45 protein-coding genes and 1 pseudogene (1 of these 46 cut by a window edge) are annotated in these 57,671 nt (G+C 70.7%); 17 read left to right on the top strand and 29 right to left on the bottom strand.

Features of this window, described 5'->3' with window-relative positions:
* Positions 1–36: 36 nt before the first annotated feature.
* On the bottom strand, positions 37–489 hold the full coding sequence (locus ISO16_RS26600) for a GyrI-like domain-containing protein (RefSeq protein WP_072634805.1): 453 nt from the start codon (positions 487–489) through the stop codon (positions 37–39).
* Between the two features lie 844 nt (positions 490–1,333).
* Here ISO16_RS26600 and ISO16_RS26595 point away from each other — a divergent pair.
* The 3 genes from ISO16_RS26595 to ISO16_RS26585 all read left to right on the top strand — a co-directional run bounded on the left by ISO16_RS26595 (position 1,334) and on the right by ISO16_RS26585 (position 10,565).
* On the top strand, positions 1,334–6,847 hold the full coding sequence (locus tag ISO16_RS26595) for an ATP-binding protein (protein ID WP_072634804.1): 5,514 nt from the start codon (positions 1,334–1,336) through the stop codon (positions 6,845–6,847).
* A gap of 884 nt (positions 6,848–7,731) precedes the next feature.
* Positions 7,732–8,565: a 3-oxoacyl-ACP reductase family protein gene (locus tag ISO16_RS26590; RefSeq protein ID WP_006946880.1), complete on the top strand. Its 834-nt coding sequence runs from the start codon at positions 7,732–7,734 to the stop codon at positions 8,563–8,565.
* Positions 8,566–8,618: 53 nt separating this feature from the next.
* Positions 8,619–10,565: a 3-oxoacyl-ACP synthase III family protein gene (locus ISO16_RS26585; protein WP_029542617.1), complete on the top strand. Its 1,947-nt coding sequence runs from the start codon at positions 8,619–8,621 to the stop codon at positions 10,563–10,565.
* Positions 10,566–10,646: 81 nt separating this feature from the next.
* On the opposite strand, the gene ISO16_RS26580 is transcribed toward ISO16_RS26585, so the two are convergent.
* On the bottom strand, positions 10,647–11,423 hold the full coding sequence (locus ISO16_RS26580) for an alpha/beta fold hydrolase (protein WP_072634803.1): 777 nt from the start codon (positions 11,421–11,423) through the stop codon (positions 10,647–10,649).
* Positions 11,424–11,851: 428 nt separating this feature from the next.
* On the opposite strand from ISO16_RS26580, the gene ISO16_RS26575 reads away from it, so the two are divergent.
* The 3 genes and pseudogenes from ISO16_RS26575 (at position 11,852) to ISO16_RS26565 (ending at position 15,376) form a co-directional block, all read left to right on the top strand.
* Positions 11,852–12,796 carry a LysR family transcriptional regulator gene (locus ISO16_RS26575; RefSeq protein WP_072634802.1) on the top strand — a complete coding sequence of 315 codons (945 nt, stop codon included), beginning with the start codon at positions 11,852–11,854 and terminating at the stop codon, positions 12,794–12,796.
* A gap of 160 nt (positions 12,797–12,956) precedes the next feature.
* Positions 12,957–14,333, top strand: a pseudogene (locus ISO16_RS26570) (MFS transporter).
* Between the two features lie 695 nt (positions 14,334–15,028).
* A complete protein-coding gene (locus ISO16_RS26565) occupies positions 15,029–15,376 on the top strand; it encodes an excalibur calcium-binding domain-containing protein (RefSeq protein ID WP_072634801.1) in 348 nt (115 codons plus the stop codon).
* 67 nt (positions 15,377–15,443) lie between these two features.
* Here ISO16_RS26565 and ISO16_RS26560 read toward each other — a convergent pair whose 3' ends face one another.
* The 4 genes from ISO16_RS26560 to ISO16_RS26545 all read right to left on the bottom strand — a co-directional run bounded on the left by ISO16_RS26560 (position 15,444) and on the right by ISO16_RS26545 (position 19,037).
* Positions 15,444–16,160, bottom strand: a complete 717-nt coding sequence (locus ISO16_RS26560; protein WP_072634800.1) for a maleylpyruvate isomerase family mycothiol-dependent enzyme — start codon at positions 16,158–16,160, stop codon at positions 15,444–15,446.
* Positions 16,161–16,170: 10 nt separating this feature from the next.
* Positions 16,171–16,992: a fumarylacetoacetate hydrolase family protein gene (locus ISO16_RS26555; RefSeq protein ID WP_072634799.1), complete on the bottom strand. Its 822-nt coding sequence runs from the start codon at positions 16,990–16,992 to the stop codon at positions 16,171–16,173.
* Between the two features lie 6 nt (positions 16,993–16,998).
* A complete protein-coding gene (locus tag ISO16_RS26550; protein WP_065922797.1) occupies positions 16,999–18,069 on the bottom strand; it encodes a cupin domain-containing protein in 1,071 nt (356 codons plus the stop codon).
* A gap of 125 nt (positions 18,070–18,194) precedes the next feature.
* Positions 18,195–19,037 (bottom strand): IclR family transcriptional regulator, encoded by an 843-nt coding sequence (locus tag ISO16_RS26545; protein WP_072634798.1) that lies wholly within the window; start codon positions 19,035–19,037, stop codon positions 18,195–18,197.
* A gap of 47 nt (positions 19,038–19,084) precedes the next feature.
* Between ISO16_RS26545 and ISO16_RS26540 the strand changes: the two genes are divergently transcribed.
* The 3 genes from ISO16_RS26540 (at position 19,085) to lhgO (ending at position 22,867) form a co-directional block, all read left to right on the top strand.
* Positions 19,085–20,338 carry an MFS transporter gene (locus ISO16_RS26540; RefSeq protein ID WP_006939104.1) on the top strand — a complete coding sequence of 418 codons (1,254 nt, stop codon included), beginning with the start codon at positions 19,085–19,087 and terminating at the stop codon, positions 20,336–20,338.
* 39 nt (positions 20,339–20,377) lie between these two features.
* Positions 20,378–21,574, top strand: a complete 1,197-nt coding sequence (locus ISO16_RS26535) for an FAD-dependent monooxygenase (RefSeq protein WP_029542596.1) — start codon at positions 20,378–20,380, stop codon at positions 21,572–21,574.
* An 87-nt stretch (positions 21,575–21,661) separates the two neighbouring features.
* Complete coding sequence (lhgO, locus tag ISO16_RS26530) at positions 21,662–22,867, top strand: L-2-hydroxyglutarate oxidase (RefSeq protein ID WP_006939111.1); 1,206 nt, start codon at positions 21,662–21,664, stop codon at positions 22,865–22,867.
* Between the two features lie 4 nt (positions 22,868–22,871).
* On the opposite strand, the gene ISO16_RS26525 is transcribed toward lhgO, so the two are convergent.
* Complete coding sequence (locus ISO16_RS26525; RefSeq protein WP_072634797.1) at positions 22,872–23,579, bottom strand: type 1 glutamine amidotransferase; 708 nt, start codon at positions 23,577–23,579, stop codon at positions 22,872–22,874.
* A 159-nt stretch (positions 23,580–23,738) separates the two neighbouring features.
* Between ISO16_RS26525 and ISO16_RS26520 the strand changes: the two genes are divergently transcribed.
* From ISO16_RS26520 to ISO16_RS26500, 5 genes are all read left to right on the top strand, one after another.
* Positions 23,739–24,392: an SDR family oxidoreductase gene (locus ISO16_RS26520; protein ID WP_072634796.1), complete on the top strand. Its 654-nt coding sequence runs from the start codon at positions 23,739–23,741 to the stop codon at positions 24,390–24,392.
* Positions 24,393–24,474: 82 nt separating this feature from the next.
* Positions 24,475–25,002, top strand: a complete 528-nt coding sequence (locus ISO16_RS26515) for a flavodoxin domain-containing protein (protein WP_072634795.1) — start codon at positions 24,475–24,477, stop codon at positions 25,000–25,002.
* A complete protein-coding gene (locus ISO16_RS26510) occupies positions 24,999–25,847 on the top strand; it encodes an alpha/beta fold hydrolase (protein ID WP_230304438.1) in 849 nt (282 codons plus the stop codon). Before ISO16_RS26515 ends, ISO16_RS26510 begins: the two co-directional genes overlap by 4 nt.
* A 39-nt stretch (positions 25,848–25,886) precedes the next feature.
* Complete coding sequence (locus tag ISO16_RS26505) at positions 25,887–26,417, top strand: flavodoxin domain-containing protein (RefSeq protein WP_006939119.1); 531 nt, start codon at positions 25,887–25,889, stop codon at positions 26,415–26,417.
* 406 nt (positions 26,418–26,823) lie between these two features.
* A complete protein-coding gene (locus ISO16_RS26500; RefSeq protein ID WP_072634794.1) occupies positions 26,824–27,846 on the top strand; it encodes an alpha/beta hydrolase in 1,023 nt (340 codons plus the stop codon).
* Between the two features lie 64 nt (positions 27,847–27,910).
* On the opposite strand, the gene ISO16_RS26495 is transcribed toward ISO16_RS26500, so the two are convergent.
* From ISO16_RS26495 to ISO16_RS26415, 17 genes are all read right to left on the bottom strand, one after another.
* Positions 27,911–29,821, bottom strand: coding sequence for an FAD-dependent monooxygenase (locus ISO16_RS26495; RefSeq protein ID WP_072634793.1), 1,911 nt, complete (start codon positions 29,819–29,821; stop codon positions 27,911–27,913).
* 3 nt (positions 29,822–29,824) lie between these two features.
* Positions 29,825–31,165: an MFS transporter gene (locus tag ISO16_RS26490; RefSeq protein WP_072634792.1), complete on the bottom strand. Its 1,341-nt coding sequence runs from the start codon at positions 31,163–31,165 to the stop codon at positions 29,825–29,827.
* A gap of 135 nt (positions 31,166–31,300) precedes the next feature.
* Complete coding sequence (locus ISO16_RS26485; protein WP_072634791.1) at positions 31,301–32,236, bottom strand: LysR family transcriptional regulator; 936 nt, start codon at positions 32,234–32,236, stop codon at positions 31,301–31,303.
* Positions 32,237–32,471: 235 nt separating this feature from the next.
* Positions 32,472–33,797: an MFS transporter gene (locus tag ISO16_RS26480; RefSeq protein ID WP_072634790.1), complete on the bottom strand. Its 1,326-nt coding sequence runs from the start codon at positions 33,795–33,797 to the stop codon at positions 32,472–32,474.
* A 51-nt stretch (positions 33,798–33,848) separates the two neighbouring features.
* A complete protein-coding gene (locus tag ISO16_RS26475; protein ID WP_072634789.1) occupies positions 33,849–35,309 on the bottom strand; it encodes a benzaldehyde dehydrogenase in 1,461 nt (486 codons plus the stop codon).
* 317 nt (positions 35,310–35,626) lie between these two features.
* A complete protein-coding gene (locus ISO16_RS26470; RefSeq protein ID WP_072634788.1) occupies positions 35,627–36,766 on the bottom strand; it encodes a CaiB/BaiF CoA transferase family protein in 1,140 nt (379 codons plus the stop codon).
* Positions 36,767–36,797: 31 nt separating this feature from the next.
* A complete protein-coding gene (locus ISO16_RS26465) occupies positions 36,798–37,979 on the bottom strand; it encodes a mandelate racemase/muconate lactonizing enzyme family protein (protein WP_006939130.1) in 1,182 nt (393 codons plus the stop codon).
* Positions 37,976–39,229, bottom strand: coding sequence for a CaiB/BaiF CoA transferase family protein (locus ISO16_RS26460; RefSeq protein ID WP_072634787.1), 1,254 nt, complete (start codon positions 39,227–39,229; stop codon positions 37,976–37,978). Before ISO16_RS26460 ends, ISO16_RS26465 begins: the two co-directional genes overlap by 4 nt.
* Positions 39,226–40,413, bottom strand: a complete 1,188-nt coding sequence (locus ISO16_RS26455; protein ID WP_072634786.1) for an acyl-CoA dehydrogenase family protein — start codon at positions 40,411–40,413, stop codon at positions 39,226–39,228. The genes ISO16_RS26460 and ISO16_RS26455 overlap by 4 nt, the downstream gene beginning before the upstream one ends.
* A gap of 180 nt (positions 40,414–40,593) precedes the next feature.
* Positions 40,594–41,517 carry a LysR substrate-binding domain-containing protein gene (locus ISO16_RS26450; protein WP_006939143.1) on the bottom strand — a complete coding sequence of 308 codons (924 nt, stop codon included), beginning with the start codon at positions 41,515–41,517 and terminating at the stop codon, positions 40,594–40,596.
* 43 nt (positions 41,518–41,560) lie between these two features.
* Positions 41,561–42,493 carry a hypothetical protein gene (locus ISO16_RS26445; protein ID WP_072634785.1) on the bottom strand — a complete coding sequence of 311 codons (933 nt, stop codon included), beginning with the start codon at positions 42,491–42,493 and terminating at the stop codon, positions 41,561–41,563.
* Positions 42,494–42,505: 12 nt separating this feature from the next.
* A complete protein-coding gene (locus ISO16_RS26440; protein ID WP_072634784.1) occupies positions 42,506–43,129 on the bottom strand; it encodes a hypothetical protein in 624 nt (207 codons plus the stop codon).
* Positions 43,126–44,781, bottom strand: coding sequence for a nuclease-related domain-containing DEAD/DEAH box helicase (locus ISO16_RS26435; protein WP_072634783.1), 1,656 nt, complete (start codon positions 44,779–44,781; stop codon positions 43,126–43,128). Before ISO16_RS26435 ends, ISO16_RS26440 begins: the two co-directional genes overlap by 4 nt.
* Before the next feature lie 4 nt (positions 44,782–44,785).
* On the bottom strand, positions 44,786–46,870 hold the full coding sequence (locus ISO16_RS26430) for a hypothetical protein (RefSeq protein WP_050034901.1): 2,085 nt from the start codon (positions 46,868–46,870) through the stop codon (positions 44,786–44,788).
* 105 nt (positions 46,871–46,975) lie between these two features.
* Positions 46,976–48,211, bottom strand: a complete 1,236-nt coding sequence (locus tag ISO16_RS26425) for a type II toxin-antitoxin system HipA family toxin (RefSeq protein ID WP_029542565.1) — start codon at positions 48,209–48,211, stop codon at positions 46,976–46,978.
* A gap of 5 nt (positions 48,212–48,216) precedes the next feature.
* On the bottom strand, positions 48,217–48,459 hold the full coding sequence (locus tag ISO16_RS26420) for a helix-turn-helix transcriptional regulator (protein ID WP_072634782.1): 243 nt from the start codon (positions 48,457–48,459) through the stop codon (positions 48,217–48,219).
* Between the two features lie 170 nt (positions 48,460–48,629).
* A complete protein-coding gene (locus tag ISO16_RS26415; RefSeq protein ID WP_072634781.1) occupies positions 48,630–48,821 on the bottom strand; it encodes a hypothetical protein in 192 nt (63 codons plus the stop codon).
* Positions 48,822–49,084: 263 nt separating this feature from the next.
* Here ISO16_RS26415 and ISO16_RS26410 point away from each other — a divergent pair, with 263 nt between their 5' ends.
* The 3 genes from ISO16_RS26410 to ISO16_RS26400 are packed head-to-tail and all read left to right on the top strand — an operon-like array spanning position 49,085 to position 52,205.
* Positions 49,085–50,311: a CaiB/BaiF CoA transferase family protein gene (locus ISO16_RS26410; protein ID WP_006943021.1), complete on the top strand. Its 1,227-nt coding sequence runs from the start codon at positions 49,085–49,087 to the stop codon at positions 50,309–50,311.
* The gene (locus ISO16_RS26405) at positions 50,308–51,246 is read left to right on the top strand and encodes a hydroxymethylglutaryl-CoA lyase (RefSeq protein WP_139310990.1); all 939 of its coding nucleotides are present in this window, start codon (positions 50,308–50,310) and stop codon (positions 51,244–51,246) included. Before ISO16_RS26410 ends, ISO16_RS26405 begins: the two co-directional genes overlap by 4 nt.
* Positions 51,228–52,205, top strand: coding sequence for a glycerate kinase (locus ISO16_RS26400; protein WP_072634780.1), 978 nt, complete (start codon positions 51,228–51,230; stop codon positions 52,203–52,205). Before ISO16_RS26405 ends, ISO16_RS26400 begins: the two co-directional genes overlap by 19 nt.
* A gap of 24 nt (positions 52,206–52,229) precedes the next feature.
* On the opposite strand, the gene ISO16_RS26395 is transcribed toward ISO16_RS26400, so the two are convergent.
* From ISO16_RS26395 to ISO16_RS26375, 5 genes are all read right to left on the bottom strand, one after another.
* Positions 52,230–53,219: a hypothetical protein gene (locus tag ISO16_RS26395; RefSeq protein WP_072634779.1), complete on the bottom strand. Its 990-nt coding sequence runs from the start codon at positions 53,217–53,219 to the stop codon at positions 52,230–52,232.
* 79 nt (positions 53,220–53,298) lie between these two features.
* The gene (locus tag ISO16_RS26390; RefSeq protein ID WP_072634778.1) at positions 53,299–55,032 is read right to left on the bottom strand and encodes a CocE/NonD family hydrolase; all 1,734 of its coding nucleotides are present in this window, start codon (positions 55,030–55,032) and stop codon (positions 53,299–53,301) included.
* A gap of 23 nt (positions 55,033–55,055) precedes the next feature.
* Entirely contained in the window at positions 55,056–55,997 is a 942-nt protein-coding gene (locus ISO16_RS26385) for an MBL fold metallo-hydrolase (RefSeq protein WP_072634777.1), read from the bottom strand.
* A 1-nt stretch (position 55,998) separates the two neighbouring features.
* Positions 55,999–56,940 (bottom strand): alpha/beta hydrolase, encoded by a 942-nt coding sequence (locus ISO16_RS26380; RefSeq protein WP_072634776.1) that lies wholly within the window; start codon positions 56,938–56,940, stop codon positions 55,999–56,001.
* A gap of 4 nt (positions 56,941–56,944) precedes the next feature.
* Positions 56,945–57,671, bottom strand: the 3' portion of a protein-coding gene (locus tag ISO16_RS26375) for an FAD-dependent monooxygenase (protein ID WP_006938622.1). Its footprint extends 401 nt past the window's final position; 727 of the gene's 1,128 nt are visible here — the last part of the coding sequence; the start codon falls outside the window, past its right edge; its stop codon occupies positions 56,945–56,947.

The raw sequence follows: 57,671 nt of genomic DNA, 5'->3' as shown, positions 1-57,671 counted from the left end.
CCTCCCGCCGCCGTGGGGGTGCTTCCGCGATACGCCTCAGGAGTTCACGGGAACGAAGATCACGGTTCGCACTTCCTCGGCGGGGGTGCCCGGCGGGCTCCAGTACTCCTCCCACGCGGTGCTCAGGTCGAGGTCGTGCCCCTCGCGGGCGGCCCAGGCGGCGAGGGCCTCGTAGGTGTGCTCGAGCGTGTCGTAGGGACCGAGGTGGGTCTCGGTCGCGACCTGGCCGGCAGGCAGGTCGATCGGGACCACGTGACCGTCGCCGTCGATCCGGGTGGCGACCTCGAAGCCGGCGGCGCCGTCGAAGCCCTCCCTGGTGAAGTTGCGGTAGTACGCGACGGCCGGGCCGGCCGGCGACGTGCCCGCGGCGGCCAGGTACTGCTCGACGGCGCCGTACGCCTCGCCGAGGTGCTCACCGATGTGCGCCACGTCGGTGCTGAACTCCACGGCGGCCAGATGCCTGGCCGGTGCGTGCACGATCTCGGGCATGCGTCCTCCCCTGTCGAAGCCTGGGGCCACGATAGGCGATTCACACTGCCGATTCGTGAACTTCCGGAGACATCGAGCGCCCGGGCTGTGCGGGGGTTGCCGGCGGCCGAATGTCACATCCGGTCGATGCAATCGAATCGATGTGACATTCGGCCCGCACACACGAGCGCTCCGACGACCGTGACAATCGTCACAGCACCGGCCGGACCGCAGCGACCCTCGTCGCGGCGGCGCGACGGGTCCCGCAGCCGGCGGCCAGTGTCCGCTTCGACCCGTTCGCGGCGTCGATGCCGGTCCGATGCTGGACAATTCACGTAGCCGACGGCGCTCGCGGACCCGGCATCGTGCCGCGCGAAAGACCAACGGCCCGAATGTTACTGCCCGGTGTTACCCGGCGGTATTCCCGGGCCCGCCGGGGCCGGGCCCCGGAATCGTCCCCCATTTCGATCGTAATCGGCTGTCCGCCAGCAGTTCCCGCGCGCGAGGCGGAGAGGGAGCGGCAAACCCCGCCCTGCCGACCACAAAACGTGACAAACCCTCATGTTTCCTTCATGCTGTTAGCGGAAGGATCGTCCCCACCGGGGGGCACTCGGCCGTCGACGACGACGGTCCGCGGGACGAGGCCGACCGCCTGTCCGCCGACACCCAGGCATCCGCCGGGCCAGTCGGTGCACACGTCCGCACGCATACGCCGACACGAGGAGCCGACCGATACATGTTCTTGCTCGCGTTATCAACCCGTGACGCGGGCCTCGACATCGGTTAACTTTTTTCACTCACTGGCGAGAAGCTTCGACGAGCGTCGCACGAGCGCGCACAAACCTGGAGAACGGTGGCAACGAGTATGTTCAAACGGATCGCGGTGGTCAACCGAGGTGAGGCGGCAGTACGCCTCATCAGAGCAGTCCGGGAGCTCAACTCCGAGCACGGCTACGACATCAAGACGATCGCCCTGCACACCGAGGCCGAGCGGCGGGCCATGTTCGTCCGCCAGGCCGACGAGGGCGTCACCCTGCGGCCGTCCACCACGGCCGCCACCCCCTACCTCGATCACGCCGAACTCGAGCGCGCCCTCCTCGAAGCGAAGGCCGACGCCGTGTGGGTCGGCTGGGGCTTCGTGGCCGAGGATCCCGCGTTCGCCGAGGTCTGCGCCCGCCTGAACATCACCTTCATCGGCCCGTCGGCCGAGGCCATGCGCCTGCTCGGCGACAAGGTCGAGGCCAAGCTGCTCGCCGAGAAGGTCGGCGTGCCCGTCGCCCCGTGGTCGGGCGGACCGGTCGAGACCCGCGCCGACGCGCGCCGGCACGCCCAGGCCATCGGCTACCCGCTGATCATCAAGGCCCGTTCCGGCGGCGGCGGCCGCGGCATCCGCAAGGTGTACTCCGAGGACGAGCTCGAGCTCGCCCTCGAGCGCACCCAGGGCGAGGCCGAGCGCTCGTTCGGCGACCCCGTGGTGTTCATCGAGCGTCTCGTCACCGACGCCCGCCACGTCGAGGTCCAGGTCATCGCCGACGGTCACGGCAACGTCTGGGCGCCGGGCGTGCGCGACTGCTCCATCCAGCGCAAGAACCAGAAGGTCATCGAGGAGTCGGCCTCGCCGCTGCTGACCAAGGAGCAGGCCGACCACCTGCGCGCGGTCTCCGCGGACCTCGTGCGCGCCGCCGGGTACTGCGGCGCCGGCACCGTCGAGTACCTGTACCAGCCGGACCTGAAGATCTTCACCTTCCTCGAGGTCAACACCCGCCTGCAGGTCGAGCACCCCATCACCGAGGCCACCACCGGCATCGACCTGGTCAAGCTGCAGATCCTGGTGGCCTCCGGGGAGAAGCTGCCCGGCGACTGCCCGCCCGAGTTCGGTCACGCCGTCGAGGCCCGGCTCAACGCCGAGGACGCCGACAACGGTTTCGCCCCCGCCCCCGGCTCCGTGCAGCTGCTCAAGTTCCCGCTCGGGTCCGGCCTGCGCGTCGACACCGGCATCGCCCAGGGCGACGTCATCCCGCCGGACTACGACTCGATGGTTGCCAAGATCATCGCGTGGGGCCGCGACCGCGACGAGGCCCTGGCCCGCCTGCGCACCGCGCTGCGCGAGACCACCGTCGTCCTCGACGGCGGCACCACCACCAAGTCGTTCCTGCTCGACCTGCTCGACCGCGAGGAGGTCATCTCCGCGTCGGCCGACACCGGCTGGCTCGACCGCACCGGAGCCGGCACCGCCACCGGTCCGTCCCGGGTGGCCGACATCGCGCTGATCGCCACGGCCGTCGACGTCTACGACGCCGAGGAGAGCCACGAGCGCGCCGCGTTCCTCACCTCCGCCCGCGGCGGCCGCCCCCGCGCCGGGCACTCGGTGGGCCGCAAGGTCGAGCTGAGCTACCAGGGCCAGGCCTACGAGCTGCTCGTCGGACAGGTCGGGCCGCACCGCTACCGCGTCGACGCCGGCAGCGGCGAACTCGAGGTGGACGTCGACCGGCTCGGGCAGTTCGAATCCCGGCTCGTCCTCGCCGGCCGCCGCCACCACATCGTCTCGATCGCCGGCGCTACCGGCTTCCTCGTCGAGGTCGACGGCATCAGCCACCAGATCAGCCAGGACGAGGCCGGCGTCGTGCGCACCCCCGCGCCCGCCGTCGTCGTCGCGGTGCCCGTCGCCCCCGGCGACGAGGTCGAGGCCGGCCAGACGCTCGTGGTGCTCGAGTCCATGAAGATGGAGACCGCGGTGCGCGCGCCCTTCGCCGGCCGCGTCCGCGAGGTCCTCGCCGTGGTCAACTCGCAGGTCGACGCCGGTGCACCGCTGCTGCGTGTCGATCGGATCGCCGAGGAGACCGTCACCGAGACGGTCGAGCGCGTGCAGTTCCCCGCACCCGCCGCCGTCGTGACCGGCGACGCCGCGGCCGACGCGCTGGCCCGGCTCGACGCCCTCGAGGCGCTCGTCACCGGTTACGACGTCTCCGGCAAGCGGACCGCGACGCTGCTCGCCGAGTACGACCGCCTGCGCGGCGAGGCCGCCGGGAACTGCGACCTGGTGCGCGCCGAGCTGGCGCTGCTCACCACGTTCGCCGACGTGTGCGAGCTCTCGCGCAACCGCCCGACGCAGGCCGAGGAGTCCAGCGACGAGCGCGTGCACAGCCCCCGCGAGCACTTCCACGGCTACCTGCAGTCCCTCGACGTCGAGGTCGGCGGCCTGCCCGAGAGCTTCCGTGCGCGACTGTCGCAGGCGCTGCGGCACTACGACGTCACCGAGCTGGATCGCACTCCCGAGCTCGAGGAGGCCGTCTACCGGCTGTTCCTCGCGCAGCAGCGCATCGAGACGCAGGTTCCGGTGGTCTCGGCACTGCTCGAGCGGTGGCTCGAGGAGACCGAGGGACCGGCCGGCATCTCGCAGGAGCTGAACGAGGTCCTCGACCGGCTCATCGTCGCCACCCAGGTGCGCTACCCGGTGATCGGCGACGCGGCCCGCAACCTGCGCTACCGCCTCTTCGAGGAGCCGGTGATCCGCAAGGTCCGCGAGCAGGTGTACGACGGGGTGCGCGGCAGCCTCGCCCACCTCGCCGACCACCCCGGCGCCGCGGACTACGCGCAGCGCGTCGAGGCCCTGGTGGCCACCCCCGAGCCGCTGATCGACCTGCTCGCCCAGCAGATCGCCCGACCGGAAACCGTTCCGGGCCCGCTGCTCGAGGTCATCACCCGCCGCGCCTACAAGATCCGCACGCTCGAGCAGGTGCAGTCCGAGGTGCGCGGCGGCCGGCAGTTCGTCACCGGCAACTTCGATCTGCGCGGCACCCGCCTGTACCTGATCTCCACCGAGGCCCGGCACGCCGAGCTCGAGGCGGCCCTGGACACCGTCGAGGAGTCGGCGCGCACCCTGCCCGGCACCGACAACCTGGTGGTCGACCTGTACCTCGCGTGGGACGACGCCCCCGCCGACGCCGACGCGCAGGCCGAGGCGCTGCGCGCGGTGCTGGCCGGCCGTGAGGTCGCCACCGCCGCCCGCCGGGTCACGGTGACGGTGTGCCACACCGACCGCGCCGAGGAGCACGTCTTCACCTTCCGCCCGTTCGAGACCGGGTACGCGGAGGAAACCAACATCCGCGACATGCACCCGCTCACCGGTCAGCGCCTGGATCTGTGGCGGCTGAAGAACTTCGTCGGCACCCGCCTGCCGGCGAACCCGGACTCGTACCTGTATCACATTGCGGCGAACGAGAATCCGTCCGACGAGCGGCTCATCGCCCTCGCCGAGGTGCGGGACCTGACCCCGCAGCGCGACGAGACCGGCACGATCGTGGGCCTGCCCGCGTTCGAGCGGGCCCTGTCGAGCTGCCTCGACGCGATCCGCCGGTCGCAGGCCGCCCGCGGCAAGCGCCGGCTCGACGCGAACCGCGTGGTGCTGTTCGTGTGGCCCGAGGTGGATCTGAGCATCGACGACCTGAAGCGGGTCAGCCGTGGGGCGGCCCCGCTCACCGTCGGCGCCGGCCTCGAGGAGATCACCGTCATCGGCTGGTGGCGTGAGACCGCGGAGGCCGAGCCCCGCGAGGTGGCGCTGCGATTCTCGTACCGCTCCGGCGCCGGCGTGGTCGTGCGGGTGACCGATCCGCCGAAGGAGCCGCTGCAGCCGCTCGACGAGTACACCCAGAAGGTCCAGCGCTCCCGCGCCCGCGGCACCGTGTACCCGTACGAGCTGATCCCGCTGCTCACCGGCAGCAAGGGCAGCTTCGTCGAGTACGACCTCGACGACTCCGGGGCGAGCGCAGCGACGGGGGGTGTCACCGGTGCCGTGGTGCCGGTGCAGCGTCCGTACGGCCGGAACAAGGCCGGTCTGGTGGTCGGGCTGGTCACCACCCCGACGCCGCGGTACCCGGAGGGCATGACCCGCGTCGCGCTGTTCGGCGATCCGACGAAGGCGCTCGGCACCGTCGCGGAGGCCGAGTGCGCCCGCGTCGTCGCCGCGATCGACCTGGCCGAGCAGCTCGGCGTCCCGGTCGAGTGGTTCGCGCTGTCCTCCGGCGCCACCATCTCGATGGAGTCCGGCACCGAGAACATGGACTGGGTCTCGCGGGCCCTGCGCCGCATCATCACCTTCACGCAGGCCGGCGGCGAGATCAACGTCGTGGTCACCGGCATCAACGTCGGCGCCCAGCCGTACTGGAACGCCGAGGCGACGATGCTCATGCACACCAAGGGCATCCTGGTGATGACCCCGGACAGTGCGATGGTGCTGACCGGCAAGCAGTCCCTGGACTACTCCGGTGGCGTGTCGGCCGAGGACAACTTCGGTATCGGCGGCTACGACCGCGTCATGGGCCCCAACGGTCAGGCGCAGTACTGGGCGCCGAACCTGTCGGCCGCGGTCGAGGTGCTCTTCGGGCACTACGAGCACGCCTACCTCGCCCCGGGCGAGCGGTTCCCCCGCAAGGCCGAGACCGTCGACCCGATCGAGCGCGACGTCCGGGTGTACCCGCACGTGCACCCGTCGAGCGACTTCACCACGGTGGGCGACATCTTCTCCGCGGAGACCAACCCGGACCGCAAGAAGCCGTTCGACATCCGCACGGTCATGCGCGCGGTGGTCGACCAGGACCACCCGGTGCTCGAGCGGTGGGCAGACATGGCCGACGCCGACACGTCGGTGGTGTTCGACGCCCATCTCGGCGGCAACGCGGTCACGGTGATCGGCATCGAGTCCCGCGCCATCGCCCGCAAGGGCTGGTTCCCCACCGACGGGCCGGACCAGTGGACCTCGGGCACGCTGTTCCCGAAGTCGTCGAAGAAGACCGCGCGGGCGATCAACGCGGCGAGCGGCAACCGCCCCGTGGTGGTGCTGGCGAACCTGTCCGGGTTCGACGGCTCCCCCGAGTCGCTGCGTAACCTGCAGCTCGAGAACGGCGCCGAGATCGGCCGGGCGATCGTCAATTTCGACGGCCCGATCGTCTTCGTCGTGGTCTCCCGCTACCACGGTGGCGCCTTCGTGGTGTTCTCCGGCGCGTTGAACGAGAACATGGAGGTGCTCGCGGTCGAGGGCTCGTTCGCCTCCGTGCTCGGCGGCGCACCCGCCGCGGCGGTGGTGTTCACCCGCGACGTCAATGCGCGCACCGCGGCGGATCCGCGGATCACCGAACTCGAGGCGCAGCTCGCCGCGGCCGAGGACGGCGAGAAGGCCCGCCTGCGGGTCGAGCTGGCAACGCAGCGCACGGCGGTGCGGTCGGAGAAGCTCGGTGAGGTGGCTGCGGAGTTCGAGGCCATCCACAACATCCAGCGCGCCCAGCAGGTCGGCTCCGTGCACTCGATCATCCCTGCCGCGGACCTGCGGCCGGAGATCGTCGCCGCCGTCGAGCGAGGCATGGCGAAGGTGCTCGCGCAGTAACCGCACGATCCCCGAAGGGCCCCGCACCGGTTCGCCGGTGCGGGGCCCTTTCTTGTGCCCTCACGGGTCCATCACCGTCTCGGCCGGCGTCCCGGGTACTTTCTCCCGCCGGGACGGCCGTACGTCGCCCTGAAGTCGCTGGGCGAGGCGACCGATCCGCGCACACAACCCCCGATCCGGAGTGTCCCAATCCCGGGAAATATGCGATCGTGAGCAAGCTCACAGGTTTGCGGCGGCGTGGAGCCGGGTACCGATTTTCGCCCCCCACACCCCCCGCGCAGGTCGCTACATGCACGCTGTTGGCACGCAGTGCTTTCGAGCCGGCACCCCCATGCGAGCGGAACAGCCACGGATCGAGCAGTGAATTATGTTGTACTGGAGTATATTTCGCAGGCAGATCACGAATACGCGAACAGACCAGCTGCATGTATGCCGCACTCCTGACCGTGCAGTAGTACCGCGCGCCATTCCGATCGGCCCGCTGCGCGTTGCGTGTTGTGACGAAGGTCCCGGAACGGACATGCAGTCGGCCTGTAGGTGAACATCACCCCAACAATGACCGTAATCCGTTGTTATTCAAGACTATTCAGTATCATTAGCGTAAGTCATTGCTCTGCCAATCATTTTCGGCGAAAGACATGACACATGACGCGCGATGCTGCATCATTGAACTCGACAGGGGAGAACGAGCGGGAGCACTACGTGAATTCGGTTGGCAGGGGCGAATATCGCGAAGCGTGCAGGGACGCTCACATCAGCTGCTCGCGGTAGCACCCACGCCGATCGGACTCCGGGCACCGCCGCTCGGGGCACCGGCATCGCCGGCCCGACACATCTGTACTCGACGGCATCCGTCGAGTTCGCCGCATTCGAGGAGAACCGACATGACCAGCACCATCGAACCGTCGTCCCGTACCACCGTCGCCGGCACCAAGCTGCGCGGCCGCGTCGCATTCGTGACCGGTGGAACGCGCGGCATCGGCGCGGCCATCAGCCGCAGCCTCGCAGCCCAGGGCGCGACGGTGGCCGCCGGGTACGGGCGCAACACCGCCCAGGCCGACCAGTTCCTCGCGGACATCCAGGCGAACGGCCAGAACGGCGTCGAGTACAGCGTGCACAAGGGCGACGTCGCGAACGCGGACGACTGCCGTCGCACCATCAACGAGGTCATCGAGCGGCACGGGCGCCTGGACATCCTCGTCAACAACGCCGGCATCACCATCGACCGCACCGTGCTGAAGATGGAGGACGACGACTGGAACAACGTCATCTCCGTCAACCTCTCCGGCGCCTTCTTCCTGGCCCAGGCCGCCCTGAAGCACATGCTCGAGCGCGGCACCGGTCGCATCGTCAACGTCTCGTCCGTCATCGGCGAGACCGGCAACATCGGCCAGGCGAACTACGCGGCCTCGAAGGCCGGCATGTTCGGCCTGACCAAGACGCTCGCGAAGGAGGCGGCGTTCACGCTGGCCCGCTCCGGCAAGCTCACCCCGGACAGCATCGGCGTCACCGTCAACACCATCACCCCCGGCTTCGTCGCCACCGAGATGGTCGAGACCATCCCGGACAAGGTCCTCGATCGCATCAAGAGCACGATCCCGGTGAACCGCCTGGCCGATCCCGAAGAGATCGCCCGCGTCGTCCACTTCCTGGCCGCCGACGCCTCGTCCTACATCACCGGTCAGGTGTGGGGCGTCAACGGCGGACTCGACATGTGACCCGCTGCACCCAGACACACCTCCGCACTTCTCACTGAACGGTACTTCGGCACATGCAGCCTTTCGAGCTCAACCGACACGGGCGGATCGTCTTCCCGTCCAACTTCTTTCCCGATCTCGATTTCTCGACGATGACGAGCGTCGAGCAGCTCGATGCCGTCATCCGTCGCGATTTCGAGACCAAGGCCCCCACGGTCTCGGAGATCCTCTCGCGCCACGCGCAGGGCGTCTACCGCACCAAGGTCGATCTCATGCGCGACATGGCGCTGAACCTGTTCTGGGCCAACCGCTTCGCGATCACGATGTTCGACAAGCGCCCCACCCGGTGGTCGGACGTGCCGCGCAACCGCGACGACGTCTACATGCCCGTCCTGACGCCGTGGCCGGACAGTGAGACGAAGACCGCCCAGGTCGCGGACGCCTACCGCGCCCTGCCCGCGGGCTGGGACGACCCCGCCGAGGACCGGATCTTCGAGACCCTCTTCGACGTCTTCGGCGCCCGCAAGCACATCGCCTCCGGGTTGCCGACGGTCAAGCCCACCGTCGCAGAGCTGATCTCCGATCCGTCGAACCGGACGATGCGCCTCGGTGCATACAACCCGGACTTCCCCCGGTTCGGCTACGACGAGATCCTCGACTGCCACGAGGACGTCGCCGAGCTCGAGGCGCTGCGGCGCTGGTCGATGGTGCTGCACAACCAGCAGCCGTGGGAGCGAACCCAGGTCGAGCTCACCGAGGTGGGGCAGCTGCGCGACGACGACTACGTCGTGCTCTACTACCCGCGCGACCGGCACGTGCAGCGGTTCATCTCCCGGGTCACCTCGGGTCGGACCGCCCGCGCCGCCGTCCCCGCGAAGGTCGAGCCGGTGCAGCCCTCGCGGCCGTACCCGACGATCGACGTACGCCGCGACTTCGCGGTGCAGCCGCGCATCGAGGCCCTCGCCGTCGCGCACGGTGATCAGGTGTGCACCAACGAGGATCTGATCCGCAACTCGGCCTACAACTGGTCGCCGATGACCGCGGACGAGATCACCGCCAAGACCGGGATCGAGCAGCGCCGCTACACCTCGGGCAGCTTCGAGGACCTCGCGCTGTCGGCGGCGAAGTCGGCGCTCGAGCACGCGCAGGTGGGACCCGAGGACATCGGGGCCGTGATCGTGTGCACCTGCACCAGCGCCCGGCTGATCCCGTCGCTGGCCACGTGGATCTCCGGCGAGCTGGGCATCGCCCAGACCCACGCCTCGTTCGACCTGGTCGCCGCGTGCGCCGGCCTGCCGTACGGGCTGGCGGAGGCCACCCGGATCCTGCAGCAGGTGCAACGGCCGGTGCTGGTGGTGTGCGTGGAGAAGTTCTCCGACAAGATCGGCAATGTGCGCCCCTCCCGCATGATCTTCGGCGACGGCGCGGCTGCGCTCGTGGTCGGCGTGGCGCCCGAGGGCTCCGCACCGGACATCGAGTACATGCAGACCTACGCCAGCGGCCCGAACAGCCAGGTCAACTCGATCATCTGGCCCAACCCGGACTTCGACAACTACATCACCGTCTACGGACCCGAGGTCAAGGCGCTCGCCGGCCGCTATCTGGTCCAGATGCTCGACGACGTGAAGGCCCTGCCCGCCCCGGAGGGCGGCATGGGAACGCTGCTCGACAACATCGACCTGATCGTCCCGCACCAGGCGAACAAGACGATGATCACCGAGCTCGCGGCGGACGCCGGCCTTTCGTCGGACCGCCTGTACTTCAACATCGAGAAGGTGGGCAACGCCTCGTCGGCGAGCATCCCGCTCGCCATCCACGACGCGGTCCGGGACGGGGTGATCACCGAACCCGTGCGGATCTTCGCTCCGGGCTTCGGCGCCGGCGCCGTCGCCGGCTTCACGGTGCTGCGGATCGATCCGGCGGTGGTGGCACCGTTCCGCCCGGTCGACGGTGGGGCCGTGGCCATCGACCCGCTGCGCGCAGCGTCCACCTCGGACGACGTGACACTCGCCTTCGGCTGATCGAACCGTCGTTCCCCGCGTGGGGAATCGTTGCCCGCGTGCGCACCAGCGCACGCGGGCAACGGCTTTCGGTACCGATGCTCAGGACAGGACGCGGATCCAGTCGATCAGGGCCCGGGCGACCTCGTGCGGAACCTCGGGGATCAGGGCATGCCCGGCCCCGGGGATCAGCACGACCGTGACCCGGTCGGCGCCGAACTGCCCGGTGAGTTCGCCGCGGGTCGGCGCCGGACGGAACACGTCGTCGCCTGCCTGCAGGTCCAGCAGCGGCGACGGCGCGACCGTCCACCATGATTCCTTGTCCGTGGCGGCCATCGCCCGGCGCTGCGCGACGATCGCGGCGGGCCACCAGCCGTCGAGCCACACCGCCGGCTCGTGCCCCTCGGCGAAGAACACCGCCCGCAGGTGCTCGAGCCGCTCAGCACCAGGCAGCGACAGGTCGGAGCACTTGGCGACGCGTTCGGTGAGCGACTCCGGGAACCGGCGGGCGCCCGCGGCGAGAATCGCCACCCCCCGCACCAGGTCGGGCCGATCCGCAGCGAGGACCCGCGCGACGTAGTGGCCGAAGGCGTGCCCGGCGAGGACGGCCGGGCCCGCGTCGAGCCGCTCGATCACCTCGGCGACGTCGCGGGCGAGGTCGTGCAGGTCGAGGTCCTCGAGCGGACCGCGGCTCGTGCCCACGCCACGCGGCTGGGGCCGGATCGCACGGAAGCCCTCGGCGGCGAGGTCGGTTGCGATCGGGTCGAACTCGTAGGAGTCGCGGCCGAGGGACGGCAGCAACACCACGGCCGGGCCGGATCCGTCGACGAGCACCTCGATCTCCACGTCGCCGAACGCGACGGTGTGTATATCGCTCATGGCGACATCCTTCCAGTGCCGCCGAGCCGACACCGAATTCCTGAGGCTTGCAGCCGTGGCAGGCGCTCGCAACTGATGCCGGCTCACCGGAGAGGGTGTCTGCTTCCTCCGTGCCGGCGCTGTATCACCACTTCCGACACCGCACCGACCAGAGGCGCGGCCCGGTCCGACGCTTGCGTGGCTACTGCCGAAATAATGCGATCCGTTGGGGTCTGACGATTATTCGCCTTCGTCGTCCGCCTTCTCGGCCGGAGCGTCGAGTTCCCACCGGGAGGCTCTGCTGAAATTGTTGCTCGCCTAATATCAATAGCGGCACCGTCTGATAGTCGAGATGGATCAATGGGGGCAGTAGTGGAGATCCGTCACCTGCGCACGTTCCTTGCGGTAGCGGAGAACTTCACTTCGGCCGGGCGGCCGCGCGGCTTCATATGGCGCAGCCTCCCGTCAGCCAGCAGATCCAGCAGTTGGAGAAGGAGCTCGGCGTCCAGCTGTTCGAGCGCAACACACGGTCCGTCTCACTCACGAAGGCGGGCCAGGCGTTGCAGGGCCCGGCGCAGAAGGTTCTGAACGACTTGGACCTGGCAAAACGCGCGGCGATGTTCGGCAGCTCGGGAATTGCCGGCAGAGTTTCCTTGGGTCTTGCCAGCGCCAGCAGCCGCCGCGTCCTGCCTCTGATCACCAGGGCCGTCAAGGGCAGCGAACCGGGCATCGACCTTGCTCTCCAGGGGCAGACGTACGGCGGAGCGGTGGTGAATCAGATCCTCTCCGGAAGCCTCGACATGGGTTTGGCTCGTCTGCCTGTCCGCGACCCGTCGATCGACTGGCACATCATCGACTTCGAGACGCTGGTGGCTGCGCTGCCCGAAGACCACCCACTGGCGGCGAAACCGGAGCTGGAAGTCGCCGACCTGGCCGGTGAGCCGTTCGTGACTTTCCCTGGCACGCAAGGCTCTACGGTCAGGGACGCCACGGCGCTGATCGCCCTGCAGGCGGGCTTCTCCCCGCGCATCGTCCAGGAGGCGCCCGATTCCTACACGATCCTCAGTCTCGTCGCCGCCGGTGTCGGGATCACAGTGACAGTCTCCTCCGTACAGCACATCCAAATGCCCGGACTTTGCTATCGGGCGTTTTCCACACCGGTACCGAGAATGGCCGCTGTGCTGGCATGGCACAAGAAGAACACGGATCCTGCCCTGCACGCTGTCGTGGCCATCGCCCGGGAGCTCCTGCACACCCGAGCCCGAGCCGGTACTCCTCATCCGGTAACCCGACGTTGCCCCGAAAGGGACGGATCAGCCCCGACCGGACTCACTGAAGCCCCGGTTCCGCTGGGGTTCTTGCCGTTCCCGTCAACGTACCTTCGGATTGGTTAATCCCCGCTATCGAACTCATAGTGAATTCAGATCAATCAGAATTGGATTGCACCACTGTGGATATGAGAAGCTCTGCGCGGTGGGTCACAACTCCCACCCCGGGGGCCGTGACTTATAGGAGCCGTACCCTCCCTCAACTTCTCCCTTCGATAGGTTCTCCATGTCAACAACAGCCACTGCCGGCGACGGGATACCCGACGGCACAGGGCACTTTCCGAGAAATCAACGGAAGTCCATGATCGCCGTCGTCTCGGGAAACTTCCTCGAATGGTTCGACTGGACCATGTATGCGCTCCTGACCACATACTTGGCCGCCAACTTCTTCGACAAGAACGATCCCCAGTCGGCGCTGCTCTCCACGCTGGCGGTGTTCGCCGGCGGCTTCCTCGCCCGCCCGCTCGGCGGGCTGATCCTCGGCCGACTGGGAGACAGGTTGGGACGCAAGACATCCCTGGTCATCTGCATGCTCATGATGGGCGCGGGCAGTCTCCTGATCGCGGTGATCCCGACCTACGACTCCATCGGCATCTGAGCCTCGGTTCTACTTCTGACGGCTCGGCTCATCCAGGGCATCGCCCACGGCGGCGAAAGCGGAAACGCCTACACATACCTGGCCGAGATCGCCCCGGCGAACAAGCGGAGCCTGTGGGGTAGCAGCATCATGATGACCATGCTGCTCGGCGTCATGGCGGCAACCGCGATGAGCATCCTTCTGACGTCGATCATCTCCGAGGACGACATGTCGGAGTTCGGGTGGCGCATCGGCTTTGCCATCGGAGCAGTGCAGGCCATCTTCGCGCTGTTCCTCCGCCGTCAGGCCGAAGAATCCGGATTCTTCGAGGAAGCCAAGGCGGCCGCCGGCACCGCGTCGGTCCGAGTGATCACGCGCCGGCAGCTGGTGATCATCGCCGTCCGCATTCTGATGCTGAGCCTCCTGACCAACGTCCTTTACTACACGTGGGTGAACTTCTCCTCGTCGTTCGCCATTTCCGGCAAGGGCATGGTTCCCAACGGGGCTTACATCGCAACGTTCTGCGCACAGATTCTTGCCTTCATCGCACTGCCGTTCTGGGGGCGGCTCTCGGACCGGATCGGGCGCCGCAAGCAACTGGTGTTGTGGGCTGTGGCGGTCATTGTGGTGGTGTTCCCCATCAACTGGGTCCTGACGTCGGCGCCGTGGACCCTGTTCGTGTCGCAGGGAATTGCCCTGCTCGTATGGGGCATCCAGCCGTCGATCCACGCCACAGTCATGTCCGAGCAGTCGCCCACGGAAGCCCGCGCGACGAGCGTAGGCATCTGGACCTCCGTGGGTGCCGCACTCTCCGGCGGCACGGCGCCCTATCTCTACGCCTGGCTCGACTCCATGGATGTCGGGTGGATCTTCTCGGCCTACATCGTGGTGCTGGCTGTGGTCACCCTGGTAGCCGTCGGGTTCATCCCGGAAACAGCCGGTCTCGAAATGGACCGCATCCCGCTGCCCGGCGAAGAGAAGGTCTCCAGCGAGGACGAGAGCACCGCCGTCCCGGTAGGCCGTTGAGGTCCCCTGAACCAACTCTGACGATCGGCTCGGCCCCAGCCTGGATTGCAGGCGGGGGCCGAGCTGTTTCTTCATCGCGATCGACCTCGAGAGATGACACGCGCAGCCGCATCATCGAGACCCACGGCCCCAGCCTGCCGCTTCGCGGTGAGTGGATCGAAACCGAGTGTCGGACATGAAGAAGGGTGAGCCGACCTGTTGGGCACCGCCGACAAGATCGGCCTGCCCACGGCCGGCTGCACGGCCCGTCGTTGATCGCGACCATGGTCGCGGAGCCGGCGCCCGCGGCCATCGGCACCCTCCGCTCATCGGGATGCCTCGGTCACCCGGCGGGTGCGTCCCGTACTCCGGTGGCGGCGGTGCAGGTGCCCGGGCTGCAGGACCAGCTTCGGGGGTCTCAGGTTCGGTAGATGTGGGCGCGGTGGTCGATGTCGACGATCAGGACCGGTGCGGTGTTCGTCGTCGACGCGGAGCAGGACGCGGTAGTCGCCGCGGCGGGCGGTGCGCAGACCCTCGAGCTCGTTGCGCACCACCAACCGTGGTTCCCGCGCGTGAAACCCCGGGGAGACCGATATCAGCGAGTTCTCATGATCGAAAAAGGGATCGATGCGGTGCCGCGAATGGACAAAAGGGATAATCGAGCGGCCGCGCGGATTCCCCCGATCCGTGCGCCGTCCCGAGAGAAAGAGACACACATGAAGATTCGTCGGCTCATCGCCACCGCGGCCGGGTGCGCTGCCCTCGTCGTCGCCGCTCCGGCCACCGCGAACGCATTCTCGCTCGCCGACCTGCTGCCCACCGGATCCGCGGACTTCCTGTTCCCGCAGCCCGCCCCGCCGGCTCCTGCCCCGGCGCCCGCCCCGGCACCCGCACCCCAGGCGGCCCCAGCCCCGGCGCCCGCGCCCGCGCCGAGCGTCGGATACAAGAACTGCACCGAGGCGTGGAACGCCGGCGTGGCGCCGCTGTACCGGGACGAGCCCGGCTACGCGCCGAAGCTGGACCGCGACGACGACGGCATCGCCTGCGAGGTCGACCCCCGCTAGGATCCACCGACGCGACGGGGGCCTGCGACCGTGTCCGGTCGCAGGCCCCCGTCGTCGTGTGCGGTGATCAGAGCCAGCGCGGCGGCTGCACGTCGGCGCCGGCGGTGAGTCCGACGGCGCCACGTCCGGCGGCCCAGCGCACCACGGCGGCGAGCGGGCCGCTCACCTTGGTGACCGGGTCGGCGTCCTGTCGCACGGCGATCGGGTCGCGACCGTCGACCTCGAGCACGAGGCCGGCGCCGAGATCCTTCTTGCGCCACATCCCCACGATGTCGTCGAGCAGCGAGTCGAGGACGACGGGCGGGAAGTCGCCGAAGCGCGCGCCGTTGCCCAGATCCACCGCGTGGATCCACACCTCGCGGGTGCGCATCCAGGCGGTCTCCTCGGCCGACACCAGCCGGCCCTGCGCCGTGCGGACCTGCGCCTGCCACGCCGACTCCGGCAGGTGCCGCCACTTCTCGTCGAGCCGGGCCACGGTGTGGGTGAACAGGTTCCGCAGCGCCGCCGCATTGAGGGTGGCGCCCTCGGCGATCTCCTGTCCGCGCTGCTCGGTGGAGGCATACATGGGCGTCTCGACGCCCGTGGCGGCCCAGTCCATGAGCCGGCACAGGGCCGCGGCGTTGTAGCCGACGTGCGCGACGAGGTGCTTACGCGTCCACCCCTCGAGCGCGGTCGGTGCGTCCAGCTCGTCGTCGGTGAGTTCGGCGAGACGCTGGGAGAAGTACGCGGTGCCGCGCCGGGCGATCAGCAGCCGCTCGGACAGGTCGAGATCGTTGAACCCCACGGGTGAGCTCCTACTTGACGATGGTCTTGTTGCGCACCGAACCGAGGCCCTCGATGCTGACCTCGACCGTCTCCCCGTTGCCGATGTAGCGAGCAGGCTTACGGGCGTGCCCGACCCCGCCGGTGGTGCCGGTGATGATGACGTCGCCGGGCTGCAGGGTGACGATGTGGGAAATGTAGTCCACCAGCTTGGCCGGGGTGAACACCAGGTCGTCCGTGGTGGCCGACTGCATGACCTCACCCTCGAGCCGGGTCTCGATGCGCGAGCCGAGGGCGTAGTCGGTGCTCAGGAACGGACCGAAGCCGCTGGTCTTCTCGAACGTCTTGCCCTGGTCCCACTGCAGCGTGCGGTACTGGTAGTCGCGCATCGTGTAGTCGTTGATCACCGAGTAGCCGGCGATGTACTGCTCGGCGTCGGCCTCGGACACCTGGTACGCCTGCGTGCCGATGACGACGGCCAGCTCGGCCTCCCAGTCGAGCTGCGCGGCGGCGTACTCGGGGACGATCACGTCGTCGTAGGGGCCGGTGAGGGCCTCCTTGAACTTCGAGAACAGGGTCGGGTACTCGGGCAGGTCGCGGCCCATCTCCTTGATGTGGGTCCCGTAGTTCAACCCGACGCAGACGATCTTGCCGGGGTTCGGCACGACCGGCGCGTAGTCGGCGTTCGTCAGGTCGACGGTGCGTCCGGCGGCCCGCTCGGCGACGGTCTTCCAGTCCGGGTCGGTCAGCAGCGCGGACAGGTCGGCGTAGCCGTCGATCACGGTGGCGGTGGTGTCGGAATCGACGCGCACGGCGGCGGTCGTGCCGTCGAGGCGGAGGGTGGCGAGTCGCATGTCGGGTCAGGCTCCTTCGGAGATGTAGGTGCGGTTGAAGTGCAGGCGTTCGACGATCGGGGCGTCGGAGAAGGCGAACAGGTCGACGCCGCCGTCGGTCTCGAGCGACCACTCCACCCAGGACGGCACGACGATCATGTCCCCCTTGGTGACCGTGTGGTCCCGGCCGCCGAGGTGGAAGCGACCTTCGCCCTCGAAGACCTGGAACACGGTCGAGCCCACGTCGCGCCGGGTGCGGGTGTGCGCGCCGGCGCGCAGCCGGTGGAACTCGGCGCGGATCGTGGGCATGACGTCGCCGCCGGTGGTCGGGTTGGTGTACCGGACGGCGGCGTGGCCGGGTTCCGGGGTGGCGGCGTAGCCCTCGTCCTCGAGGGCGAGCTGCTCGTTCAGCGCGGCGTCGGTGTACTTCCAGCGGTAGCACGCGATCGGCGAGCTGGACTTGGCGTCGAGGCCGACGAGCGGGCGCAGGCCGGGGTGCACCCACAGCCGCTCGGAGCGGGAGACGTCCGGGGTGGACTCGTCGGTCACCCCGTCGGAGCCGAACTCGAAGAACCCGGTGTCGGTGTAGTGGACGAACGGGATGTCGAGGCCGTCGATCCAGGCCATCGGGTGGTCGGTCTCGTTGTGGTGGCCGTGGAAGTTCCAGCCGGGGGTGAGCAGGAAGTCGCCGCGGCACATGGCCACCGGATCGCCGTTGACGACGGTCCACACGCCCTCGCCTTCGACGACGAACCGGAAGGCGTTCTGCGAGTGCCGGTGCTCGGGCGCGGTCTCCTTGGGGCCGAGGTACTGGATCGCCGCCCACAGCGTGGGGGTGACGTAGGGGACGCCGCCGAGACCGGGGTTGGCCAGCGCGATGGCACGCCGCTCGCCGCCGCGGCCGACGGGCACGAGATCGCCCGCCCGCTGGGCCAGCGGGTACAGGGTCGACCACTTCCACACGAACGGCACGGCCTTGGACGTCGGGGCCATCGGCATCAGGTCGCCCAGCTGGGTCCACAGCGGATTGAGGTGCTCGGTCTCGAAGTCTGCGTAGAGCTGCTGCAGCTCCGGATCGGTGTTCTCGGTAGCGGTCATGACCTCTCCTCGTGAAGCGGGACACGTGCGGCGTTGCTCTCAACCTAGGTCGCCGGTCCTCCCGCAGCACAAACAATTCTTCTATGCGGAATCCCTGCGCCACCCTCCGCGGGGCCCGGGCCGCGTCATTCGATGTGCGCGACGTCGACCTCGATCCCGCGGACCGTCGCGCGCATCCGGGAGACGAGGGCCCCGTTCAGATGCTGGCGGTACCGCGTGATCGGCACCGCGGCCGTGATCGCCGCGATCGCCCGCCCGCGCCCGTTGCGGACGGCGACACCGAATGCGGCGACTCCCTCCTCGGTCTGCTCCACGTTGACGGCGAACCCCACCCTGCGGGCCGCCTCGAGCTCGGCGAGGAACACCTCGAATTCCCCGGGGGCGAGCCGGCGGTCCACCCCGTACCCCGCGATCGGGCGCGGATCGATGTGGGGCTCTTCCGGCGGCCTCAGGTAGAGCTGCTCGAGCGTCTGCCTGGGCAACTCCGCCAACAGGATTCGCCCTCCGGCCGTGAGCTCGGCGGCCAGCACCTGACCTTGGCGGTCGCCGACCCGCAGCATCGACTCGGACTCCGCGGAGTAGAGGAACCGGGCTTGCGACCCCACCCGGATGACGAGGTTGATCGTCTCGCCGGTCAGGATCGCCAGCGCCTCCATGTGCGGCCGGCAGAGTTCGGTGAGTTCCCGCGTCCAGCCCTGCTGCGCGGGTCCCACTCCCATCGCCGGGCCGGGGTGGTAGCGGCGCTTCTCGTCCTGCACGGCGAACCCCCGGTACACCAGCATCGACAGCAGGCGGTGGGCCGTCGACGGGGCCGTCCCGAGTTCCTCGGCGGCATCCTTGAGCCGCAGCGCACCGACGTCGCGGAGCATCTGCAGCAGGCGCAGGGCGTTGTCCACCGATTCCAGCGCATACGACGGCCGGGTGATGGTCTTCGATGCCTTCTTCGGGGCCGCGGGATTTTTCTGCACACCAGAACTTTATTGCACCGGAGCGTGGGGCGCATCACGGTAGAGCCATGCACAGTTCTTCCGGCGCCGACGCCGCCCCCGGCGAACGCACGATCGTCCTGAATCGCGGCACGGCGCTCGCCGTGATCGTCTGCTGGCTGTTCGTCGTCTTCGACGGCTACGACCTCATCGTCTACGGCAACGTCATCTCCAGCCTCCAGGACGAGTGGGGCATCAGCTCCGCGACCGCCGGAACCCTCGGCAGCCTCGCGTTCCTCGGCATGATGATCGGCGCGGTGCTCGCCGGGCGCCTGTCCGACGCGATCGGCCGCAAGCAGGCCGTCATCGGCTGCGTGGTGGTGCTGTCGGTGTTCACCACGCTCTGCGCCTTCGCCACCGGTCCGTTCATGTTCGGCGCCATGCGGCTGATCGCCGGACTCGGCCTCGGCGGCCTGGTACCGACGTCGAACGCCCTGGCCGCCGAACTCGTTCCGCGGCGGTGGCGCGCCGCCGTCGCGACGATGATGATGTCCGGCGTGCCGATCGGCGGATCCATCGCGGCCCTGCTCGGCATCCCGGTCATCCCGAACTGGGGCTGGCGCCCGATGTTCCTGTTCGCTCTCGTGCCCCTGTTCGTCCTCGTGCCGTTGGCGCTGAAGTACCTGCCCAACACCCATTCCAAGACGGACGCCCCGGCCGGCGGCGGCTTCCGCGAACTGCTCGGCTCGAGGTTCCGGACCATCAGCATCATGTTCGCCCTGGTCACCGTGGTGACGCTGCTCGCCTGGTACGGCCTGGGCACGTGGCTGCCGAAGCTCATGCAGAACACGGGCACCGACCTCGGCAGCGCCCTGACCTTCGCGCTGGCGCTGAACCTCGGCGCGGTGGCCGGCTCGTTCATCACCGCGTGGGGCGGCGTGCGGTTCGGCACCGTGCCCACCAGCATCGTCGCGGCGTTCGTCGCCGGCGTGGCCCTGCTCGCCCTGCTGCTCTCCCCGCCCACCGCGGTGGTGTACGCGATCTTCGTGCTCGCCGGCGTGGGCACCCACGGAACGCAGTGCCTCATCATCGCGGCGGTGGCCTCCTACTACCCCGACCATCTGCGCGGCACCGCGCTCGGCTGGGCGCTCGGCGTCGGCCGGATCGGGGCCGTGGCCGCCCCGCAGATCGGCGGCTGGCTGCTCGCCGCCGGACTGGGCGCGAACTCGAACTTCATCCTCTTCGCCGTGAGCGCGCTGATCGCCTCGCTGTTGCTGACCGTCGTGTGGAAGCGCTTCCCCGTCAGCGACGACGCACCGCGCGGCCCGATCATGGCCCACTGATCCATTCGTCATATCGATCTACCGACCACAAGGAGTGTCATGTCCGATCTGAAGGACGCGCGGGTTCTCATCGCCGGCGGCGGCATCGGCGGAGTCGCCAACGCCCTCGCCCTCGCCCTCAGGGGAGCCGAGGTCACGCTGTTCGAGCGCGCTTCGGAGTTCGGCGAAGTGGGCGCCGGACTGCAGATCGGCCCGCACGGCTCCCGCATCCTCCAGGCGCTCGGCGTCTACGACGAGGTCATCTCCAAGGGTGTCCTGCCGAAGAACCTCGTCTTCCGCGACGCCGTCACCGCCGAGATCCTCACCAAGGTCGACCTCGGCCACGACTACCAGCAGCACTACGGCGGCGTGTACTTCGTCGTCCACCGCTCCGATCTGCACGCGGTGCTCGTCGACGCCGCCCGCCGGGCCGGCGCCGACCTGCGCACCGACGCCCCCGTGAACGACGTCGTCACCGAAGGCGACAAGGTCCGCGTCATCCTCGAGAACGGTGAGGAGCACGTCGGCGACATCGCTCTCGGCATGGACGGCCTGCACTCGCGGCTGCGCCCGAAGCTGTCCGACGACAAGCCGGTCGGCTCCGGATACGTCGCCTTCCGCGGCACGTTCCCGATGAACGAGGTCCCGCTCGAGGAAGAGATCGAGGACGTCGTCGGCTACATCGGCCCGCGCTGCCACTTCATCCAGTACCCGCTGCGTCAGGGCGAGATGCTCAACCAGGTTGCCGTCTTCCAGTCGCCCGCATTCCTGCGCGGTGAAGAGAAGTGGGGCAGCCCGGACGAACTCGCGCACGCCTACGACCACTGCCACGAGAGCGTCCAGACCGCGCTGAAGTACCTGTGGACCGACCGCTGGTGGCCGATGTTCGACCGCAACCCGATCGACAACTGGGTCGACGGCCGCATGATCCTGCTCGGCGACGCCGCGCACCCGCCGCTGCAGTACCTCGCCTCCGGCGCCGTCATGGCGCTCGAGGACGCCAAGTGCCTGGCCGACTACGCCGCCGAGGACTACCAGGGCGACAACGCCAACTGGCCGAAGATCCTGCGCGACGTCAACGCCGAGCGCGCACCGCGCTGCAACCGCATCCTCACCACCGGCCGCATGTGGGGCGACCTCTGGCACCTCGACGGTGCCGGCCGCGAGGCCCGCAACGAGCTGTTCCGCATCCGCGACACGTCGAGCTACAAGTACACCGACTGGCTGTGGGGCTACAGCTCCGACCGCAACCGCTGAGCCACCGGGTGTGTGGCCGAATGTCACACGCGTTCGATCCAAGCGAACCCGTGTGACATTCGGCCGCCGGCTCGTAGGCTGGCGCGCATGGGTTCGCTGCGGGCCGCCGTCGTGGGCGGGGGGATCATCGGCGCCGCCACCGCGCGGAAGCTGGCGATGCACGGGGCCGACGTCACCCTCTTCGAGAAGGAACCCCGGCTCGCCGCGCACCAGACCGGTCACAACAGCGGGGTGGTGCACGCCGGGCTGTACTACCCGCCCGGCAGCCTCAAGGCGCGCCTGTGCCGGCGCGGGGTGCAGTTGCTCGCCGAGTTCACCGCCGCCCGCGGCCTGCCGTACGAGGAGTGCGGCAAGCTCGTCGTCGCGCTCGACGACAGCGAACTCGACCGTCTCGACGCCATCCACGACCGCGCCGTCGCCAACGGGGTGCCGGGAATCCGCCGGATCGGGCCCGACGAGATCACCGACATCGAGCCGCACGCGCGCGGCATCGCCGCCCTGCACTCCCCGCACACCGCCATCGTCGACTACGTCGCGGTGACCACCGCTCTCGCCGACGACGTCACCGCGGCGGGCGGCACCGTCCGGCTCGCCACGCCCGTCACGGCGATCCGCTCCCTCGGCGACGAGGTGCTCGTCGGCACCGACACCGGCACCGACGGCTTCGACCTGGTGATCACGTGCGCGGGCCTGCAGTCGGATCGGCTCGCCCACGGCGCCGGGGACCTCGCGACACCCGCGATCGTGCCGTTCCTCGGCGACTACCACCTGCTGCGGCCCGAGGCGGCCGGGCGAGTGCGCGGACTGATCTATCCGGTGCCCGATCCGCGGTACCCGTTCCTCGGCGTGCACCTGACCAAACGGATCGACGGCGCGATCATGGTCGGGCCCAACGCGTTCCTGGCGCCGGGCCGCGAGGCGTACCGCCGCCGGTCGGGGTCGCTGCGGGACCTGCGCGACGCCCTCGTCTTCCCCGGATTCCGCCGCTTCGCCGTCCGCAACGTCCCGGCCGCGACGCGCGAGCTGCGCACGGCCGTGAGCATCCGGCGTTTCGTCGCCGAGGCCGCGAAGTACGTGCCCGGGTTGACCGTCGCCGACGTGCTCCCCGGACCCCGGGGGATCCGCGCGCAGGCCATGGAGGCCGACGGCTCGCTCGTCGACGACTTCGTCATCACCGGGCACGGGCGCGTGGTCCACCTGCGCAACGCTCCCTCCCCCGGCGCGACGTCGTCGATGGCGATCGCCGAGCACCTCGTCGGCGCGGCGCTCGAGCGGGCCGGTCTGCAGGCCTGAGCGCTCACACGACGTACGTCTCGAGCCACCGCTTCATCACGGCCGCCGCGTGCGCGACGGTCTCGGGCTGTACCGAGCGCAGTTCGGCGGCGACGGCGTCGGCGGACCCGGGCCCGAGGGCCGCCTCGAGCGACGCCCGGTACTCGCCGATCGCGAGCCAGTCACCGAGTTGGTCGGCGTCGGCCTCGAGATGGAACTGCACGCCGTAACTGCTGCCGTGCCGGAACACCTGGTTCGGGTAGGCCCGCGACGACGCGAGCAGGGTGGCGCCCGGCGGCAGGTCGAAGGTGTCGGCGTGCCACTGCAGCACCGGGAAGGTGGACGGCAGCTCGCCCCACACCGGGTCGGCGGCCGAGGCGTGCGCGAGTTCCACCTCCCCCACGCCGACCTCCGGGACGGGGCCGGTGTAGACGTCGGCGCCGAGGGCCGCGGCGAGCAGCTGCGCGCCGAGACACACCCCCCACACCGGAATGCCGGCGGTGACGGCGGACCGCAGGTACGCGATCTCCTCCCCCAGCCACGGAAGCGTCGCGGCGTCGGCGACGCCCATCGGGCCGCCCATGACGACGACGGCGGCGTAGTCGAGCGCCGTGGGCACCGGGTCGCGCCCGAGCCGGACGGTGCGCACCTGCGCGTACTGCTCGAGCACCGGCAGATACGCGGCGGGGCCCTCGCATTCGACGTGGCGGAGTTCCAGGACGACAGGGTTCATCGCCCCAGCATGCCCGCTGTACGTTGCACCTCGGGTGCCCGGGGCGTGAACGTTCGGTGAGCGAACGTCGCCGACCGGTGCTCCCCCACGGACCACCGCCGCCGTGGTGCGATGGTGGGAGGCGGCCCGACGGGCGGGCCGGCGACGGAAGGACTCGACATGGCACGGATCGTGATCATCGGCGGCCACGGGAAGGTGGCACTGCACCTCGAGCGACTGCTCGCCGACGCCGGCGACGAGGTGACCGCGGTGATCCGCAACCCCGACCACGCCGACGACGTGCGCGCCGCGGGCGCGACCCCCGTCGTGGCCGACGTCGAGCACCTCGGCGTCGACGAACTCGTGCCGCTGCTGTCCGGTCACGACGCCGTGGTGTGGTCGGCCGGCGCGGGCGGCGGCAATCCGCAGCGCACGTACGCCGTGGACCGCGACGCGGCGATCGCCTCGATGACCGCGGCCGAGCGCGCGGAGGTTCGCCGCTACGTCATGGTGTCGTACTTCGGGGCCGGCCCGGACCACGGCGTGCCCGAGGACAACGGCTTCCATCCGTACGCCGAGGCGAAGGCGGCCGCGGACGCGCACCTGCGCGGCACCGATCTGGACTGGACGATCCTGGGCCCGAGCCTGTTGACCCTGGATCCGCCGACGGGCCGGATCGAGACCGGCCCGGACGCCGGCAAGGGGCAGGTCTCGCGCGCGGACGTGGCGGCGGTCGCGGCGGCGGTGCTGCATCGGCCCGCGACGGTGCGGCGCACCATCGAGTTCAACAACGGGGACACCCCGATCGACGAGGCCCTCGACGCACTCGGCTGAGCAGCGCTTGACGGGTGACGCCGGCGGGGCCGATGGTGGAACGGGCCGGCAGGAGCACAGCTCGACGACAGGGGTATCCGCCATGAAGGTTCTCGTTGCATACGCCAGCCGGCACGGCGCCACCGCCGGGATCGCGGAGCGGATCGCCGAGGTGATCCGGACCGAGGGTCACGTGGTGGACACTCTGGAACTGCCGGCTCCGGCGTCGGTGGACGACTACGACGCGTGCGTTGTCGGCAGTTCCGCCTACCTGGGGCACTGGGAGAAGCCGGCGAGCGCGTTCGTGCGCGAGCACCGCGACGGACTCGTCGCCCGCCCGGTCTGGCTGTTCACCAGCGGACCGCTCGGCACCGACGAGGTCGACGAACAGGGACAGAACGTGCGGGAGAGCGCCGCACCGCAGGAACTGTCGGAGCTGACCGACGCGGTCGCGCCACGGGAGCATCACGTGTTCTTCGGCGCCCTCGACCCGAAGACGCTCGGTGTCGGAGCGCGGTTGATGCGCAAGCTGCCCGCCGGACGAAAGCTCTTGCCCGAAGGTGATTTCCGGGACTGGCAGGAGATCGAGGACTGGGCGAGGGGCATCGCACGGACGCTGGACGCGGCGTGATCGCAGCGCAGGAGGGCACCTGGAACTCGGGCATGCCCTACCTGCGCGCCGGTACGGGTCCGCCCCTGCTGTTCATGCCCGGCCTGTCGAACCACCACCGGCCACCCCGCGGCTTCGACCGCCGCACCCAGCTGGGACAGATCGAGCCCTGGACGACGACGCGACGCGTGTGGTGGGTGAACCGCCGGCCGGGCCTGCAGCCGGGGACCACCATGGCGGATCTCGCCCGCGACTACGCGGAGGCGATGCCCGACCACTTCCCCGGCCCGGTCGACGTTCTCGGTGTCTCGACCGGCGGCAGCGTCGCGCTCCAGCTGGCTCTCGACCACCCGGCGCTGGTGCGCAGGTTGGTGCTCGTGGCGTCGGCGCACCGCCTCGGCCCGGGCCGCGAGGTGCAGCGACGGGCCGCGGCCGCCGTGCGCGAGGGGCATCCGCGACGGGCGATGGCGGAGCTCGCGGCGACGACGGGGGCGCGATGGTGGTCGCGCAGGCTGCTGTGGACGCTGGGATGGCTGCTCGAGCCGTCGGGTGCCCGGCACGGGTACGACGATTTCCTCGCCGTGGCCGAGGCCGAGAACCGCTTCGACGTGACCGCCCGGCTCCCCGAGGTGTCGTGTCCGGTGCTCGTGGTCGGCGGCGACCGGGACGGCTTCTACGGCGCGGCGCTGTTCCGGGAGGCTGCGGCGGCCGTGCCGCGGGGCCGGGCGCTCGTCCATCCCGGGGTGGGCCACCTGGGCGTGATAACGGGTGAGCGGAGCGTGAGGGACGCTTCGAGCTTTCTCGACACTCCCGACGCGCCGGACTTTCCGGGGAACTGGCGGGCACCCTCCGGCACAGCCGGATAATCGTCGCGTCATCGGGACAGGTCGGCGGAGGGAGCTCACGTGAAGGTACTGGTGGCGTACACGACGGCATACGGGGCGGCCCGCGGCGTGGCCGAACGGATCGCACAGCGGCTCACCGAGGCCGGGCACGACGCGGACCTGCGGGATCTGGCCGAGCCGGTCGATCCGTCGGACTACGCCGCGATCGTGCTCGGCAGCTCGGTGCACAACGGGCAGTGGCTCGCTCCCGCCGCTCGTTTCGCGGATCTGCACCGCGCGCTCCTCGCTGGGAAGCCCGCGTGGCTGTTCTCGGTGCAGACCATCGGTGCGACGAGCGCGATGATCTCCGCGCGGCTGGCCGGGTGGGTGCGGCCGAAGCTGAAGGAGCCGAAGGTGGCGGCGGCGCTGCGGGCGACGGCGAACGTGCGCGAGTACCGGGCCTTCGCCGGGGCGATCGAGCCGGAGCAGTGGCCGGGGCCTCTGGGCCGGGTGGTGTTCCGCCTGACCGGCGGCCGGTACGGCGATCACCGGGACTGGGCCGACATCGACGCCTTCGCCGCCCGGATCGTCCGGAATATCGACCGGCCGTAGCCGGGAATTCACATTTCGGGCCGACCGCGCGAATCGCACATAATTCCGAATCCCCGCGACCCGGCCGCGGTCCGAACAATATGCTCACCCATATATCTGCAGATTTCCCCGGCCCTGACCGGCGGAAATACCGAACATCAAATAAAAATGGTAATCGGTACCCGAATTACCTGCGACTCAACCACACTCGTGTTACACATGAAAAGTCCGCCCGAACAAGCAGAATGAAGGAGCTTTCATGTCAAGCCTCGCAGATTTGCTCGGTTCAATCGAGCTCGGTGACCTGCTCGAACTTATCCTGGATCTGCTCAGCTGACCGTCCGACGCACAAGAGCCCGCACATGCCCCGTGCGGGCTCTTATGCGTCGTAGCATCGAAGGATCTCGTCCCGACCGAAGGTGATCCCATGCGCCGTCCGAGACCGTTCCGTCGAGTGACGGCAGTCGTCGCGGCGACGCTGACGGCCGCCGCGCTCGCCGTGGCCGCACCCGCGGCGGCACAGCCGGCCCCGAGCGCCGACGGTTCGTACCTCGAGCGCAGCGAGGACAACAGCCCTCGGCAGCGCACCCTGCACGTGTACTCGGCGTCGATGAGCCGCGTGATTCCGGTGGCTGTGCTGCTGCCGCGCGACACGAGCACCCCACGCCCGGTGCTGTACCTGCTCGCCGGCGCCGGCGGCGGCGACGGCGACACCCTCACCTGGCTCGACCGCACCGACGTGGCCGACTTCTTCGCCGACAAGGACGTCAACGTGGTGCTGCCGCTCGAAGGCGCGTTCAGCTACTACACCGACTGGAAGCAGGACGACCCGGTCCTCGGCCGGAACCGGTGGACGACCTTCCTCACCCGCGAGCTGCCGCCGATCGTCAACGCGGCTCTCGGCACCACCGGGGCTAATGCCATTGCGGGACTGTCGATGTCGGGTACTTCTGTGCTGAGTCTCGCGGAGTCCGCACCGGGCCTGTACCGCGGTGTCGGCGCCTTCAGTGGCTGTGCCCAGACGAGCACCCGTCCCGGCCGGACCTACGTCGAACTCGTCGTCGAGGTGCGCGGTGGCGGCGACACCGACAACATGTGGGGTCCCGAAGGCGACCCCACATGGGTGGCCAACGACCCCTACGTCAACGCCGAGAAGCTGCGCGGGACGCAGATCTACCTGTCCAACGGCACCGGGTTGCCCGGTCCGTACGACCGGCTCGATCATCCGAACGTCGCCGGCGACCCGGCGAACCTTGCCGAGCAGGTCGTCGTCGGGGGCATCATCGAGGCCGCCACCAACGAATGCACGCATCTGCTGGCCCGGCGGCTCGCCGAGCTCGGCATCCCGGCCACCGTCGACTTCCGGCCCGTGGGCACCCATTCCTGGGGCTACTGGCAGGAGGACCTGCACCGGGCCTGGCCGATGCTCGGCTCCGCCATCGGCGCCTGACCCGCAACGCGCGACGGCACCCCCGTCCGGGATCGCCGGGCGGGGGTGCCGTCGTCGGACGGACTCAGGCCTGTGGGGCCAGTTCCTCGGTGCGCACCGGCGACGTGTCGGTCGCCGCAGCGATGGCCTCTTCGAACTCGCGGTGGCCGGCCTGCGAGCCGAGCTGCAGGGCGAGGCGGACCAGGAAGCCTTCCCGGTCGGACGGGTCCACCTGATCGAGCGCATCCGACAGACCCAGCCACACGTTCTCGCGGCGCTGCTCGTCGTCGGTGAGCACCTGTGCGGGGCGTGCGGGGACGGCCGGGCCCTCGGGTGCCGTGCCGGCGCGGAGCGCGGCCGCGACGCCGGACAGTTCGGCGACCGGCACCCGGCACAGCAGCAGGCCGTCGGGGCGGATGACGAAGGCCTCGCCCGCGGTCGCGCCGAGCGCCTCGGCCAGGTCGGGCGCGTCGAGCACCGTGACCCCGTCGGCGGCGGTACCGCCGACGGCAACAGCGCGCACGCTCTCCGGCGCAAGAGCGGCGGCGAGGTCGGAAGCGGCCGCGGCGAGGGCGGCACTGCCGTCGGCGTCGAGACCGAAGCCCACGACGGCGAAGCCGGTGCCGCGAACCACGTTGAGCGACGACGCGGTGCTGCCGTCGGCGGTGACGACCCGCACGCGGCGGTCCTCGACGGGGTCACCGGGCAGCACCCCGGTCAGGCCCTCCGCGACCGGCCAGGTCAGCGGCGACAGGCGAGCGTGGGTGGCGCTGGACTGGCGCGGATTGATCAGTTCACCGAACTCGGGGCGGCCCACGGCGAGCGCCAGCACCGCGTCGCGGGTGGTGCGGTACCCGTGGGTTCCCGGGGACATGATGAGCGTGGACTTGCCGGCGTTCGCGACGTTCTGCTCCCACGCGTCGTGCCGCTCGATCGAGTACGCCTGCAGCAGCGCGGCGTCGGCGTTGCCGTGGACGACGGCGGCGAGCTGCCAGGCCAGCGTCTCGGCGTCCTCCATGCCGGAGTTCAGGCCGCGCACGCCGAAGATCGGCACGAGGTGCGCGGCGTCGCCGGCGAAGAGGATGCGGTCGTGGGTGAACTCGCGCAGCGCGAGGGCGCGGGCGCTGTAGAACCCGTGCCACTCGAGCGTCCAGGGCAGGTCGTTCTGCAGCCAGTCGAGGTGCTTGGCGATGCGGGCCCGGATGGCGTCTTCCTGGGTCTCGATCTCCGCGTCCTCGGACGGGTCGAGCTGGTAGTCGATGCGCCAGATGTTCTTCGGCTGCTTGTGCATGATGATCGTCGAGCCGGGGTTGCTCGGCGGATCGAACCAGACCATGCGCTCGGCGGGCAGGTCCGACTCCCAGTGGATGTCGGCGATGACGTAGCGGCCCTCGTAGTTGGTGCCCTCGAGGCGCAGGCCCGCGAGCTCGCGCATGCGGCTGCGGCCGCCGTCGGCGGCGACGACCCACGCGGCGCGCAGGTGGCGCTTGCCGAACGCGGTGTCGACCTCGAGGGTCACCTCGTCGTCGCCGCGGAGGATGCCGGCGATGCTCGCCTGCCAGTGCAGCGTGATGAGCGGGTTCTGCTCGATGGTGTCGACGACGATCTGCTCGTACTCGGACTGCGAGACGTTGATCATCGGCGGCCGCACATCGAACTCGCGCTGCGGCATCCGGAAGTGCAGCACCTGCTGGTCCCGGTAGAAGCTGCGGCCACCGACCCAGGGCAGGACGATCTTCTCGAGCTCGGCACCGAAGCCGAGGCGTGCGGCGGCCTCGAGGCTGTGCCGGGAGATGCAGATGGCGCGGCTGCCGAAGGAGACCTGGTCCGCCGCCTCGAGGATCGTCACGGGGATGCCGCGCTGCGCGAGACCGAGGGCGACGGCCATGCCGACGGGTCCGGCTCCGACGACGACGACGGGCAGCGCCTCGGCGTCGGGCTGCATCGACGGGAAGTCGGATGCGGGGTACTTGGGGGGCTGGTAGTAGGTCGACATGCCTCAGGCCACTTCCTGCTCGGACCGATGGGAGGGCGCCACCGCGACCGACGGGTCGTGGGGGTGGCGAAGAAGGAGGATGCTGATCAGGCTGACGAGCGCGATCAGCACGAAGTACGCGGTGACGGCGAGCGAGGTGCCGAAGGCCGCGAAGAGGGAGGTCGCCACGATGGGGGCGAGGCCGCCGCCGAGGATCGCGCCGATCTGGTAGCCGAGCGACGCGCCGCTGTAGCGGATGTGGGTGGGGAACAGCTCGGCGAACAGGGCGGACTGCGGGCCGGCGCAGGCGCCGAGGACGAAGCCGAGGGCGATCATCGCGACGAGCATCACGGGCAGGATCGCGGTGTCCATCAGCGGGAAGAACAGGGCCGCGACGATCACGAGGGCGATCGAGCTGACGATGTAGACGCGGCGCCGGCCGACGATGTCGGACTTGTAGGCGCTGATCGCCATGCCGGCCATCCAGAACGGGCACGAGGCGATGAGCAGGAACAGCATCGTGGACTTGTCGAAGCCCAGTTCCTTCTCTCCGTACTTGAGGACGTAGACCATGTAGGCGTAGGCGATGCCGTTGGTGGCGACGAAGGTGCCGCCGGCGAGCAGCACGGTCTTCCAGTGCTTGACGAGGACCTCGGCGAGCGGGAGCTTGACGTCCCCGGCCGCGTCCCGGCTCTTCTCGAAGTCGGCGCTCTCCTCGAGCCCGAGCCGGATCCACATGGCGACGCCGACGAGGGCGGCGCTGAGCAGGAACGGCACGCGCCAGCCCCAGTCCGCGAACGCGGCGTCGTCGAGGACAGCCGTGAGCGGCAGGAACACGAGGTTGGCGAGGAGGACGCCCGCGGGAACGCCGATCTGGGGTGCGGCGCCGTAGAGGCCGCGCTTGCCCGCGGGGGCGTTCTCGGTGGCGACGAGGACGGCCCCGCCCCATTCGCCGCCCACGCCGAGGCCCTGGACGAAGCGCAGGGCCACCAGCAGGATCGGCGCGGCGACGCCGATGGCGGCGTAGTTGGGCAGCAGACCGATGGCGACGGTCGCGAAGCCCATCAGCAGCAGAGAGGTGACGAGCATCGATTTGCGGCCGACGCGGTCGCCGAAGTGGCCCATGACGATGCCGCCGATGGGGCGGGCCACGAAGCCGACGGCGAGGGTCGCGAAGGCGGCGAGGGTGCCGGCCAGTTCGGACGTGCCGGGGAAGAACTGCGGCCCGAGCACGAGGGCGGCGGCGGTGCCGTAGATGAAGAAGTCGTACCACTCGATCGCGGTGCCGACGAAACTGCCGAGCGCCGCCTTGCGGGCCTTGCGCTGCAGCACCTCCGGCGACGGTGCCGGCGTGGTAATCGTCATGTGTTGCTTGCCTTTCACGATGCGGCCCGCGTCACGGCGGACCGGGCAAGCATGACCCCCATCACAAGCGGTTGAAAAGCGCAACTATTCGTGCTGATACCCCGGAAATTCCGTGGTACTCCGGGTCACCGCAGGTCAGGGTCTCGCCGGGGGTGTCCCTCCGGTGGACGCGAAGTGAATGAATGCTCGTGTCACCCGGCTGAGCATCGAGTCCTGATGCCACGCGACGACCACGTCAACGGAGTCGGGAACCGGATCGACGAGTGGCCTGACGACGAGCGGGAGATTCTCGTACGTCACGTCGAGCGGGGGCCGCTGCAGCAGCAGGGTCCACCCCAGGCCGCGACCGACGAAGGCCCGCGCCGTCTCGTAGTTGGAGGTGCGGTAGGCCACGCGCGGCGCGAACCCGGCGCCCCGGCACACCTCCATCGCGTGGTTGCTGCTCGGCGGCGCGTCGAGCAGCACCATCGGGTCGTCGCGCAGATCGGCCAGCCGCACCGGGCCGTCCCCGCCGGCGAGACGGTGGTTCGCGTCGAGCAGCACCGTCGGCTCGCGCGTCATCAGCGTCGCCTTGCGCCACTCCGCGGACAGTTCGAGGTCGTAGACGATCGCGAGGTCGAGCTCGCCGTTGTCGAGCTGGGTGCGCAGCCGGTTCTGGGTGTCTTCCCGGAACTCGACCCGCGCGCGCGGGAAGCGGTGGGTGAATCCGGCGAGCAGCGCGGGCAGCACCGTCGGCCCGAGGGCGGGGTAGCACCCGATGGCGACGGGGCCGGCCACACCGCCGCCCTCCCCCACCGCGTCGGCTTGCAGTTCGCTCGCCTGGTGCAGCAGCACCCGGGCGCGGGCCAGTACCGCCTCCCCCATCGCCGTCAGCTGCACGCCGCGCGCCCGCCGTCGCACAGCCAGCTGCGTCTGGAGCGACTTCTCGAGGTCGGTGAGCGCCGCGGACAGCGCGGACTGTGACAGGTGCAGCCGCTCGGCGGCGCCGGCGATCGTTCCCGTCTCGGCGACCGCGACGAACGCCGCGAGCTGGCGCATGGTGAAGTTGGGCACCGAGTCGGGACGGGTCATGCGGGCAACGGTATCGAGCGGGAGCTTTCTACCCCCAGCGGGAGGTTGTCGCCGGCGCTACTCGACGGATGGCGCAGCGACAGCCCGGTGGTCGCGACAACCTCCCGTTCCCACGGGCCCGCGCCCGTCGCGGTGCTCGGGCGGGCGCAGCAGCAGCACGACGTCCCGCCCGACATCGACTACGCGCGGCGGGGCCGGGCACCTGTGCGGTGCCCGGCCCCGCCGGTGACGCGGATCAGGCGCTCAGGTCGACGTCCTTGCTCTCCTTGACGAACCGGGCGAGGACCACGGCACTCAGGGCGCAGCCGGCGACCAGGTACACGATCACGCTGCCGATGGTGCCGGAGCCGGCGTACAGCGAGGCCACGATGACCGGGGTGAAGCCGGCACCGAGGAGGCTGCCGATCTGGTAGCCGAGGGAGGCGCCGGTGTAGCGGGCGCGGGTGCCGAACTGCTCGGCGAGGAACGCCGGCATGGGGCCGAACGTCAGCGACTGCAGGACCGAGCAGGCGATCACGAAGGCCAGCACGACCAGCAGGAAGTTGCCGGACGAGGCGAGTTGGAACAGCGGCCACGCCAGGACGACCATGCCGACGAAGCCGGTCATCATGACGGGCTTGCGCCCGTAGGTGTCCGACAGCCGGGCGGCGCCGAGGATGCCGAAGATCGCGACGAACTGGCAGATCGCGAAGGCGGTGAGGCCCTGCGACCGGGACACGCCGTTCCCGGCGGCGTAGGTGATCACGAACGTCGAGAACAGGGCCTGGATCACGAACGGCGCGGTGCACACCAGTCCGGCGAGGATCAGGGTGCGCGGCGCGCGCAGGATCGTCACCAGCGGGATGGTCTCCTTGGTCCGGTCCTTCTTCGCCTCGGCGGCGCGCAGCGCCTCCTCGAAGACGGGGCTCTCGGCGATGCGGGCCCGCACGAACAGGCCGACGGCAAGCAGGACGGCCGAGAACAGGAACGGGACGCGCCAGCCCCACGAGAGGAAGTCGTCCTCCGGCAGGAGAGCGGCGAGCGAGAGGGCGACGGTGCCGAGCACGGCGCCGGTGGGGCCACCGGCGTTGGTGAACGCCGCCGCGAAGCCGCGGTTGCGGCCCTTGACGTGCTCGAGCGACATCAGGGCCGCCCCGCCCCACTCGCCGCCGATCGCGACGCCCTGCACCGCACGCAGCAGGATCAGCATCACGGCGCCCCAGGTGGGTATCGCCGGGACGAGGCCGATCAGGAAGGACGCCACTCCCATGATCGTCATCGACAGCATGAGCATCTTCTTGCGGCCGATGCGATCGCCGAAGTGACCGAAGACGATGCCGCCGAGCGGGCGGGAGATGTAGCCGATGGCGAAGGTCGCGTAGGAGGCGATCAGCGCGAGGCCGGGGCTGAGGTTCGCGAAGAACACGGGGCCGAACACGAGCGAGGAGGCGGTCGCGTACAGGATGAAGTCGTAGAACTCGACGGTGCTCCCGAGGTAGCTCGAGAACACGACGCGACGGATGTCCTTGTTCCGCTGCGCCGGCGCGACGATGGCGGCGGGCTCTGGGTCTGCGAGGGTCATGGTGGGTCCTTACTCTGCGAGGACGATGCTAGATCCGGTCGGCGGGGCCGCTCAGAAGGGGTAGACGGGCACGTCGCGGCTGACGGTGATCCAGCGCGACTCGGTGAACGCCTCGATGCTGTTGGCGGCACCGCCGAATCGGGCGCCGTTGCCCGAGGTGCCGAGACCACCGAACGGGATGTTCGCCTCGTCGCCGACGGTCTGGTCGTTGATGTGGGCGATGCCGGTGGGGATCCGCTCGGCGAGGGCGAGGCCCTTGCCGACGTCGCGGGTGAAGATGCCGAGCGACAGCCCGTACTCGGTGTCGGTGGCCAGGGCCACGGCCTCGTCGAGGGTCGAGAACTTCACGACGGGAGCGACGGGCCCGAACACCTCCCGGGCGTAGGCGGGGGCGCCGGCGGGGACGTCGGCGAGGACGGTGGGCCGGTAGAACAGGCCCTCGTAGGTGCCGCCCGCGACGAGGCGGGCGCCGGCGTCCACGGACGCGGTGACCAGAGCGTGGATCTTCTCGAGCTGACCGTGGTCGATGATCGGCCCGAGCGCGACCTGCTCGGTGGCCGGGTCGCCGACGGGCAGCGCCTCGGCCTTGGCGGCGAGCTGCGCGACGTACTCGTCGTAGACGGACTCGTGCACGATGTGCCGGCCGGTGGTCATGCACACCTGGCCCTGGTGCAGGAAGGAACCGGCGGCACCGGCGGCCACCGTGGCGGCCAGGTCGGCGTCGTCGAGGACGACGATCGCGGAGTTGCCGCCGAGTTCGAGGTGGACCTTCTTGAGGTTGCGGGACGCGGCGGCGCCGACGGCGCGGCCGGCCGGGGTGGAGCCGGTGAAGGAGATGACCGGTACCCGCGGGTCGTCGACGAGGGCGGCGCCGACGTCGGCGCCGGCGGGCAGCACGGACAGTACCCCGGCGGGCAGGCCGGCCTGTTCGAAGATGCGGGCGAGGGCCACGCCGCCGCAGACGGCGGTACGCGGGTCGGGCTTGAGGATCACGGCGTTGCCGAGGGCGAGCGCCGGCGCGACGGATCGGATGGCGAGGATCAGGGGGAAGTTGAACGGCGCGATGACACCGACGACACCGACGGGCACGCGCTTCGACATGCTCAGGCGCGGTGCCTCGCTGGGCAGGATCTCGCCGAGCGCGTGCGAGGGCAGGGCCGCGCCCTCGAAGCACTCCTGCGCCGCGACGTGCGTCTCGAGCTGGGCCTTGGGGCGCAGGGAGCCGGACTCGCGCATGATCCAGCGCTCGATCTCGTCGGCGTGCCGCTGCCACAGGTCGCCGGCGCGGCGCAGCACGGCGGCGCGTTCGGTGTGCGGGCGGGCCGCCCAGTCGCGCTGGGCCGCGACGGCACGGTCGACGGCGCGTTCGAGGTCGCCCTCGTCGGCGAGGCCGACGCTGCCGAGCGTCGCGCCGGTCGCCGGTTCGACGACCTTGATCTCACCGGCGCCGCCGGGGATCCAGTCTCCGGCGAAGATCTTTCCCTGCCAGATGGATTCGTCGAGAAGTGCCATCACGAACTCCTTGTGTACGGGTGCCGGACCGGCCGGCGGGCGAAGCGGGGCACGCGGCGGTCGCGGCCGTGAATGAGGGGACCGCCGAGGCGGCCGTGGGTGAGGACCGCCGAGGCGGCCGGACGAGGCGGCTGGACGCTCGCTCGGTGCCGGGGAGCGAGCCCTCCGTTGGCCCCTGAAGTATGGGTCACGTCACAATGGCGTGAAAAGCAGAATTAGCCGGTTATATTCCACAGGTCTGCTCAACAATGGTGACATGCGGGACCGCGGGCGGCACCGAAGCCGGTCGCCACCCGCGGATCCGGTGAACCTGCAGTTCAGGGGGTCGGCGCGACGGCGTCGAGAATGCCCCACGTGCGCAGGATCTCGGACGGGTCGTCCCGTCCGGGCACGGGAGGCGCGGCCGGCACGCCCGCCGGGGTGCGCGAGAAGCGAGGCGCGGGCGCAGGTTCGGGGTGACCGTCCCGGTACAGGAAGGTGCCCCGCGCGGTGAGGTGCGCGTCGGCGGGCGCCTCGGTCATCGAAAGGATCGGGGCGACACAGGCATCCGTGTCCCGGAAGACTGCCGCCCACTCGTCGCGCGGGCGTGTGGCGAACGCGGCGGCGATCCGCTCGCGCAGCTCCGGCCAGCGCCGGCGGTCCCACTGCTCCGGTAGCTCGCCGTCCGCATCGAGGCCAAGCCCCGCGAGAAGCTGCGCGTAGAAGGGTGGTTCGAGGGCCGCGACCGCGACGTGCCGGCCGTCGGAGGTCTCGTACACGTCGACGAACGGGGCCCCGGAGTCGATGAGGTTGGTGCCGCGCGCGTCGTGCCACGCGCCCCCGGCGAGCATCGAGTACGGGTTGGCCATCAGGTGCGCGACGCCGTCGACGATCGCGGCGTCGACGACCTGGCCGCGCCCGGAGCGCTGCGCCTCCCACAGCGCGGCGAGGATGCCGGACACGAGATACATTGCACCGCCGCCGAAGTCGCCGACCAGGCTGAGCGGCAGCTGCGGGGGCCCGCCGGCCCGGCCGATCGCGTGCAGCGATCCGACCAGGGCCTGATAGGTGGGGTCGTGCCCGGCGCGCTGCGCGAGCGGCCCGTCCTGGCCCCAGCCGGTCATCCGGCCGTACACCAGCTTCGGGTTGCGCGCCCAGCAGTCCTCGGGACCCAGGCCCAGGCGTTCGGTGACACCGGGCCGGTAACCCTCGATCAGCACGTCGGCCTTCTCGACCAGCGCGAGCACCGTCGCGAGCCCGTCCGGGTCCTTCAGGTCGGCACCGATCATCCGCTTGCCGCGCTGGAGGGTGTCCAGCCGCGGATCGATCGGCATGGTGAACCCGGCGCCGGCACGCTCGACGCGTACGACGTCGGCGCCCTGATCGGCGAGGAACATCGCGGCGAACGGCGCCGGTCCCAGCCCGGCCAGTTCCACGACCTTCAGGCCGGCCAGCGGGCCCGTCCGGTGTTCGGTCATCGTGATCTTCTCCTGCAGGTTCTCGGCGTCGCTAGACGCCGACGAGCTCGCCGACGGTGACGGTCTGCTTGCCCTCGGTGATGTGCGAGGCGATGAACTCCTCGTTCAGTTCGATGCCGAAGCCCGGGCCCTCGTTCGGGTAGAGCTTGCCGTCGGCGAAGATCGGCACGTTCAGGGCGATGTCCTGCGTGATCTTCTGCTCGGCGTTCTCCCACTGGTTGTTGATGATCAGCGGGCCGAGGTTCTCGTGGGTGAACTGCGACGCCCAGTTGTTGGCGATCATCAGGTGCGCCGAGGGGCTGGCCTCGAGGCCCGAGCCGATCATGCAGCCGCTCATGACGGCCATGTCGGCGAGGCGCGCCATCGTGAGCCAGCGCTGCGCCTTGAGCAGGCCACCGGCCTTCTGCATCTTGATGAACAGGCCGTCGGCGGCGCGACGTTCGATGATCTCCCGGATGTTGTGCAGCTCCTGCGCCGACTCGTCGGCGAAGATCGGCGTGTCGATGCGGCTGCGCAGGCGCGCCATGCCCTCGATGTCCCAGTGCGGGACGGGCTGCTCGATGCACTCCATGCCGTACCGGTCCAGCCGGCGCATCGTCTTCAGCGCCTGGTCGTAGTTCCAGAAGCCGTTGGCGTCGACCACGATCCGGGCGGAGTCGCCCAGTGCGGCACGGACCTCGCGGACGTTGTCCACGTCGTGGTCGGAGTTGCCGTCGGACTTGAGTTTGATCAGGCAGAAGCCCTTCTCGTGGGCCTGCACGGCCTCGGCGACCACCTGGTCGACCGGGCCGGCGGAGGCGACCCAGCCCTGCACGGAGGCGTCGGCATTCTTCCCGCCGAGCAGCTGGTACACGGGCACGCCCAGGGCCTTGCCCTTGAGGTCGTGCAGCGCGAAGTCGACGAGGGCCTTGGCCTGGTTGTTGTCGCGGACGAAGGTGTCCATCTGCCCGACGATCTTCTCGATGTTGAGCGGGTCCTGGCCGATCAGGAACGCCGGGGCGATGTGGTTCGCGATCATCGCCGTCATCGATTCCTGGGTCTCGCCCCGGTACCAGGTGGAGGTGTCGCCGCTGTCGCCGTAGCCGACGATCCCCTCGTCGGTGTGCAGCTTCAGCACGACGGAATGGATGTGGGTGATCCTGGTCCCCGGCATGAGAAACGGCTTGACCAGCGGTGTGGAGACCGGGATCAGTTCGACCTTGGTGATGATCATGCGACGTGCTCCTGAGCGGAAGAAGGGATGACGGTGGCGCCGGCGTCGGCCAGGGCCGTGAGTTCGGCGGTGTCGAGGCCGGCCTCCCGGAGGATCTCGACGGTGTGCTCGCCGATGAGCGGGGCGCGGCGCTCGACCGCGCCCGGGGTGCGGGAGAGCTTGGCGGGGATGCCGGGGACGGTGACGGCACGGCCGTTGTGCGGGTGCGTGACGGTCGGCAGCATGTCGCGGGCCCGGAAGTGGGGGTCCGCGAAGATGTCCGCGGCGTCGAGGATCGGGCCGAGCGGCACCTTGCCGCCGAGCAGCTCGATGAGTTCGGCGACGGTGCGGGTGCGGGTCCAGGCGTTGACCACCTCGTAGACGGCGTCGCGGTTGAGCCACCGGTCGTGGTCGGTGGCGAACCGCGGGTCGTCGACGAGTTCCGGCTGCCCCATGACGGCGGCGAGCTTGGCCCACTGCGGGTTGTGCGGGGCACCCAGCGCGACGACGCCGTCCTGTGCCTGCACCGTGTCGAACGGCGCGAAGCCCTGCAGCTGGTTGCCGAGCGGGCCGGGGACCCGGCCGGTGTGGCCGTAGGTGTTGACCACGACCTCGGAGATCGCGAGGACGGCGTCGGCCATGGCGACGTCGACGTACTGGCCCTGCCCGGTGCGCTCAGCGTCGCGCAGGGCGGCGAGGATCCCGAAGGCGGCGAACAGGCCCGGAACCGTGTCGCCGACACCGGAACCCACCCGGACGGGGTGCTCGGCGTCGGTACCGGTGATGGACATGAGCCCACCCATGGCCTGCGCGACGATGTCGAAGGCCGGCCAGTCCCGGTAGGGGCTGTGCCCGCCGGTCTTGTCGCCGAATCCGCGGATCGAGGCGTACACCAGGCGGGGATTGCGCGCGGCGAGGGTGTCGTAGTCGAGGCCGAAGCGGTCCATGACGCCGGCGCTGAAGTTCTCGACGAGGATGTCGGCGTCGTCGATCAGGCGCAGCAGCACGTCGCGGGCGTCGGGCTTCTTCAGGTCCAGCACGATCGACCGCTTGTTGCGGTTGGCCGACTGGAACACTCCGCCGTAGTCGCGGGGCTCGTTGTCGGAGGCGAACGGGCCGGCATAGCGGAGGAAGTCGCCGCGCGGCGGCTCCACCTTGATCACGTCGGCCCCCTGGTCGGCGAGCAGCGAGGTGCAGAACGGCCCGGCGAGGGCCTGGGTCAGGTCGATGACCCGCACCCCGTCGAGGGCGCGGCGCCGGCTGGTGCTCATGCGGTGGCCTCCCGTCCGAGCAGCGCGCGGCCGATGACGACCTTCTGGATCTGCGGGGTGCCCTCGCCGATCTCGAGTCCGGAGACGTCGCGCAGCATGGCCTGCAGCGGCAGTTCCTCGGCGAAGCCGCTGTGGCCGTGGGCGACGATGCAGTCGCGGATGGTCTGCAGCGAGACGTCGGTGGCGTAGAGCTTGGTCATCGCGGCCTCCTTCGTGAAGGGCCTGCCTGCGTCGGCGAGAGAGAGGGCGCGGTAGGTGAGCCAGCGGGCCGCCTCGAGCTTGGTGGCGTTCTCGGCGATCGGGAAGGACACACCCTGGAACGAGGCGACCGGCTTGCCGAACGCTCTGCGGGACTTGACGTAGTCGATGGTGATGTCGAGGGCCTTGCGGGCGACTCCGGTCGACATCAGGCCGATGACCGAACGGGTGTAGTCGAATTCGCTCATGACGAGCCGGAATCCGTTGCCGACGCCACCGATGACGTACTCGTCCGGGACGAAGACGTCGTCGAGGAACACACCGGCCCGGCCGAGCGGCTTCCAGCCGGCGTCCGGGAACTTCTGCATGCTCACGCCGTCGGAGTCGAGAGGCACGAGGAAGGCGGTGACGCCGGATTCCTCCGGGGTGGCGCCGCGGGCCTTGACGAAGGTGATCATCGCCTTGGCGTGCGGGGCGAAGGTGATGGACGTCTTCTCGCCGTTGAGCTTCCAGCCGCCGTCGACCTTCTCGGCCTTGGCGCGCATGGCCATCGCGTCCGAGCCGCTGCCCGGCTCGGTCAGGCCGAGGGCGACGACGTGGCGGCCCTCGACGATGCCGCGCACCCAGTCCTTCGCGACATCGGGGGCGAGGAAGCGCTCGAGCAGCGGGCCGGTGAGGTTGTTCGTGTAGGCGAGCTGGCTGAGGTAGAAGTTCGCGTAGGCCAGTTCCTCGTGGGCGATGCCGAGGTGCGTCTTGGTGAGCACCTCGCCGATGCGACCCTGACCGCCGTTCTCCTCGGAGACGCCGAGGCCGAGGAGGCCCTGTGCGGCCATCTTCTCGGCGAGGTCCCACGGGAACTCCTCGCGGTGGGCGCGTTCGAGGTAGCTCTCGGCGTGCGGTGCCGCGAACTCGCGGACCCACTGGGCGAACTCCTCGTGTTCCGGCGCGAAGAGGACCGGCGGATGCAGGGCGTCCGTGGCAGACATTATCGATCTCCTCGAAGTGGTTGTGAATCAGCGCTTCTCATCGGCGCCGGGAACGGAACCCGGACCGCGCGCTGCCGATCAGCGCGTCGGAACCCAGTATGTCCGCAGTCACAACCTCAGAAAAGAACAGGAACCTGCTGATCGATATGAGAAATACTCAAGAATGGTCGGCGGCGCCGCTCACAGCGCGCCCACGCGGGCCGTTGCGAACGAGATGAACTCGCGTACCACCCGGCTGAGCACCACGTCGGGACGCCAGGCGATGACCAGCCGCACCGGATCGAGGTCGGGGACGTCGATCGGCAACAGCACGATCTTCAGTCCGCCGTAGGTGCGGTTGAGCTGCGGCTGGTGCAGCATGATCGTCCAGCCCAGGCCCCGGCCGACGTACGCCCGCACGGTCTCGTAGTTCGCCGACCGGTACTCGATCCGGGGCGTGAACCCGGCCCGCGCACACACCTGCATCGCGTGTGTCGACGCCGGCACCGCGTCGAGCAACACCATCGGTTCGTCCCGCACCGAGGCCAGCTCCACCGGGCCGGGCGTGGCCGCCAGCCGGTGCCCCGCCTGCACGACCAGCGCCGGCCGCCTCGTCATCAGCGTGGCGGTGCGCCATGCCGGTGGCAGCTCCAGGTCGTAGGTGATCACCGCGTCCAGCGCCCCGCCCTCGAGCCGCTCGCCCAGCTCGTCGGCCATCGCCTCCCGGAATTCGAGCGACACCCGCGGATGAAGCTCGGTGAACTCGGACAGCAGCGGCGGCAGGATCGTCGGCCCGACCGTCGTGTAACACCCGACGGCGAGCCGGCCGGCGAGTTCGCCGCCCGCCCCGAGCATCTCGTCCTCGATCTCGCTCGCCTGCTGCAGCAGGGCCCGCGCCCGGGCCAGCAGCGACTCCCCCGCCGGCGTGAGGTGCACGCCGTGGGCACGGCGGCGCACGCACAGCTGCGCCGACAGCGCCTTCTCGAGTTCGGTGACCGCCAGCGACACCGCCGACTGCGACACCAGCAGCCGGTCGGCCGCCGCGCTGATCGTCCCGGTCTCGGCGACGGCGACGAAGGCGACCAGTTGCCGCATGGTGAAGGCCGGCGCCCGGTCGCTGCTCATGAATCGATCATATGGGCGGTCCGCGCCGCGCCCGTCGCGGCGGTCAGGCGTCGGGGGCGGTCGTCAGCGGCACGTCGCCGCCCGGCCGCCGGCGGGGCTCCGCGACCCGGTGCAGCCCCCGGCCCAGCTTCCCGACCCCGGTGCTGCCCGCCCCGACGGCCCGGCCGCCGAGGGTGCGGGCGCTGTCGCCGAGGGCACCGCCGACGGCCCGGACCGGGTTGCCCAGCTCCGCCAGGTTCTCGGCCACCGACGGATCCTCGGCCTCGAGGGCGCGCTCCGCGGCGCTGCCGAGCGCCGCCGCAACGTCGTCCAGGTCCGCCCGGAGCCGGGCGATGTCCTTCTTCACCCGGGCGGTCGACAGCCATCGCACCAGCTCGAACGGCTTGAGCGCGGCGTAGCTCGCCAGCCGTGCGCGGGCGCGCAGCAGCAGCCCGACGTCCCGCTCGACGCGCCCGGCGAGCGTCGTGCCGATCGCCGCGCATTCGTGCTCGAGCCGGTCCGGTTCGGTGGTGCGGATCCGCGCGAGCCGCAGCCGCTGCCACAGGTTCAGCGAGTCCTCGACGAGGACGAGTAGCTGCAACGTCTCGCCGAGCCGGTCGGTCTCCACGGCCTGCTGCAGGCAGGCCACCCGGTCCTGCGCCGGAGCGTCGGCGGCGAGCCCGTCGAGCACTTCTCCGGTGTGGGCTCGCAGCCGCCCGGCCCGATCGGCGAGTACGTCGCCGAGGCCGCGCACGGATTCCCAGTCGGTGGCGCCCAGCTGCCCGGTGGCGTCCAGGAGCCCAGCCACCCTGGTCAGCGCGTTGTGGTGGTCGACGGCGTCCCCGCCTCCGGGTGCGCCGACCAGCTCGAAGATCTCCGCGGAGAACTCGTGCACCCGCGCGACGGCGGCCTCGACCGAGACGATCGCGTCCCGCAGGGCGCGGGCGACGGCTTCGTCGGCGGGACCCGGTTCCTCGATGTGCGCGTCGTCGGCCATGGCTCCATGGTGCTACGCGCGCACGACGGGCGCAGCAGGATGCTCCGTGCCGAGCAGGTGACGGATGCCGAAGCCGGTGACCAGGGCGGTCACGAACGCCATCAGCAGGCCGCCGAGCGCCCCGATCGCCACGGTGAGCCACAGCGGCTGGCCGGGCTGCCACAGCGGCGTGCACACCACGAGGAGCAGCGTGAGACCGGCCAGCCACGCACCGGCCGTCCACACGATCCAGCGCCCGGCGCGCGGGAGGTGCCGACGCAGCTCGAGCCACTGCGCGACCCCGATCGAACCCAGCAACGCCACGCCGAAGAGGACACCGAGCGCGATCGGGATCGCCACCGGCCACGCGGACCACGTCTCGTAGAAGGTCGAGGGCGACATCCCCAGCAGGTAGGCGCACGCGGCGGCGACACCCGTGCCCAGCACCCAGCGCCGGACCGACATCGCCGGCAGCCGGTGCCGCAGCACCCGCGCCTGCGACCAGCCCAGCACCGATCCCTCGACGACACCGGCCACCATCAGCGCCGGCAACGCCGCGGCACTGTCGAACAGCACGGCCCCGACGACGGCGGGAACGAGGAATCCGACGAACTCCCCCGCCGTCGCCGACACCGTCCAGTCCCGCAGCAGGCTCATCGGCCGATCCCCAGCCGTGCCGCCAGCTCCGGACCGCCGACCTGCCGGACGAAGTCCGGGTCCCCGCACACCACCAGCTGGTCGCGGGCCCGGGACAACCCCACGTACAGGCGCTCGCGCGAGCGCTCCTGGGGCTGCGTCTCGTTCACCGCGAGCACCACCGCCCGGCGCTCGAGTCCCTTGAAGCCGAGGACATGCCCGTAGAAGACCTGTTCGGTGTCCCAGAAGCTGTCCCAGTACGCCGAGTTGCCCTCGGACTGGCGCGCCACCTGCTCCGGGTGCCGGCTGCCCGTCGCGAGCAGCGCGACGTCGCCGGGCCGCCAGCCCTCCTCGAGCAGGGCGTCGATCCGGTCGTCGGCCACGGCGAGCGCCTCGTCGCCGCGGCACGCGACGAACTGCACGTCGGGGCCGTCGCCGCCGAGCAGCCGCATCCGCTGCCCGACGAGCGGGCCGAAGGTCCCCGCGATCTGCCGGGTGTTGCGCAGGTTGTGGTCGAGCACCAGCGGAACCAGCGGCACCGGGGGCCGGCCCTCCCGGTCGAACACCCGCTGCGCCTCGTCGGTGAACACGTAGATGCCGCTGGTCTCCTCGTCGCGCAGGGCGGCCATGATCGGATCCCACCAGGCGTCGGCGAAGTCCTGCGCCTCGTCGACGACGACCGCGTCGAAGCGCTGTCCCTCCGGCAGCGACCGGGCCAGCTCGGTCATCTGGGCGGGCAGGTCGTGTTCCCAGAAGCGCACGGTGTCGGCGGTGCGCAGGGCCTCGTCGGGACCCTCGGCGGCCCCCCACAGCCGGCCGAGGGCGTGGAACTCGCCGACGTATGCGGGCCGCTTCTTCCGGTTCCACGTCGCGGTGATCCGCTGCAGGTACGACGCGAGGCCGTGCGAATAGCAGATCAACGCGACCTGCTGGTGCTGCTCGGCGAGGCGCCGGGCCTGCTCGAGGGCGAGGAACGTCTTGCCGGTGCCGGCGCCGCCGCGCACCTCGACCCGGGTCAGCAGGCGGGTCGCGTCGAGGATGACGGCCTGCTGCTCGGTGAGCCGGTCCGCGGCGTCCTCGTTGGCGACGGCACGCGAAACCACGTCGCGCTGTGGCAGGCCACGGCCCGCGAGCACCTCGGCGAACTGGTCGACGCCGTCGGCGACGAGGGCCGGCCGGTCGAGTTCCTGCTTGTCGAGCACCGCGCGCAGCCGTTCGGCGATGCCGCCGAGGTCGTTGCGGTCGATCACCTTCCAGCGGGGGCACTCGGGCAGGGCGAAGTCGGCGCGGACCTCGGTGTTGGGCAGGACGACGAAGTGGTCCCAGCGCAGCCGGCCCTGCGTCCAGCGGGGGTCGGCCTCGACGTAGCGGCGCAGCGCGTAGCAGGACTGCATCACCTGCCGGACCGGATCGATCGACCGGTCCTTGCCCTGCCGGGCCTGCACCCACTGGAAGCCGTCGTGCCACACCTGGCCGCCCTTGACCTCGAGGCACGCGATGCCGTGGCCCTCGAGGGCTAGGACGAAGTCGATCTCGTGGTCCTTGAGATGGTCGGTGACGCGCAGGCCCGCGGCGACGAGATCACCGTCGCCGAGCTGCCGGACGAGCGCGTCCCAGACGACGCGTTCGGCGTCGTTCGCCAACAGCGGATGCTCGGGTCTGCGGATCGGCATGCGCTCAGCTTGGCACGCGCACCCATGCCTGCTCGAGCAATGCGGTCACCTCGGCCTCGTGCCGGGCCCGGTAGGCGCTGAGCACCCGGCGCGGCCGGGTCTCGTCGCCCAGGCCGACGGCGGCGGCGAAGGCCGGCGCGACGCCCTCGTCCGGCACGATCTCCGGGGCCGAGTGGCCGATGAGGGCGAGCGCCTTGCGCAGCGGTTCGGCGTTGTCGGCGACGGTGCGCAGCGGCAGCACGTCGAACCGGCCGCCGGGATGGAACTCGAGGAACATCTCGTTGCCCTCGTCCACCCCGAGGTCCTCGAGAAACCGTCGCACGCTGCCGAGATGGGGGGACGCGCCGGTCCAGCGCACGACCTGGGTGCCCAGCCGGGACGACAGGGAGACCTCGCGGCCCGGCGCGCAGCCGATGACCCCCGCGACCGCGGACGGCACCGGGAAGTCGGCACCGCGCAGGTGGTCACGCGTGGCGGTGACCCGCAGCCGCCACACGTCGCCGAGGCGGTAGAGGCGGCGGGTGCGGTGCGGCGGCTTGATGCTCACGTGGGTGCGGCGGCGCCGGCGCACCCGGCCGTCGACGATCTCGAAGTCACCGCTGCCGGCGAAGATGCGGGCGCTGGTCGGCGACACCCCGAAACGCTCGACCAGACGGTCGACGACGCGGTCCAGGTCGGCGGATCCGCCGTCGGCGTCGACGATCCGGGCGATGCGGCCGCGCACCGCGCCCGCCTCGTCGGTCTCCCATTCGCTGAGTGACCACCTGCCGTCCTCGGAGAGCGTGAACCGTTCGTCTGCGCCGATCGCGTCGATCACGGCGGCGGGACCCGCGGGGGTGCCCATGCGGTCGACGAGCTCCGCGGCCGGCAGCGGATCCCCGATCACCTCGAGAACCGCCGCGGCATGATCGGCGAACGCGGACCGCCGGGTCAGAGCGCGGCCCTCGAACATCGGTACACCGCACCGGCGCAGCCACGCGGCGAACTCCGCGGCGGGCAGGTCCCACACGACAGCGACGGCCGCGGGTTCGACGACCCCGTTCGGGGATTCGAACTCGGCGAGCAGCGCGTGGGTGCGGCGCTCGGCCTCGGCCAGGCCGGGCACGGCGACCCACCCGTCGACCACCTCGAAGCGGTCGTCGAGGCGGGCGAGAGCCCGCCACAGCGGCACGTCGAGCCCCGGGACGGGCTGGGCCAGCTCCGGCCGCAACCCCAGCATCCGGTCGAGGGCGGCGACGGGGCGCACGTCCACGCGCAGCGCCGCGAGCAGGTCGCCGACGGCGGTACCGAACGCGAAGGTCGACGGGGCGTCCGGGTCGGGCGGCTCGTCGCCGAGGACGCGGCGGCGGATCGCGTCGCGCTCGGGCGCGGACAGCCCGGCGACGTACGCGGCGAGTTCGTCGAGCGCGCGGTGGGGCGCCGGCACGGGCAGGTCACGCGCGGTCAGGGCGGCGATGCGCGCGGCGACCTGCTGGATCTCCTCGGGGGTGCCGTCCTCGAGCTCGACCCGCACCAACGGCCGGTCGGGGTCGGCGCGCAGCCCGCGCCACCGCGCGAGCGCGACGAGGTCGTCGATCAGCAGCGACAGCGCCGGCGGGAGCGTGGGGGCGTCGGTCGCCACCCGCAGCGACGCCGGGTCCCGCAGGATCGCGAGGACGAGGACGGCCTGCACGATCTGGTGCACGGTCTCCGGGCCCGCACCGCGCACGGAGAACAGGGCGGCGGGCGTGTAGCCGAGCAGGCCGGCGGTGGTCGCCGCGCGGGGCAGCCGCGCGACGGTGGCGGCGGCGCGGGTGCCGAGCCCGAGCGCCGCGACGGGGACGTCGACGGTGTCGGCGATTCCCGTGGAGAACGCGAGATCGGGGTGCTCGGTGACGTAGATGCGGGCCAGTTCCCCACAGATCGCCACGACGTCGGCGGAGGCGGCGGTCTCCGCCGGGGACCGGCGTTCCCACCAGCGTTCGTCGGGGACGAGGGCGGCCAGTTGCGCGTTGCGGGCCGAGCCGTACCGGTCGAGCCACGGCATCAGGTCGAGCCAGACGTACTCGCTGAGCATCCCGGGGGACAGTGCAGTCGACCACAGCGACACGACCCGGTGCTCCTCTTCGATGCGCGACAGGCGACCGCGGTCTCGTGCGGAACGCCCGTCGGGGACTCTACCGGCCGGCGGTCCGGCCGTCGTACGACGACCGGATCAGCCGAGTTCGTCGGCGCGCCGGACCAGCATGTCCCGCAGGCGGGCCGTGTCCCGGTCGTCGAACCCGATCTCGGCGACGCGGTCGAGGCCGCCGGCGATCCCGCGCCGGATCCCGTCGAGCATCCGGACGACGGCGCGTTCGGGCACGCCGAGCCGGCCACCGGACTCGACGAAGTGGCGGCGGGTGAGCTTGTTGGCCTTGCCGTACAGGTCGAGGGCCATCGGGTCGCGCCAACCGAGGTAGGGCTGGGTGCACAGGAGGTCGTACGCCGGGGTGACGGCCCACAGCCCGGCCTCGGTCAGGTGGATGGAGAAGTTCTTCCCGTGCAGGTCGCCGTTGCCGACGGCGTACGAGTAGGCCACGAGCCGCAGCAGTTCGAGGGTGGCGACGCGGGCCGATCCGCCGCCGCGCTCGCACGCGGCGGCCAGCGCCTCGACGACGCGTTCGGTCTTCAGCCGGTACTTGGCCGCCGGGTAGACACCGAGGACCTGGCAGGCGTCCTCCTGCGCGGTGCGGTGGACGGTGTGGCCGGGACCGATCCATCGGTCGAAGCGGGCGACGAGCAGTCCCGCGTTGCCCCTGCGGTCGTAGACGAGCTGATGCCCGGCGACGGCGAGGCCGCAGGCGGTCGCGAGACCCATGAAGAAGTGCTCGTTCTCGACCAGGCGGGGGTAGCCGCGGGGCGGTGCGAGTTTGAGGATGGCGGGGCCCTGCACCGTCGCGACGGGGGCGGAGTACATCTGGGCGGACACCTTCGCCTGCACTCCCGGCAGGGAGGTCGGGTCGAGGACGACGGACTCGTGGCCGGAGATCCGGTCGAACAGCTCGTGCAGGTCCTCGCGCCGGACGGCATCCGGGTCGAGCAGGAGCGTCGACGTCGGGGGCCGAGCGCCGGCGGGGAGCACCCGCACATCGCCGATGGTGTCCGCGCCGACCGCCATGAGGATGGTGAGATGGTCGTCTTCGGAGGTCTTGGTGGCGGCGACGGCGCCGCGGAGCCGGATGCCCTCCGGCAGCAGGCCGGCGAAGAACGGGGGCACGCTGCCGCCGCCGGCGCGGACCTCCTCCCCGGTCTTCGGCACCGTCCACGCGAGGGCGGGAGCGGCCGGATCGTCGAGGTAGTCCTGCGCGTACCGGAACACGACATCGTGGCCGTCCCGGGTGAGGTGCCCGGCCAAGCGGTCGCCCTTGTACACGTCGGCGCTGTCGACGGCGACCAGGCGTTCGACCACCGCGCTCACCCGGCCCGGTCGCCGCGCGTGGTGAGGGTCAGGTCGCAGCCCAGCGCGTCGGCGATCGCCACGACGAGGTCGAGTTGCACGGTGGCGCGCCCGGACTCGAGCGACTGGACGCTCGAGCGCGACACCCCGGCGAGGTCGGCCAGCTCGGACTGGGTGAGGCCGAGCCGGTGCCGCCGGTCGACGAAGTGGTCGCCGAGACTGCCGCGTCCCGTGCGGGCGCGGCGGCGGGGCGTGGCCACGGCGCCTCCTCCCTGTGCTTGCGACGGCATGCTTTGCGTCGAGTGTGCCGTCGCTACGCGCAGTTGTCCAGGGCTATGCCTGCAATGGCAAGCTCAAGAGTTGCAAAGCCGGCCCGTCCACGGGAGTTCGCGGCTTCGGCCTGGCCTCGCAAGCCCAGGGGTGCGGCCGGTCAGGGCGTGATGCGATCCGGCTCGACCTCGAGCTGGGCCGCGGGCCGAAGCCGCAGCAGCACCAGGCCCGCGACCGACGCCACGATCAGTGAGCCGACGGCACCGTGCACGTGCAGCGCGTTGACGGCGATCCCGGCGCCGACCAGACCCGCCAGCAGCGCACACCACAGAACGACTTTCGCGACCACCATGACCCAAGCACCTTCCCGAGGCCCCCCGCCCGACTACGAAGAATAGTGCGCTGGGTCACACGATCGCGGGAGGGGCGCGGCGTGTCCGCTCGCCGGAGGTGCGGGGCACACGCCGCGCAGCGGCACAGGGCACACGCCGCGCAGCGGCACAGGGCACACGCCGCGCAGCGGCACAGGGCACACGCCGCGCAGCGGCACAGGGCACACGCCGCGCAGCGGCACAGGGCACACGCCGCGCAGCGGCACAGGGCACACTGTTGCGCATGAACTCGGAGGAGATCCTGCGCCCTCTCGAGGGCATCCGCGTCCTCGAACTCGGCAACTACATCGCCGCACCCACCGCGGGCCGGCTGCTCGCCGACTTCGGCGCCGAGGTCATCAAGGTCGAACGTCCCCGCACCGGCGACGAACTGCGCAACTGGCGCCTGTACGCCGGGGACACGTCGATGCTGTACCGCACGGTGAACCGCAACAAGAAGTCCATCGTGGTGGACCTGCGTACCGACGCGGGCCGGGCCGTGATCCTCGATCTGGTGCGCCACTGCGACGTGCTGCTCGAGAACTTCCGGCCGGGCACCCTGGAGAAATGGGGCATGGGCCCCGAGGTGCTGTCGGAGATCAAGCCCGACCTGGTGATCACCCGGATCTCCGCGTTCGGCCAGACGGGGCCCCTCGCGGATCGCCCCGGATTCGCGGCCGTCGCCGAGGCCGTCGGCGGGTTCCGCGAACTCGTCGGGGACCCGGACCGGCCGCCGGTGCGGGTCGGGGTGTCGATCGGCGACTCCATCGCCGGGCTGTACGCGGCCTTCGGCTCGGTCACGGCGCTGCTGCAGCGGCAGCTGATCGGGTCGCTGCCGATGGTGAACCGGGTCGTCGACGTCGCCCTGAACGAGTCGATGCTGTCGATGATGGAATCGCTGATTCCCGACTACCTCGCCTACGGCGTCCGGCGCGAACGGGTCGGCGGCCGCATGGAGGGCATCGCCCCCTCGAACGCCTACCCCTGCTCGGACGGCACCTCCGTGATCATCGCCGGCAACGCGGACGCCATCTTCCAGCGCTACATGCGCACCATCGAGCGGCCCGACCTCGCCGACGATCCCGGCCTGACCACCAACCACGGGCGGTGGGACCGGCGGGAGGAACTCGACGCCGCGATCGCCGACTGGACGCGGCGCCGGCCGCGCGACGAGGTGCTCGGGATCCTCGAGGCCGCGGGGGTGCCGTGCGGGCCGATCTACACGGCGGCCGACATCGTCGACGACGAGCAGTACCGGGCCCGGAACATGATCCAGCACTTCGCCGTCGACGTCGGCGAGGACGAGCCGAAACAGGTCGGGTTCCCGGGCATCGTGCCCGTGCTCGGCGGCCGGTCGCTGCCGATCCGCAACGTCGGGCCGGACCTGGGCGAACACACCCGCGAGATCCTCGGCGGCCTGCTCGGCCGGACCGAGGCCGAGATCGACGAGCTCCTGGAGGTGGTGTCGTGAGCGGTGGTGTCGTGAGGGCCGGGGCACCGCAACTGCGCGACGTGACCCTGCGCGACGGGCTGCAACTGACCGGCAAGGTGCTGCCCGTCGAGCGCCGGGCACAGATCGTCCGTGCCCTGCTGGCCGCCGGCGTGCCGCAGCTCGAGATCGGCTCGATGGCCCGGCCCGATCTGGTGCCCCCGATGGCCGGCACCGTCGAACTGATCGGGATGCTCACGCCCGAGGAACTCGACCGCTGCTACATCTGGGTGGCCACGCCGCGGCACGTGGAGAAAGCGGCCGCCGCCGGCGCCCGGCACTTCCAGTACTGCCTGTCGGTGTCGGATGCACACAACCGTGCCAACATCGGCCGGGACACCGACGCGAGCCTCGCCGCGATGCCCGCCGCGGTGGAGCACGCCCGCGCTGCCGGCGGCAGCATCCAGCTCTGCCTGGCCACGGCGTTCACCTGCCCGTTCGACGGGCCTGTCGACCCCGACCGGGTGCTCGAGATCGCGTGCGACCCCCGCGCCGACGGCGCCGCCGACATCGTCCTGGCGGACACCCTCGGCCAGGCCGTGCCTGCGCAGGTCGCGGCGCTGGTGTCCCGGGTGCGCGACGACTCCCCCGCCCGCCGCATCGTCTTCCACGGCCACGACACCTGGGGTCTGGGCGTCGCCAACAGCCTCGCGGCGATCGGGGCGGGCGCCGCGGTGGTGGACGGTTCGCTCGGCGGTCTCGGCGGCTGCCCGTTCGCCCCCGGCGCGAGCGGCAACACCGCGAGCGAGGACCTGCTCTTCGCCACCCGGCCCCCCTGGCTGACCCCGGCCGTGTTCGCCGACCTGGTCCGGCTCGGGGAGTCCGTCGTCGCCGAGCTGGGCGAGCCGAACCGCTCCCGCGCTGCGCAGGGGGCCCGATCCGAGGCCGCGGCGTTCGAATGGGTGGTGAACCGGTGAGGGTGCTGATCGCTCCGGACAGTTTCAAGGGCACGTACCGGGCCGCGGAGGTCGCCGAGGAGGTGGCGGCCGGCGCGGAATCCGCCGGGCTCGAGGCGATCCGGATGCCGGTGGCCGACGGCGGCGACGGCACCCTCGACGTGCTCACCGGCCCGCTCGGCCTCGAGCCGATCGAGATGGAATCCGTGAACCCCTGGCGCGCACCGTGCTCGGGATCGTTCGGACTCGGCGAGGACGGCACCGCTGTCGTCGAACTCGCCACCTTCAGCGGAATCACCACACCGCACAAGGGCTTCCGTGATCCGATGACGGCGGACACCTACGGCACCGGGCTGGCGATGGTCGAGGCAATGCGGCGCGGCGCCACGCACATCGTCGTCGCGGCCGGCGGGTCGGCCACGACCGACGGCGGGCTCGGCGCGATCACCGCCATCGTGGAGGCCGGCGGCCTGGGCACCGCCACCGTCACGGTGCTGACGGACGTGACCACCCGCTACGCCGACGCCGCCGTGGTGTTCGGCCCGCAGAAGGGCGCCGACGAGACGGCCGTGGAGCGGCTCACGCGGCGCCTCGAGGACGCGGCCGTGACGCTTCCGCGTGATCCGCGTGAGGTCGACGGCACCGGCGCGGCCGGCGGTTTCGCCGGCGGCATGTGGGCGCAGTTCGGCGCGGACCTGCGCTCGGGAGCCGAATTCGTGCTCGACGCCGTCGGTTTCGACGCGGCCCTCGCCGGCGCCGACCTCGTCGTCGTCGGCGAGGGCCGCCTCGACGGACAGTCCCGTGCCGGAAAGATCGTCTCGGCGATCCTCGCCCGGGTCCACACGGTACCGGTGGTGGCGGTGGTGGGATCCGTCGGCGACGACCTCGGTGACTACCGCGACCGATTCGCGGAGATCATGGTCGCCACCGATCTCGACGCCATGCGTGCGGCCGGCGCCCGGCTCGCACGCCGCGCCTGAATCGAACGATATTCCGGGGGAACGTCATTCGCACGGGGGTGCGGTGACGGTCGTCGTCGGCGGCGTCGGGCCGGGGTGGGGGCCGAGGTCGGGGTCGGACGCCCGCACCGACCAGCCCGCGGGACGGGCCTCGGGCGCCTGCGCGGCCGGAGTGTCGCGCCCCGGGCACGGAACCGCGGACGGCGTCCCGGTCTCCGGCGAGAGGCTGGTCTGCGGTGCGGGCACGGACCGGACGGCGTCGGCCGGGCGCGGCGGCTCGGACGGTCCGGCCCCACCGATGGCGACGGCCAGCCCGCCGCCGAGCAGCACGGCCAGCGCGACGAGGGCCGACACCAGCACCGCCACCCGGCGGCCCGGGGAAGGTGCCGGGGCCGGCGGCCGATCGGTGTGTGCGGCCACGAGCGCGGCTCCGGTGGCCCGGTGCCACGGCACGCCGTGCGGGGTCACGAACGGCACGCCGAGCACCGCGGACAACTCCCGGGCGACCGCGGCGTCGCCGGGTCGCAGGTCCAGGAAGGCCAGCGCCTCCGGCGCCACCCCGGCCCGCGCCACGGCCTCGTCCGCGGCCTCCGGCAAGGCCGGGGCGATCCCACCGAAGTCATCCTCCGCCACGGCGACCGACGCGAGGACCGCCCCCGAACGGATGTCGGCGACCGACGCGGTCGTGGCCGCATCGTCGCGGCCGATCAGTGCCACCACCCGTACACCTTCGAGTTCCGGGGCCGCGGCGAGGAAGGCCAGCCGGGCCTCGTCGACCCCCACGGCCTGCACCGGCACCGCGGAGTCCGGCACGACCGCCTCGGACGCCACCAGTCCGGCGCGGGCAAACGGCACCCCGGCCCGCGCGGCCCGCTCGGTCATCACCGCGAGCGCCCGGCGCACCGCCTCCGCGTCCGCGCGTTCGCCGGCGGCCCACCGCTGCGTGTCGAACGGTCCGAGCGCCGGAACGTCGGCATCCACGAGCACCGCACAGACCTCACCGGCATCGATCGCAACGCCGAGCACCGCACGCATCACTGCCCTTCCGCCGACGGGACGATGCCCGAGCGTAACGCACCGTGGCGGAAGGACGTGGCGTCCGAAACCGCTGTCGCTACTCCTTCTCCCCCGCCCTGCGCGTCGTGAACGGCAGCACGAGCCGGGACCGGTGGGCGGCGTCCCGGTAGATCTTGTGGGTGACCGGGCGGCCCACCGGCAGGTGGAACGCATCCGGCGGGAGCAGCGCGTTGTGCTCGTCGGCCAGCGGCTCCCCGTTGGACAGCTCCACGGTCAGCTTGTGACCCGGCTGGAAGGTGTTCGCGAACGGGTAGAGGCGCAGCACGTACTCCTCGATCTTCCCGGGCTCGACCGGCACAGCGCGGGTGTGCGGGTGGTACGGGTTGCCCTCGGTGGTGCGCTCGTCCAGCTCGCGGTGCGAGGCCTTCAGGTAGCCGGTGGTGATCAGCTGGCGCTTGCCGCCCGGGGCGTAGTCCCACAGGCGCAGGATGAAGTTCGAGTCCGGCTGGTCGATTTCCGCGAAGATGTGCGCGGCACCGGTGCCGATCATCTCCGTGGACTCCTCGAACACCGGGGTCTCCCACCTCAGGATCTCGACCTTGTCGGTGACGGTCAGCGGGGCCTGATAGAAGCCGTCCGGGGCGGCGTACTGCGCACCCATCGGCTCCGGCTCGGTGGAGAGCTTGCCGCGCGGGCGCAGGTAGAGGGACGTGTATTCGATGTCCTTCGGCGGCCACTGGCTGCCGGTCACCCGCTCACGCGAGCCCTCGACGAAGACGCTCACCGCGGGCTCGTCCATGATCCCGTTGTCGATGCCCTTGATCCAGTAGTCGTACCAGCGGAACATCTTGTCGTGCTCCTCGATGAAGGGGCGCGACTGCATGGGCGGGTACGGGCCGATGTCCAGCTTCTTCGGACCCTTCAGCGCGTCGAAGAGTTCGATCGTGCCGTCCATCGTCCAGCCGCGACCCTGGTCGATCTGCAGATAGACCGGGATGTCGATGTTCGGGGCCAGAGTGATGGGGTTGCGCTCCTCGTACCACTCGCCGTCCAGCTCGTTCATCACGATGTCGAACCAGGCCTCGTGGTGCTTCGGGTAGTTCAGCACGTGGACCAGGTTCGGCCAGGCGGCCACATCCGGATCCTCGAGGCGCTCGGCGACGCGCTCCCTGATCTCCTCCGGGGAGTACGTCTCGAGCATGCGGGACTTGACGTTGTCGGTGAAGGCCCAGCCGGAGTCGCCGCCGCGGCCCTCGCGGGCGGCCCGCGGCATGAACCACATGATGCCGCCGTGGTAGGTGGTCTCGTAGAAGTCGTAGTGGCCGCCGCTGACGAAGATCGCCTTCAGATGCGGCGGACGCTCCGCGGCGGCGAGCACCTGCATCGACCCGAAATAGGAGATGCCGATCATGCCGACGTTGCCGTCGCACCACGGCTGCTCGGCGACCCACTCGATGAAGTCGTAGGCGTCCTGCCCCAGCGGCACGCCGCCGGCGTTGTAGTTGCCGATGTGTTCGCCCTCGGAGGCGCCGGAGCCGCGCAGGTCGCCGATCACGTGGACGTAGCCCTCCGCGACGACGCGGGCGATGTCCCCGGCTTCGATGCAGCCGTCCCACATCGGGCTGGGGCGACGCTGCGGCGGCGTCGTGAGGGCGAGCGCCTGCAGCTCCTTGCCGTAGGGGCTCAGCGCGACCAGCGCCGGTCGAGGCTTGTCGTCGACACCCTGGTAGGCGTCTGCCGCCAGCTCGATCCCGTCCCGCATCGGGACCCGGAGATCCTTGTGGATGTGGATGGTCCGCCCACCCGCGTCGAATTCTTCGAAATCGGCCATGAGTCTGCGACTCCTATCCTCTGTCAAGACTTCTGGGTGAACTGTGTGCGGTAGCCGTGCAGCGACGTGAAGAACGGGGACGGTTCGAGCGTCGGATCCCCCTCGTAGCCGAGGTCCTCCGCCACCGGTGCGAACGGCGAGTACGCCGAGTCCGTCTCCTGCAGACCGGCGCACAGGCACCGATGGGCCGCGCCGCGGACGCCGCCCTCGATGTCCACACTCTCCCGGAGTGCCTCGGCAGCCTGGTCCCGATCGAGTTCGACGCCGTACGCGACACCGTCCGCCCGACGGTACGGATGCCCCAGGTACAGGTGATTCGGGCGGATCTCGTCCCGCAGGTACTGCAGGCTCGACCGGTACGCGTCCGGATCCTCGTAGCCGGGGAAGCCGTTGGCCGCCCCGTGGACCTGCACGGCGTCGCCGACGAACACGGAGTTCTGCCCCTCGACGACGTACGCGACCGATCCTGCGGTGTGCCCGGGGATGGAATGCACCGAGACGGTGACGTCGCCGCCGAGGGACAGCCTTTCGCCGCCCCGCACCAGCATCGTCGGCTCCATCTCCCCGGAGATGACGGCCTCCGCGGTGACGGTCTGCTTCGCAGCGCCCTCAGGATCGTGCAGGTACTGCCCACGCACCGACAGGTACTCGTCGACGTGGGCCCGCCGCGAGCGCAACAGGTGCGCGTCGGCCTCATGGATCACGACCCGGGCCCGTCTGCCGGTGAGTTCCCACAGGGCGTGCGCCCCACCGATGTGGTCGATGTGGCCGTGGGTCAACAGGATCCAGCGCACGTCCTCGATCCTGCGCCCGAGGGCCTCGAGCGCAGGAGCCATGCCCTCGGCGGGCGACGAGGCGATCCCGGTGTCGACGATCGCCGGCTCCGGGGCGTCGATGAAGAAGCTGTAGAGACCGAATCGACCCCACGGCGAGACGAGCGGATGAATCGTCACGTCCTGCACCACGTCACTCCCCCCGGCCGGGTCGGGCCTGCCGAAGGAACTCCGCCGTCTCCTCGAACGCCCGGTGGAACTCCGGGATCCACGAGAAGTTCTGGACGAAACCGTGATTGGCGCCCGCGAAGCGCCGCACCGTCGCGTCCACTCCGGCCTCGGTCAGACGCCGGCCGTAGAGCTCGCCCTCGTCGCGCATGGGGTCGAACTCGGCGGTGACGATCAGCGCCGGGGGCAGCCCGGTGAGATCCTCGCGCTTGATCGGGGAGACGAGCGGGTCGGCCGGGTCGGCACCGCTGTCGACGTAGAAGAAGTTGAAGCCCTTCAGTCCGGCCGTCTCCACGCCGTACCCTTCGGCGTTCTCCCGCAGGGAGGCGTAGCGGTCGACGTCGAAGTCCAGGTCCAGCGACGGGTAGTACAGGACCTGATGCGTGATGCGGTCGAATCCCTCGTCGCGGGCCATCGCGGCGACGGCGGCGACGAAGGTGCCGCCCGAACTGTCACCGGCCAGCGCAAGGGTCTCACCGTTCCACTTCAGGGCCTCGCCGCTCTCGGCGGCCCACCGGACCACCCCGAGGCAGTCCTGGAGGCCGGCCGGGAACGCCGCCTCGGGTGCCCGGCGGTAGCCGACGGAGACGACCTTCAGCCCGGTCTCCTCGGCCAGGTTCCGCGCGACGTGGTCGTGCGTGTCGAGGCTTCCGAGGAAGAACGCGCCGCCGTGGAAGTACACCAGCAGTCCGTACGAGTCGGCGTCGACCGGGGTGTAGATCCGGACCGGCACGTCCCCCGACGCGGTCTGCGCGGTCGTGTCCTCGACGGCATGGAGGGGCAGGCGCTCCTCGACGGGAGCAACCTGCGACTCCTCCGCTGCACGCATGGCCGCGGGGTCGAGCGGGCCCTCGGGCGGGGCCGGCAGGTTCGCCAGGACCTGTGCGATCTGAGGATGCAGTGCCATGGCGTCAGACCTGCGGCTGGGAGACGGACGCCTGGGACGACGGCTTCTGCCCGGGGAAGACGTCGTTGACCTCGTCCTCGGTCCATCCCTGACGGGAGATGCGCTGCAGCTCGTCCGTCACCGGCTTGCGGGTTGCCTGGTACGACGCGAGCGCCTCCCTGACGGAGTCCGCCTCCCGCAGGGCGTCGGCGAGACCGCCGGCGTCCAGGATTGCCGAGTTCGCGCCCTGGCCCTGGTGGTGCAGCATCGAGTGGGCCGCGTCGCCCACGAGGACGACCGAGTCCGAGTGCCACGTATCGACCGGGTCGATGTCGTAGACCGCGCGGATGTTCACGGTGTCCATGTCGAGGTCGCGTGTGATGTTCACGATGCGTTCGTCGAAGCCTTCGACGGTCCTCAGGAGATCGTCCTTGGTGATCTGCGGCGCCCAGGTGCTGTCCGGGCACAGGGCAGTGATGTCGAAGGACACCTGGCCCCGGTGGCGCAGCGGCAGCAGGTAGACCTTCGTTCCCTTGCCGATGTACATCCGGAGATTGTCGTCGGTGACCATCCCGTGGGCGTCGTCGACGGAGATCACTGCGCGGTAGGCGTGCTCGCCGGAGAACCGTGGGTCCTTGTCGCTGAACAGCTCCCGGCGCACCACCGACTTGATGCCGTCGGCGCCGACGACCAGGTCGGCCTCGACGGTCGTGCCGTTCGTGAAGGTGAGGACGGAACGGTCGCCCCGGTCC

This window comes from Rhodococcus sp. M8, from assembly GCF_015654185.1.
Lineage (GTDB): Bacteria > Actinomycetota > Actinomycetes > Mycobacteriales > Mycobacteriaceae > Rhodococcus > Rhodococcus aetherivorans.
The sequence above is the reverse complement of the archived record's forward strand: the minus strand, read 5'-3'. Positions and strand labels throughout refer to the sequence as shown.

Excerpts from the sequence above, each read along its gene's own strand:
- ISO16_RS26435 (WP_072634783.1), bottom strand. The coding sequence starts at position 44,781 with ATGCCGATCCGCAGACCCGAGCATCCGCTGTTGGCGAACGACGCCGAA.
- ISO16_RS26580 (WP_072634803.1), bottom strand. The coding sequence starts at position 11,423 with ATGAGCGATATACACACCGTCGCGTTCGGCGACGTGGAGATCGAGGTG.
- ISO16_RS26540 (WP_006939104.1), top strand. The coding sequence starts at position 19,085 with ATGCACAGTTCTTCCGGCGCCGACGCCGCCCCCGGCGAACGCACGATC.
- ISO16_RS26460 (WP_072634787.1), bottom strand. The coding sequence starts at position 39,229 with ATGAGCACCAGCCGGCGCCGCGCCCTCGACGGGGTGCGGGTCATCGAC.
- ISO16_RS26480 (WP_072634790.1), bottom strand. The coding sequence starts at position 33,797 with ATGACCCTCGCAGACCCAGAGCCCGCCGCCATCGTCGCGCCGGCGCAG.
- ISO16_RS26550 (WP_065922797.1), bottom strand. The coding sequence starts at position 18,069 with ATGACCGCTACCGAGAACACCGATCCGGAGCTGCAGCAGCTCTACGCA.
- ISO16_RS26500 (WP_072634794.1), top strand. The coding sequence starts at position 26,824 with ATGCGCCGTCCGAGACCGTTCCGTCGAGTGACGGCAGTCGTCGCGGCG.
- ISO16_RS26485 (WP_072634791.1), bottom strand. The coding sequence starts at position 32,236 with ATGACCCGTCCCGACTCGGTGCCCAACTTCACCATGCGCCAGCTCGCG.
- ISO16_RS26595 (WP_072634804.1), top strand. The coding sequence starts at position 1,334 with ATGTTCAAACGGATCGCGGTGGTCAACCGAGGTGAGGCGGCAGTACGC.
- ISO16_RS26575 (WP_072634802.1), top strand. The coding sequence starts at position 11,852 with ATGGCGCAGCCTCCCGTCAGCCAGCAGATCCAGCAGTTGGAGAAGGAG.
- ISO16_RS26450 (WP_006939143.1), bottom strand. The coding sequence starts at position 41,517 with ATGAGCAGCGACCGGGCGCCGGCCTTCACCATGCGGCAACTGGTCGCC.
- ISO16_RS26390 (WP_072634778.1), bottom strand. The coding sequence starts at position 55,032 with ATGGCCGATTTCGAAGAATTCGACGCGGGTGGGCGGACCATCCACATC.
- ISO16_RS26380 (WP_072634776.1), bottom strand. The coding sequence starts at position 56,940 with ATGGCACTGCATCCTCAGATCGCACAGGTCCTGGCGAACCTGCCGGCC.
- ISO16_RS26585 (WP_029542617.1), top strand. The coding sequence starts at position 8,619 with ATGCAGCCTTTCGAGCTCAACCGACACGGGCGGATCGTCTTCCCGTCC.
- ISO16_RS26470 (WP_072634788.1), bottom strand. The coding sequence starts at position 36,766 with ATGACCGAACACCGGACGGGCCCGCTGGCCGGCCTGAAGGTCGTGGAA.
- ISO16_RS26475 (WP_072634789.1), bottom strand. The coding sequence starts at position 35,309 with ATGGCACTTCTCGACGAATCCATCTGGCAGGGAAAGATCTTCGCCGGA.
- ISO16_RS26490 (WP_072634792.1), bottom strand. The coding sequence starts at position 31,165 with ATGACGATTACCACGCCGGCACCGTCGCCGGAGGTGCTGCAGCGCAAG.
- ISO16_RS26415 (WP_072634781.1), bottom strand. The coding sequence starts at position 48,821 with ATGGTGGTCGCGAAAGTCGTTCTGTGGTGTGCGCTGCTGGCGGGTCTG.
- ISO16_RS26535 (WP_029542596.1), top strand. The coding sequence starts at position 20,378 with ATGTCCGATCTGAAGGACGCGCGGGTTCTCATCGCCGGCGGCGGCATC.
- ISO16_RS26440 (WP_072634784.1), bottom strand. The coding sequence starts at position 43,129 with ATGAGCCTGCTGCGGGACTGGACGGTGTCGGCGACGGCGGGGGAGTTC.
- ISO16_RS26555 (WP_072634799.1), bottom strand. The coding sequence starts at position 16,992 with ATGCGACTCGCCACCCTCCGCCTCGACGGCACGACCGCCGCCGTGCGC.
- ISO16_RS26465 (WP_006939130.1), bottom strand. The coding sequence starts at position 37,979 with ATGATCATCACCAAGGTCGAACTGATCCCGGTCTCCACACCGCTGGTC.
- ISO16_RS26495 (WP_072634793.1), bottom strand. The coding sequence starts at position 29,821 with ATGTCGACCTACTACCAGCCCCCCAAGTACCCCGCATCCGACTTCCCG.
- ISO16_RS26395 (WP_072634779.1), bottom strand. The coding sequence starts at position 53,219 with ATGCGTGCGGTGCTCGGCGTTGCGATCGATGCCGGTGAGGTCTGTGCG.
- ISO16_RS26600 (WP_072634805.1), bottom strand. The coding sequence starts at position 489 with ATGCCCGAGATCGTGCACGCACCGGCCAGGCATCTGGCCGCCGTGGAG.
- lhgO (WP_006939111.1), top strand. The coding sequence starts at position 21,662 with ATGGGTTCGCTGCGGGCCGCCGTCGTGGGCGGGGGGATCATCGGCGCC.
- ISO16_RS26455 (WP_072634786.1), bottom strand. The coding sequence starts at position 40,413 with ATGTCTGCCACGGACGCCCTGCATCCGCCGGTCCTCTTCGCGCCGGAA.
- ISO16_RS26520 (WP_072634796.1), top strand. The coding sequence starts at position 23,739 with ATGGCACGGATCGTGATCATCGGCGGCCACGGGAAGGTGGCACTGCAC.
- ISO16_RS26515 (WP_072634795.1), top strand. The coding sequence starts at position 24,475 with ATGAAGGTTCTCGTTGCATACGCCAGCCGGCACGGCGCCACCGCCGGG.
- ISO16_RS26565 (WP_072634801.1), top strand. The coding sequence starts at position 15,029 with ATGAAGATTCGTCGGCTCATCGCCACCGCGGCCGGGTGCGCTGCCCTC.
- ISO16_RS26400 (WP_072634780.1), top strand. The coding sequence starts at position 51,228 with ATGGGTGGTGAACCGGTGAGGGTGCTGATCGCTCCGGACAGTTTCAAG.
- ISO16_RS26445 (WP_072634785.1), bottom strand. The coding sequence starts at position 42,493 with ATGGCCGACGACGCGCACATCGAGGAACCGGGTCCCGCCGACGAAGCC.
- ISO16_RS26525 (WP_072634797.1), bottom strand. The coding sequence starts at position 23,579 with ATGAACCCTGTCGTCCTGGAACTCCGCCACGTCGAATGCGAGGGCCCC.
- ISO16_RS26410 (WP_006943021.1), top strand. The coding sequence starts at position 49,085 with ATGAACTCGGAGGAGATCCTGCGCCCTCTCGAGGGCATCCGCGTCCTC.
- ISO16_RS26590 (WP_006946880.1), top strand. The coding sequence starts at position 7,732 with ATGACCAGCACCATCGAACCGTCGTCCCGTACCACCGTCGCCGGCACC.